This window comes from Mesorhizobium sp. M0293 (assembly GCF_040321735.1).
GTDB lineage: Bacteria > Pseudomonadota > Alphaproteobacteria > Rhizobiales > Rhizobiaceae > Mesorhizobium.
On sequence record NZ_JAMYSA010000019.1, the window covers coordinates 1 to 55,520 of the forward strand.

General features: G+C 62.4%; 53 protein-coding genes and 2 pseudogenes (1 of these 55 running past the window's edge). 21 read left to right on the forward strand and 34 right to left on the reverse strand.

Annotated features, from left to right (window positions below; genetic code table 11):
* Window positions 1-122: 122 nt before the first annotated feature.
* Window positions 123-2,168, reverse strand: coding sequence for an oxidoreductase (locus NKJ06_RS09940; RefSeq protein WP_352633321.1), 2,046 nt, complete (start codon window positions 2,166-2,168; stop codon window positions 123-125).
* Between the two features lie 101 nt (window positions 2,169-2,269).
* Here NKJ06_RS09940 and queF point away from each other — a divergent pair, with 101 nt between their 5' ends.
* Window positions 2,270-2,731: a preQ(1) synthase gene (gene queF, locus NKJ06_RS09945; protein ID WP_292190578.1), complete on the forward strand. Its 462-nt coding sequence runs from the start codon at window positions 2,270-2,272 to the stop codon at window positions 2,729-2,731.
* A 29-nt stretch (window positions 2,732-2,760) separates the two neighbouring features.
* Here the strand turns inward: queF and NKJ06_RS09950 are convergent, their stop codons facing one another.
* From NKJ06_RS09950 to NKJ06_RS09970, 5 genes are all read right to left on the reverse strand, one after another.
* Window positions 2,761-3,945 (reverse strand): mandelate racemase/muconate lactonizing enzyme family protein, encoded by a 1,185-nt coding sequence (locus tag NKJ06_RS09950; protein ID WP_352633320.1) that lies wholly within the window; start codon window positions 3,943-3,945, stop codon window positions 2,761-2,763.
* A gap of 6 nt (window positions 3,946-3,951) precedes the next feature.
* Complete coding sequence (locus tag NKJ06_RS09955; RefSeq protein ID WP_352633319.1) at window positions 3,952-4,566, reverse strand: hypothetical protein; 615 nt, start codon at window positions 4,564-4,566, stop codon at window positions 3,952-3,954.
* Window positions 4,567-4,570: 4 nt separating this feature from the next.
* Window positions 4,571-5,050 (reverse strand): DUF3828 domain-containing protein, encoded by a 480-nt coding sequence (locus tag NKJ06_RS09960; protein WP_352633318.1) that lies wholly within the window; start codon window positions 5,048-5,050, stop codon window positions 4,571-4,573.
* A gap of 96 nt (window positions 5,051-5,146) precedes the next feature.
* Complete coding sequence (locus tag NKJ06_RS09965) at window positions 5,147-6,796, reverse strand: ABC transporter substrate-binding protein (protein WP_352633317.1); 1,650 nt, start codon at window positions 6,794-6,796, stop codon at window positions 5,147-5,149.
* Window positions 6,797-6,839: 43 nt separating this feature from the next.
* A complete protein-coding gene (locus NKJ06_RS09970) occupies window positions 6,840-8,390 on the reverse strand; it encodes a trimethylamine methyltransferase family protein (protein WP_352633316.1) in 1,551 nt (516 codons plus the stop codon).
* A 92-nt stretch (window positions 8,391-8,482) separates the two neighbouring features.
* Between NKJ06_RS09970 and NKJ06_RS09975 the strand changes: the two genes are divergently transcribed.
* Together NKJ06_RS09975 and mutL are read left to right on the forward strand one after the other, a co-directional pair.
* A complete protein-coding gene (locus NKJ06_RS09975; protein ID WP_352633315.1) occupies window positions 8,483-9,385 on the forward strand; it encodes a LysR substrate-binding domain-containing protein in 903 nt (300 codons plus the stop codon).
* 107 nt (window positions 9,386-9,492) lie between these two features.
* Window positions 9,493-11,361, forward strand: a complete 1,869-nt coding sequence (mutL, locus tag NKJ06_RS09980) for a DNA mismatch repair endonuclease MutL (protein ID WP_352633326.1) — start codon at window positions 9,493-9,495, stop codon at window positions 11,359-11,361.
* Window positions 11,362-11,380: 19 nt separating this feature from the next.
* On the opposite strand, the gene NKJ06_RS09985 is transcribed toward mutL, so the two are convergent.
* Window positions 11,381-12,106, reverse strand: a complete 726-nt coding sequence (locus NKJ06_RS09985; protein ID WP_352809729.1) for a hypothetical protein — start codon at window positions 12,104-12,106, stop codon at window positions 11,381-11,383.
* Between the two features lie 218 nt (window positions 12,107-12,324).
* On the opposite strand from NKJ06_RS09985, the gene NKJ06_RS09990 reads away from it, so the two are divergent.
* On the forward strand, window positions 12,325-12,663 hold the full coding sequence (locus tag NKJ06_RS09990; RefSeq protein WP_352659415.1) for a c-type cytochrome: 339 nt from the start codon (window positions 12,325-12,327) through the stop codon (window positions 12,661-12,663).
* Here NKJ06_RS09990 and NKJ06_RS09995 read toward each other — a convergent pair.
* Together NKJ06_RS09995 and NKJ06_RS10000 are read right to left on the reverse strand one after the other, a co-directional pair.
* Window positions 12,660-12,967: pseudogene (locus NKJ06_RS09995) on the reverse strand (IS1 family transposase); the annotation flags it as partial. The gene NKJ06_RS09990 and the pseudogene NKJ06_RS09995 overlap by 4 nt on opposite strands.
* A 44-nt stretch (window positions 12,968-13,011) precedes the next feature.
* On the reverse strand, window positions 13,012-13,905 hold the full coding sequence (locus NKJ06_RS10000; protein WP_352633312.1) for a DMT family transporter: 894 nt from the start codon (window positions 13,903-13,905) through the stop codon (window positions 13,012-13,014).
* 91 nt (window positions 13,906-13,996) lie between these two features.
* Here NKJ06_RS10000 and NKJ06_RS10005 point away from each other — a divergent pair, with 91 nt between their 5' ends.
* Window positions 13,997-14,923, forward strand: coding sequence for a LysR family transcriptional regulator (locus tag NKJ06_RS10005; RefSeq protein ID WP_352633311.1), 927 nt, complete (start codon window positions 13,997-13,999; stop codon window positions 14,921-14,923).
* Here NKJ06_RS10005 and NKJ06_RS10010 read toward each other — a convergent pair.
* Window positions 14,920-15,516 (reverse strand): hypothetical protein, encoded by a 597-nt coding sequence (locus NKJ06_RS10010; RefSeq protein ID WP_352633310.1) that lies wholly within the window; start codon window positions 15,514-15,516, stop codon window positions 14,920-14,922. The genes NKJ06_RS10005 and NKJ06_RS10010 overlap by 4 nt on opposite strands.
* 125 nt (window positions 15,517-15,641) lie before the next feature.
* Here NKJ06_RS10010 and NKJ06_RS10015 point away from each other — a divergent pair, with 125 nt between their 5' ends.
* The gene (locus tag NKJ06_RS10015) at window positions 15,642-15,875 is read left to right on the forward strand and encodes a DUF2093 domain-containing protein (protein WP_352633309.1); all 234 of its coding nucleotides are present in this window, start codon (window positions 15,642-15,644) and stop codon (window positions 15,873-15,875) included.
* On the opposite strand, the gene lpxK is transcribed toward NKJ06_RS10015, so the two are convergent.
* The 6 genes from lpxK to NKJ06_RS10045 form a co-directional block, all read right to left on the reverse strand.
* Window positions 15,872-16,897, reverse strand: a complete 1,026-nt coding sequence (gene lpxK, locus NKJ06_RS10020) for a tetraacyldisaccharide 4'-kinase (protein ID WP_352633307.1) — start codon at window positions 16,895-16,897, stop codon at window positions 15,872-15,874. The two genes, NKJ06_RS10015 and lpxK, sit on opposite strands and share 4 nt — an antisense overlap.
* Window position 16,898: 1 nt before the next feature.
* On the reverse strand, window positions 16,899-18,215 hold the full coding sequence (gene waaA, locus NKJ06_RS10025; protein ID WP_352633306.1) for a lipid IV(A) 3-deoxy-D-manno-octulosonic acid transferase: 1,317 nt from the start codon (window positions 18,213-18,215) through the stop codon (window positions 16,899-16,901).
* A complete protein-coding gene (locus tag NKJ06_RS10030) occupies window positions 18,212-19,003 on the reverse strand; it encodes a lysophospholipid acyltransferase family protein (protein ID WP_352633305.1) in 792 nt (263 codons plus the stop codon). Before NKJ06_RS10030 ends, waaA begins: the two co-directional genes overlap by 4 nt.
* Window positions 19,004-19,008: 5 nt before the next feature.
* Complete coding sequence (locus NKJ06_RS10035) at window positions 19,009-19,254, reverse strand: DUF4170 domain-containing protein (protein ID WP_352633304.1); 246 nt, start codon at window positions 19,252-19,254, stop codon at window positions 19,009-19,011.
* Between the two features lie 102 nt (window positions 19,255-19,356).
* Window positions 19,357-20,160 carry a 3'(2'),5'-bisphosphate nucleotidase CysQ gene (locus NKJ06_RS10040; protein ID WP_352633303.1) on the reverse strand — a complete coding sequence of 268 codons (804 nt, stop codon included), beginning with the start codon at window positions 20,158-20,160 and terminating at the stop codon, window positions 19,357-19,359.
* Window positions 20,147-21,490, reverse strand: a complete 1,344-nt coding sequence (locus tag NKJ06_RS10045) for a TldD/PmbA family protein (protein ID WP_352633302.1) — start codon at window positions 21,488-21,490, stop codon at window positions 20,147-20,149. Before NKJ06_RS10045 ends, NKJ06_RS10040 begins: the two co-directional genes overlap by 14 nt.
* 167 nt (window positions 21,491-21,657) lie before the next feature.
* Between NKJ06_RS10045 and NKJ06_RS10050 the strand changes: the two genes are divergently transcribed.
* Window positions 21,658-22,074, forward strand: a complete 417-nt coding sequence (locus NKJ06_RS10050) for a VOC family protein (RefSeq protein ID WP_352633301.1) — start codon at window positions 21,658-21,660, stop codon at window positions 22,072-22,074.
* 27 nt (window positions 22,075-22,101) lie between these two features.
* Here the strand turns inward: NKJ06_RS10050 and epmA are convergent, their stop codons facing one another.
* On the reverse strand, window positions 22,102-23,148 hold the full coding sequence (gene epmA / locus NKJ06_RS10055) for an EF-P lysine aminoacylase EpmA (RefSeq protein WP_352633300.1): 1,047 nt from the start codon (window positions 23,146-23,148) through the stop codon (window positions 22,102-22,104).
* A gap of 114 nt (window positions 23,149-23,262) precedes the next feature.
* On the opposite strand from epmA, the gene efp reads away from it, so the two are divergent.
* The 5 genes from efp (at window position 23,263) to NKJ06_RS10080 (ending at window position 28,519) form a co-directional block, all read left to right on the forward strand.
* Complete coding sequence (efp, locus tag NKJ06_RS10060) at window positions 23,263-23,832, forward strand: elongation factor P (protein ID WP_352633299.1); 570 nt, start codon at window positions 23,263-23,265, stop codon at window positions 23,830-23,832.
* 267 nt (window positions 23,833-24,099) lie between these two features.
* Window positions 24,100-25,239: a DNA adenine methylase gene (locus NKJ06_RS10065; RefSeq protein WP_352633298.1), complete on the forward strand. Its 1,140-nt coding sequence runs from the start codon at window positions 24,100-24,102 to the stop codon at window positions 25,237-25,239.
* A complete protein-coding gene (locus tag NKJ06_RS10070; RefSeq protein ID WP_352633296.1) occupies window positions 25,239-25,952 on the forward strand; it encodes a hypothetical protein in 714 nt (237 codons plus the stop codon). The genes NKJ06_RS10065 and NKJ06_RS10070 overlap by 1 nt, the downstream gene beginning before the upstream one ends.
* Window positions 25,891-26,928, forward strand: coding sequence for a beta-ribofuranosylaminobenzene 5'-phosphate synthase family protein (locus tag NKJ06_RS10075; RefSeq protein ID WP_352633295.1), 1,038 nt, complete (start codon window positions 25,891-25,893; stop codon window positions 26,926-26,928). The genes NKJ06_RS10070 and NKJ06_RS10075 overlap by 62 nt, the downstream gene beginning before the upstream one ends.
* Window positions 26,921-28,519, forward strand: a complete 1,599-nt coding sequence (locus NKJ06_RS10080) for a non-canonical purine NTP pyrophosphatase (protein ID WP_352633294.1) — start codon at window positions 26,921-26,923, stop codon at window positions 28,517-28,519. Before NKJ06_RS10075 ends, NKJ06_RS10080 begins: the two co-directional genes overlap by 8 nt.
* Here the strand turns inward: NKJ06_RS10080 and NKJ06_RS10085 are convergent.
* Window positions 28,491-28,748 (reverse strand): annotated as a pseudogene (locus tag NKJ06_RS10085) (hypothetical protein); the annotation flags it as partial. The gene NKJ06_RS10080 and the pseudogene NKJ06_RS10085 overlap by 29 nt on opposite strands.
* A gap of 129 nt (window positions 28,749-28,877) precedes the next feature.
* On the opposite strand from NKJ06_RS10085, the gene NKJ06_RS10090 reads away from it, so the two are divergent.
* Window positions 28,878-29,420 (forward strand): dihydrofolate reductase family protein, encoded by a 543-nt coding sequence (locus tag NKJ06_RS10090; protein WP_352633293.1) that lies wholly within the window; start codon window positions 28,878-28,880, stop codon window positions 29,418-29,420.
* Window positions 29,421-29,462: 42 nt separating this feature from the next.
* Here NKJ06_RS10090 and NKJ06_RS10095 read toward each other — a convergent pair whose 3' ends face one another.
* The 5 genes from NKJ06_RS10095 to NKJ06_RS10115 form a co-directional block, all read right to left on the reverse strand.
* A complete protein-coding gene (locus NKJ06_RS10095) occupies window positions 29,463-30,326 on the reverse strand; it encodes a patatin-like phospholipase family protein (protein ID WP_352633292.1) in 864 nt (287 codons plus the stop codon).
* A 273-nt stretch (window positions 30,327-30,599) separates the two neighbouring features.
* Window positions 30,600-32,027 (reverse strand): M16 family metallopeptidase, encoded by a 1,428-nt coding sequence (locus NKJ06_RS10100; RefSeq protein ID WP_352633291.1) that lies wholly within the window; start codon window positions 32,025-32,027, stop codon window positions 30,600-30,602.
* A gap of 122 nt (window positions 32,028-32,149) precedes the next feature.
* Complete coding sequence (locus tag NKJ06_RS10105) at window positions 32,150-33,538, reverse strand: M16 family metallopeptidase (protein ID WP_352633290.1); 1,389 nt, start codon at window positions 33,536-33,538, stop codon at window positions 32,150-32,152.
* Window positions 33,539-33,749: 211 nt separating this feature from the next.
* Window positions 33,750-34,304 (reverse strand): 16S rRNA (guanine(966)-N(2))-methyltransferase RsmD, encoded by a 555-nt coding sequence (rsmD, locus tag NKJ06_RS10110; RefSeq protein ID WP_352633289.1) that lies wholly within the window; start codon window positions 34,302-34,304, stop codon window positions 33,750-33,752.
* 13 nt (window positions 34,305-34,317) lie between these two features.
* Window positions 34,318-36,285 (reverse strand): pseudouridine synthase, encoded by a 1,968-nt coding sequence (locus NKJ06_RS10115; protein ID WP_352633288.1) that lies wholly within the window; start codon window positions 36,283-36,285, stop codon window positions 34,318-34,320.
* A gap of 235 nt (window positions 36,286-36,520) precedes the next feature.
* On the opposite strand from NKJ06_RS10115, the gene NKJ06_RS10120 reads away from it, so the two are divergent.
* On the forward strand, window positions 36,521-36,970 hold the full coding sequence (locus NKJ06_RS10120) for a nucleoside deaminase (RefSeq protein WP_352633287.1): 450 nt from the start codon (window positions 36,521-36,523) through the stop codon (window positions 36,968-36,970).
* 47 nt (window positions 36,971-37,017) lie between these two features.
* Here the strand turns inward: NKJ06_RS10120 and NKJ06_RS10125 are convergent, their stop codons facing one another.
* On the reverse strand, window positions 37,018-37,698 hold the full coding sequence (locus NKJ06_RS10125; RefSeq protein WP_352633286.1) for a hypothetical protein: 681 nt from the start codon (window positions 37,696-37,698) through the stop codon (window positions 37,018-37,020).
* Between the two features lie 211 nt (window positions 37,699-37,909).
* Window positions 37,910-40,873 carry an isoleucine--tRNA ligase gene (gene ileS, locus NKJ06_RS10130; RefSeq protein WP_352633285.1) on the reverse strand — a complete coding sequence of 988 codons (2,964 nt, stop codon included), beginning with the start codon at window positions 40,871-40,873 and terminating at the stop codon, window positions 37,910-37,912.
* A 107-nt stretch (window positions 40,874-40,980) separates the two neighbouring features.
* Between ileS and NKJ06_RS10135 the strand changes: the two genes are divergently transcribed.
* Window positions 40,981-41,181: a hypothetical protein gene (locus tag NKJ06_RS10135; protein WP_352633284.1), complete on the forward strand. Its 201-nt coding sequence runs from the start codon at window positions 40,981-40,983 to the stop codon at window positions 41,179-41,181.
* A 141-nt stretch (window positions 41,182-41,322) separates the two neighbouring features.
* Here the strand turns inward: NKJ06_RS10135 and NKJ06_RS10140 are convergent, their stop codons facing one another.
* The gene (locus NKJ06_RS10140; protein WP_352633283.1) at window positions 41,323-42,129 is read right to left on the reverse strand and encodes a MipA/OmpV family protein; all 807 of its coding nucleotides are present in this window, start codon (window positions 42,127-42,129) and stop codon (window positions 41,323-41,325) included.
* Between the two features lie 196 nt (window positions 42,130-42,325).
* On the opposite strand from NKJ06_RS10140, the gene NKJ06_RS10145 reads away from it, so the two are divergent.
* Window positions 42,326-42,880, forward strand: a complete 555-nt coding sequence (locus tag NKJ06_RS10145) for an HdeD family acid-resistance protein (RefSeq protein ID WP_352633282.1) — start codon at window positions 42,326-42,328, stop codon at window positions 42,878-42,880.
* A 58-nt stretch (window positions 42,881-42,938) separates the two neighbouring features.
* On the opposite strand, the gene NKJ06_RS10150 is transcribed toward NKJ06_RS10145, so the two are convergent.
* Together NKJ06_RS10150 and NKJ06_RS10155 are read right to left on the reverse strand one after the other, a co-directional pair.
* Window positions 42,939-43,919 (reverse strand): bifunctional riboflavin kinase/FAD synthetase, encoded by a 981-nt coding sequence (locus tag NKJ06_RS10150; RefSeq protein ID WP_352633325.1) that lies wholly within the window; start codon window positions 43,917-43,919, stop codon window positions 42,939-42,941.
* 6 nt (window positions 43,920-43,925) lie between these two features.
* Window positions 43,926-44,786, reverse strand: coding sequence for a TIGR01459 family HAD-type hydrolase (locus NKJ06_RS10155; RefSeq protein WP_352633281.1), 861 nt, complete (start codon window positions 44,784-44,786; stop codon window positions 43,926-43,928).
* Window positions 44,787-45,058: 272 nt separating this feature from the next.
* Between NKJ06_RS10155 and NKJ06_RS10160 the strand changes: the two genes are divergently transcribed.
* Window positions 45,059-47,044 (forward strand): pilus assembly protein TadG-related protein, encoded by a 1,986-nt coding sequence (locus tag NKJ06_RS10160; protein ID WP_352809736.1) that lies wholly within the window; start codon window positions 45,059-45,061, stop codon window positions 47,042-47,044.
* A 230-nt stretch (window positions 47,045-47,274) separates the two neighbouring features.
* Window positions 47,275-47,907: a LysE family translocator gene (locus NKJ06_RS10165; RefSeq protein ID WP_352633279.1), complete on the forward strand. Its 633-nt coding sequence runs from the start codon at window positions 47,275-47,277 to the stop codon at window positions 47,905-47,907.
* 32 nt (window positions 47,908-47,939) lie between these two features.
* On the opposite strand, the gene NKJ06_RS10170 is transcribed toward NKJ06_RS10165, so the two are convergent.
* Together NKJ06_RS10170 and NKJ06_RS10175 are read right to left on the reverse strand one after the other, a co-directional pair.
* On the reverse strand, window positions 47,940-48,806 hold the full coding sequence (locus NKJ06_RS10170; RefSeq protein WP_352633278.1) for a dienelactone hydrolase family protein: 867 nt from the start codon (window positions 48,804-48,806) through the stop codon (window positions 47,940-47,942).
* A 118-nt stretch (window positions 48,807-48,924) separates the two neighbouring features.
* A complete protein-coding gene (locus tag NKJ06_RS10175; RefSeq protein ID WP_352633277.1) occupies window positions 48,925-49,752 on the reverse strand; it encodes a DUF2189 domain-containing protein in 828 nt (275 codons plus the stop codon).
* A 289-nt stretch (window positions 49,753-50,041) separates the two neighbouring features.
* On the opposite strand from NKJ06_RS10175, the gene NKJ06_RS10180 reads away from it, so the two are divergent.
* Window positions 50,042-51,265, forward strand: a complete 1,224-nt coding sequence (locus tag NKJ06_RS10180; RefSeq protein ID WP_352633276.1) for a TadE/TadG family type IV pilus assembly protein — start codon at window positions 50,042-50,044, stop codon at window positions 51,263-51,265.
* Window positions 51,266-51,412: 147 nt separating this feature from the next.
* Here the strand turns inward: NKJ06_RS10180 and NKJ06_RS10185 are convergent, their stop codons facing one another.
* Window positions 51,413-51,769: a glutathione binding-like protein gene (locus NKJ06_RS10185; RefSeq protein ID WP_352809737.1), complete on the reverse strand. Its 357-nt coding sequence runs from the start codon at window positions 51,767-51,769 to the stop codon at window positions 51,413-51,415.
* 12 nt (window positions 51,770-51,781) lie between these two features.
* A complete protein-coding gene (locus NKJ06_RS10190) occupies window positions 51,782-52,123 on the reverse strand; it encodes a glutathione S-transferase N-terminal domain-containing protein (protein ID WP_352809738.1) in 342 nt (113 codons plus the stop codon).
* A gap of 106 nt (window positions 52,124-52,229) precedes the next feature.
* Here NKJ06_RS10190 and NKJ06_RS10195 point away from each other — a divergent pair, with 106 nt between their 5' ends.
* Both NKJ06_RS10195 and NKJ06_RS10200 read left to right on the forward strand, forming a co-directional pair.
* Entirely contained in the window at window positions 52,230-52,592 is a 363-nt protein-coding gene (locus NKJ06_RS10195; RefSeq protein WP_352633274.1) for a winged helix-turn-helix transcriptional regulator, read from the forward strand.
* A gap of 72 nt (window positions 52,593-52,664) precedes the next feature.
* Window positions 52,665-53,174 carry a CAP domain-containing protein gene (locus NKJ06_RS10200; RefSeq protein WP_352633273.1) on the forward strand — a complete coding sequence of 170 codons (510 nt, stop codon included), beginning with the start codon at window positions 52,665-52,667 and terminating at the stop codon, window positions 53,172-53,174.
* A gap of 53 nt (window positions 53,175-53,227) precedes the next feature.
* Here the strand turns inward: NKJ06_RS10200 and NKJ06_RS10205 are convergent, their stop codons facing one another.
* Window positions 53,228-54,760: a DHA2 family efflux MFS transporter permease subunit gene (locus NKJ06_RS10205; protein ID WP_352633272.1), complete on the reverse strand. Its 1,533-nt coding sequence runs from the start codon at window positions 54,758-54,760 to the stop codon at window positions 53,228-53,230.
* Window positions 54,761-55,067: 307 nt separating this feature from the next.
* A protein-coding gene (locus NKJ06_RS10210) for an HlyD family secretion protein (protein ID WP_352633271.1) crosses the window boundary here: on the reverse strand, window positions 55,068-55,520 show its 3' portion. 732 nt of this gene lie beyond the right edge of the window; only the last 453 of its 1,185 coding nucleotides appear in the window; the start codon falls outside the window, past its right edge — the gene reads right to left on this strand; it ends in the stop codon at window positions 55,068-55,070.

A 55,520-nucleotide genomic window follows, 5' to 3' on the forward strand; every position in this document is an offset into this window, starting at 1 on the left:
GCGGGCGGGTGCGCGGGGCGGGGGCGCCCGGGCCGCGGGGGGGGCGCCCCCGGCCCCCCCCGCCCCCCCCCCCCGCCCCCCCCCCCCCCCCCCCCCCCCCCGCCACCGATCGATAACGAATTTCAAATCCGCAAACCGAACCTGATGCCGTCATAGATGGCGGCATGGATGTTGCGCGAGGCGACCGCGTCGCCGATCCGGAACAGCACGAAGCGCGCTTCTGGGTTGCGCGCCGGAAAAATGTCGCCACCGCTCACCAGCCGCTCATAATCCACCGCGCCGCCGTTCTTCGACAGCGGTTTCAAGGACAAATAGAGATCGTCGAGCGGCAGCGTGCCGTGCTCGACCACCACCTGGTCGACCCTGCGCTCGCCGCGCCAGCCATCGGCGAAATCCGAGGCCAGTTCGGCGACCAGCAGGTTGCCCTCGCGCCGCACCGAGCGCAGCCTTGTGTTGATTGTGATGGTGACGCCCTTCTCCTGGAAGGCGCGCATATAGGGCACGTGGTTCATGCCGCCCATTTCCGGGGCAAAGAACCGCTCCGGCGAGACAAGTTCGAGTTTCGAGCCGGCATTGGCGATCAATTCGGCCGCGCCCATGCCCTGATGGCCGCCATTGTCGTCATAGAGCAGCACATTTTCGGCCGGCTTGGCGCTGCCGGCCATGATGTCCCAACTCGAGGTGACCAGGTTGTCGCCTGCCGTCAGCGGCGGGTTCTGCGGCAGGCCGCCGGTGGCCACCACCACCACGTCGGGCGACAGGGCCAGGACATCGTCCTTCTCCGCCCAGGTGTCATAGCGGATCTCGACGCCGAGCCGGTCGAGTTCGGCCAATCGCCAGTCGATGATGCCGATCAATTCCTTGCGCCGCGGGTTCTGCGTCGCCAGCCGAACCTGGCCGCCGGCCTGTGACGATGCTTCCAGGATCGCCACCTTGTGGCCTCTCTCGGCCGCGACCCGCGCCACTTCCAACCCGCCGGCGCCGGCGCCGACGACGACGACTTTCTGCTTCGGCCCTTCGGTCTTGACGATAATGTGCGGAATTTCGGCCTCGCGGCCGGTCGCCGCATTGTGGACGCACAGCGCTTCGCCGCCTTCGTAGATGCGGTCCAGACAATAGGTGGCGCCGACGCACGGGCGAATCTCGTGCTCGCGGCCTTCCATCACCTTTTTGATGATGTGCGGATCGGCGATGTGGGCGCGGGTCATTCCGACCATGTCGAGCTTGCCGGTGGCGATGGCGTGCCGTGCGGTGGCGACATCGGAAATCCGCGCCGCATGGAAGGTCGGGAATTTTGTCGCCGCCCTCACCTCGCCGGCGAAATCGAGATGCGGCGACGAGCGCATGCCGGTCACCGGGATAACCTTGGTCAACGCCGCGTCACTCTCGATCGAGCCACGGATGATGTTGAGGAAATCGACCTTGCCGGAGCCGGCCAGCCGCTTTGCAATCTCGACGCCCTCCTCCTTCGATAGGCCTTTTTCGAAATCTTCATCGGCGACCATGCGGATGCCGACGACGAATTTGTCTCCGACCGCCGCACGCACGGCGTCGAGCACCATGTTGGTGAAGCGCAGGCGGTTGTCGAGCGAGCCGCCGAATTCGTCGTCGCGATGGTTGGTGGCCGGCGACCAGAAGCCGTCGATCAGATGGCCGTAGGCTTCGAACTCGATGCCGTCGAGGCCAGCGGCCTGGCAGCGCTGCGCGGCCGAGGCATAGTCGGCGACGATGCGCTCGATGTCCCAGTCCTCGATGGTCTTCGGGAAAGCGCGATGCGCCGGTTCGCGCACGGGCGAAGCCGAGAGCACCGGCAGCCAATCGGCCTTGTTCCAGCCGGTGCGGCGGCCGAGATGGGTGATCTGGATCATCACCTTGCAGTCGTGCTCGTGACAGGCGTCAGCGAGTTCGGCCAGCCACGGCACGATCCTGTCCTCATAGACATGCAGATTGCCGAAGGCGGCCGGACTGTCGCGCGAAACGATCGCCGAACCGGCGGTCATGGTCAGCGCCATGCCGCCCTTGGCCTTTTCGGCATGGTAGAGCCGATAGCGCTCTTTCGGCATGCCGTCCTCGGAATAGGCCGGCTCATGGCTGGTCGACATGACCCGGTTCTTCAGCGTCAGATGTTTGAGCTGGTAGGGCTGGAGAAGCGGATCGTTGCTGGTCATCGTCTTCCTGCGGTTTCAAATTGTGCTAATGAGCGGCAAAATTCGTTTTCAAGCATGTCGTCCCACGCGCACTCCGGGCGGCATGCGATAAGGATCCCGCCATGATAGACACCAAGACCCTCACCCAACTCGGCGCGCACGTCGAGACGCCACAAAGCCCCGAAGCAGCAGTCCTGGAGACCGTACCGTTTTCGCGCGGCGACGGACCGCCGGCGATCGTGCGCTTCACCTGCCCGGAATTCACCTCGCTGTGCCCGGTCACCGGCCAGCCGGACTTCGCCCATATCGTCATCGACTATGCACCCGATGCGCTGCTGGTGGAATCGAAGTCGCTCAAGCTGTTCATGACCTCGTTTCGCAACCATGGCGCCTTCCATGAAGACTGCACGGTCATGATCGGCCGCCGCATCGTGGCGGCAACCAAGCCGCTGTGGTTGCGCATAGGCGGCTATTGGTATCCGCGCGGCGGCATTCCGATCGATGTGTTCTGGCAAACCGGCGCTCCGCCCGAAGGCGCCTGGCTGCCCGACACCGGTGTCGCGCCCTATCGCGGGCGCGGCTGAACAAGGACGTCTTGACGATCGAGACCACATCAGTTGAGCGGCAGACGCCGGTAGCGGCCAGGCTTGTTCGGATCGCTGAAATGGCCCATCGGCCCATGCTCCGCGAAGTGCCCCGCCCAACGCTTCATCGCGGCGGGGTCGAGCTCGACGCCCAGCCCGTAACCTTCCGGCACGCGCACCGTGTTGCCGGTTTGGCGAAACGGACCGTCCTTGATGACGTCGCCGATCTGCCAGGCAAACAGTGACTGCGATGCCTCGGTGATCCACTGCGTCGCCGCCACGACATGCAGATAGGCCGATGTCATGATGCCGAGATCATTCGAATAGCACCAGAAGCCCTTGCCCATCGCCTCGCAGGCAGCGATGAATTTCAGGGTTTTCGACAGACCGCCCAGGGCGGCAAAATTACAGACGAAGTAATCCGGAGCGCCAAGCGCCACCGCTCGTCTGAGGTCTGGAGTGTGCGTGGAAAACGGGATGCGCGAGTGCTGGCGCAGTGCTGCCATCTCCTCGAAAGTGGCGACCGGGTCCTCGTAGTTGCGGATGTTGAACGGCTCGATCTCGCGCAGCACCCAGCGCGCCGTGGTCAGCGACCATTGCATGTTGGAATCGAGCTTGATCTGCGCCTTTTCGCCCAGCGCCTCGCGCAGCATGCGCACGGTCCTGATTTCAAGCTGGGGATCGCCCATGATCAGCTTGCCCTCGAAGATAGTCGAGCCGTGCTCTTCGCGCATCTTCAGGCAGTAATCGACGATCGCTTCGGGCGTCATCTCGCCGCCCGCCCCATTCTGTGCCGCGCGAAAGGAGAAATATTCCGAAAACGGAATGTCCTTGCGTACCGCGCCGCCTAGCACCTTGTAGAGCGGCATGCCGAAGACCTTGCCTCTGATGTCCCAGAGCGCCAGTTCGACGGCGCCGAAGGCGACAGAGGCGGCGTTCTCGCCGGTATTGGCGGTGATCTGCCACGGCGGCACGCAGCGCGCCTCGCAATCGGCAATGTCGAGCGGATCGGCACCAATCAGCGCCGGCGCGATCTCGGCCTTGATCACCTCGCCGAAGTGCCACCACGGGGCCTCGCCCAATCCGACGACGCCTTCGTCGGTCTCGACTTCGATGATCGACTTCGAGGCGCCGCCATAGAGACCGGCCGTCCACCAGAACGGCGCATCGAGCGGAACGTTGACATGGGTGACGCGGATATTGGTGATCTTCATCGGTACCTATTCGCACTGATATTGGCTGAGGGCCCACTCGCCGGTCACCGACAACAGGTCCGTGATCTTCCAGTCGCCGTCGACCTTCTTGAATTTCCATTCCAGCCGGTGCGGGTTGCCTGATATGACGAAGGCAACGATGACCTTGGCCTGGTCGCCGTTGATCGCTTCAAGCGTCTTCAGGCTCTTGTCGATCTCGGCCTTGTCGTAGTCCGCATTGTCCAGCGCCATGTTGGGGTCGAGGCACTCGCCCTGCCCGGACTTGCGCAAGGCGTCGCTCTTGTCGAGCACGGTTTTCGCCGGATCGGTGAAATGGCTGCGCTCTGACGGATCGATCTCCAGCCCGACCCGATCGTAAAACGGCCGCACCACCGCTGTCGGGGATCCCGGCTGGACAGGTGCTGCGGGCGCTGCCTCGGCTGGCGACCATCCGACCGGCGGCGTTGTTGGTTCCACAGCCGCTCCGGGCGCATTTGCGGGCGGCGGCCCGCTGTCGCCCGGCGCGGTGTCAGCCGGGGCGTTTGCCGGCGGCGCACCCAACAAGCCTTGCGCGGCGGCGCCACTCAGACCCACCGCCAGCAGGCACATGGTCGACAGTGCCAGGATCGGGCGATGGGCCATCGCATCACTCCGGTGTCTGGCCGGCCACGCATTCCAGCGCGCTGAGCGTCCAGTCGCTGGTCTTGGACGCGATGTCCGATATCTTCCACTTGCCGTCGATCTTCTTGAGCGACCAGACCATTTCGCGCTTGGAATCGTCGCCCTCGGAGAAAAGGCTGAAGGATGCTGTAACCTCTGCGTTGTCGCCATCCAGCTTCTCAGACAGTTTCAGCGTTTTCGAGACGGTCTTCTGATCGAAATCCTGGGCGTCCAGGCCAGGATCGAAATCGATGCAGGCGACCTGGTCCGGGTTCTTTTTCGTTGCCTGGTCGTTCAGGTCGAACAGTTTCGTCACCGGCTCGGTGAATCGATCCCGGTATTGTTCGTCGGCCTCGAACTTGACCGCTGGAACATAGAAGAACTTCACGGCATTGGACGCCGGGCCGGCGACGGCGGCCGCGGGCAAGGCTATCGAAAGGGCGGCAGCGAGCACTGTCAGTCTCATGCAGAATCTCCGGCTTTTGATGGCTTAAGCCTATCAATACCACGTATCCTGCATATCGGCTTTTTTGCGGCTCATGAAGTCCTGCAGCACCCTGTTTCAGCCGTCGAGCCAGACGGTTTGAAGGTCCATCTCGAAGGTCTGGTGGACACCGTAGTTCTTCACCTTCTTGTTCATATGGCTGTAGAGCTTCTGCCAGAACGGTTGAACGATGACGCCCGAATCCTGCAGGATTTGTTCGACATCCTTCATCACCTCCTTCCGCTTCTCCACGTCGATGAGCGAAAGCGCCTGCTTGAGCTTGGCGTCGAAATCGGGATTCGAGTATGCCGATTCATTCCAGGCCTCGCCGGTGCGATATCCCAGCGCCAGCACCTGAACGCCGAGCGGGCGCATGTACCAGATCGTCATCGAATAGGGGTACTTCGTCCAGTCGTTCCAGAAGGTCGAACCCGGCAGCACCGTGCGCTTGACCTTGATCCCGGCATCGCGCAGCTGGCCGGCAATCGCGTCGCCCGTATTCTTCTGCCAATCGTCCTCGATGGTGATCAGCTCATGCTCGAAGTCGGCCTGTCCGGCTTCCGCCATCAGCTTCTTGGCGCCGGCGGCGTCGCGTGTCTTCTTGGGCAGCGGGTAGTATTCCGGGTGGATCGGGGCCACGTGGTGGTTTTCACCAGGGGTGCCTCGCCCGGCATAGCCAAGTTCGAGCACCGCATTGTTGTCGACGGCCATCTGCAGCGCATTGCGCACCCGCTGGTCGTCATAGGGCTTGTGGGTGATGTTGGTGCGGGCAACCAGCGTCGTCGCCGTCGCCACTTCCGATTTCACCAGATCCATCTTGTCGAGGATGTCGATGAAGTCGGCGGGCGTCTCGAAATTGAGGTCGATCTCGCCGGAGTCGAATGCATTGATCGAGGCGTTGAAGTCGGTGCCATAGTCGATGAATTGGACACCGTCGAGCGGCGCTTCACCACCCCACCATTTGCCATTCTCGCGGCGCTTGACGACCGCCTTCTGGCCGACATCGTATGAGACCAGTTCGAACGGTCCGGTGCCAATCGGCTTCTTGATCGGATCGGCACCGTCGGCATCGAAATTGCGGTGCACGACGAGCGCCGGATAGTCGGTGAAATTCGGGATCAGCGAGATGTCGGGTTCGCTGAGCTTCAGCTTGACCGTGTTGTCGTCGACCTTGGTGATCGCGCCATCCCTGGCCTTTTTGGTCTTTGCGTCGATCAGCGCGCCGACACGTGCGGCCATCGAATTGCCGGCGACGCCTTTCTCGCACCAGCGCGTCAGATTGTAGGCGACGTCATCGGCGTTGAAAGCATCGCCGTTGTTCCAGGTGATGCCCTTGCGCACATGCAGCACATATTCGGTGGCGTCGTCGTTGATGTCCCAGCTTTCAAGCAGGACCGGCTCGAATGTGAATTGCCTGGTGTAGCGGACCAGCGGCTCCAGCCAGCAGCGCGAAATGTTGGCCAGTTCCACCCAGTCGTAAGTGCGCGGGTCCTTCTGTCCCTTCACCGACATCGATACACGCAGCGTTCCGCCTTTCTTCGGCTCCTGCGCCACCGCCCGGTCGGGCACGGCAAGGCCGATCATGCCATAGGCAAGCGCCGTCGAGGCACCGAAGGCGCTTGCGAGCGCCAGGAATTCGCGCCGGTCGACACGACCGGCACGTGCTTCGACTGCCATCGCCTCGATAGCGCCCGGCACGCGATCACCATTGCTACTGAAGAGTGTCATTTTTTCCTCCCGTCTGGTTCCCATTTGGTCTTCGTGCGTCGCCTCAACTGACGCTGTCCGGCAGCCTCTCCTCGCGCCGCGCGATGAAGTCTGTCAGGCCATCGGCGATGCCTTCGTCGAGCTTCGGCTCTTCATAATCCGCCAGCATGTTGCGTGCCTTCTCGCGGCCGCGCGTGTCGTGGTCCTTTGCCCCTTCGGCCTTCCACTGCTCGAACGAGTTGAAGTCCATGATCGAGGGCATGAAGAAGGCGGACTCGAAATGGTCGAGCGTGTGCTGGGTGCCCAGGAAATGACCCTGCGGCCCCACCTCGCGGATCGCCGCCATCGCTTCCTTGAAATCGTCGAACGGCAGCCCGCCGGCATATTTGTACCAGCCGATCAGCTGTTCGCAGTCGGTCGCGAATTTCGAATAGCCGCAAGTCAGGCCGGCCTCGAGCCATCCGGCGGAGTGCCAGATGTAGTTGGCGCCGGCCAGGATGGCGGCATGCATCAGCATGTTCGCCTCGTAGCCCGCCTGCGCATCGTTGAGCTTCGACCCGACATGGAATCCGGACGTGCGCCATGGCAGCCGATATTTCCGCGCCAGGGCTCCCATCAGATACATCATCTGGGCCGCCTCCGGCGTGCCGCCCATGGGAGCGCCGGTCTTCATGTCCACCGTCACCATGAACTGCCCGTAGATCTGCGGCGACCCCGGACGCAGCAGTTGCGTGAACGCGATGCCCGCCAGCGCTTCCGCGTTGACCTGCGCCACCGCGCCCACGGCGGAGGCCGAGGTCGAGGCGCCGCACAGCGCGAAGGGCGCGAGGATCAGCGGCTGGTTGCTCCGCGCATAGACCTTCATCGCGTCCAGCATGGTGGCGTCCCACACAAGCGGCGAATTGCAGTTGGTGATCGACACCAGGACCGGGTTGTCGCGGACATAATCCTCGCCGAACACGATGCCCGCCATCGCCATCGTGTCTTCCGCCCGATCCTTGGACGTGACGATGCCCATGAACGGCTTGTCGGAGTGCTTCAGTGCCGAATGGATGATGTGGAGGTGACGCTTCGGCACCGCGATTTCCATCGGCTCGCAGATGATCGAACTCGATGAATGCAGCGCCGGCGCCATGTAGGCGAGCTTGTGGAAATTCTGCAGGTCGGCGAGCGTGCCATAGCGCCTGTTGTTGTCGAGGTCGCGCACATAGGGTGCGCCGTACATCGGCGCGAAAATGGAGTTGTTGCCGCCCACGCGCACCGAACGCTGCGGATTGCGCGCATTGAGCGTGAACTCCGACGGGACCTTCGACACGAGTTCCATCAGCAAGGCGCGGTCGATGCGGACACGTGTCTCCGAAACGTCTGCCCCCGCGGCCTTCCAGAGCGCGATAGCCTCGTCGTCGCGGAACTCGCATCCCACCTCTTCAAGGATGGCGAGCGACTCCTGGTGGATCAGCTCGACCGCCTCGTCCGGAACCATCTGATAGACGGGGATCTGGCGGACCAGCGTCGGAAACGACGTTACGGGCGCTCCGCGCAGCGCTTTGCGCCCGAGACGGCCGCCACTTCGACGATTAGCGTGTTCGGTCACTTCGGGGGCCGGTGCGTTCATGGCAACTCCATTCCACTCATTGGGACCAGCCTAACGGGACAAAATAGCGATGTGACGCTGGAAAATCCTGATCGCTTGTATAAGCTGAGCTTATGCGAAGCCTGCGCCACCTCCTGCCCTCGGCCGGCAGCCTGATCGTCTTCGAGGCCGCCGGGCGGCTCTCGAGCTTCACCGCCGCCGGGCGCGAGCTCGGCATGACGCAGGCTGCCGTCTCCTATGCGGTGCGCGGACTGGAAGAACAGCTTGGCGCCAAGCTTTTCCAGCGCCGCCACCGCCAGGTCATCCTGACCGAGGCCGGTGAGCGCTTCCACGCCGACGTCTCGCTCGGCCTCTCGCATATCCGAAAGTCGGCGGAGGATCTGCGCCTGCAGGCAACCGGCGGCCACGTGACGCTGGCCGCCTCGACGGCTTTCGGTTCCTTCTGGATGATGCCGCGCCTGCAGCAGTTTCGCGACGAACTGCCCGGCATCGACCTGCGCATCCAGACGGCCGATCGCGACCTCGACATCATCGCCGAAGGCATCCCGCTCGGCGTGCGCGGCGGCGAGCCGCGGGATTGGCCGGACTATCATTCGCTGCCGCTGGCGGACGAGGAAATCTTCCCCGTTGCTGGAACCAGCTACGCGGCAAAATTCGGCCTGCCCAAATCCGTCGCGGAACTGGCCACGCACCGCCTCATCCATCTGGAAGAGCCGTATCGCGAGGCGGCCAGCTGGGACGAATGGTTCCTGTCGGCCGGCGCCAATCTCAGCGATACCGCGCGCGGCCTGCGCATCAACGACTATGGCTTGGTGATCCAGGGCGTGATGGAAGGGCAAGGCATCGCTCTCGGCTGGCGGCACCTCGCCGAGCGGCTGCTGGCGTCCGGCCTGCTGGTACCGGTGACGGATCATGTGCTGAAGACCGGCAAGGCGTTCTACGTCGTCTGGCCGAAGAACCGCGAACTCAGCGACAATGCGCGCAAGGTCAGGGATTGGCTGGCGGCGCAGGCGTGAGGGAACAGTGCCTCCCAGTTCCTTGGAAGTCGGCGGGACAGCATCACCGCTATTCCGCCTACATCGAATGCTTCCTCATCGCCTTCGAATCCGCCTATAGTGACGCCATGCCCATCCGCCAGCTTTCCGAAACGATGATCAACCAGATCGCCGCCGGCGAAGTCATCGAGCGTCCGGCAAGCGTGGTCAAGGAACTGGTCGAAAATGCGCTCGACGCCGGTGCTTCGCGCGTCGAGATCGTCACCGCCGGCGGCGGACTGAACCTGATCCGCGTCACCGATGACGGCTCCGGCATTCCCGAACCGGAGCTGGCGCTGGCGATTGCGCGCCACTGCACCTCCAAGCTCACCGAGGATATCAACGACATCCGTTCGCTCGGCTTCCGCGGCGAGGCGCTGCCGTCGATAGGCTCGGTGTCGCGGCTGTCGATCCGTTCGCGCACGGCCGCCGGCGACAGTGCCGCCGAGATCGGCATCGAGGGTGGCCGCGTTTCGGCCATCAGGCCGGCGGCAGCCAATCGCGGCACCACGGTGGAGGTGCGCGACCTGTTCTTCGCCACGCCGGCCCGGCTGAAATTCATGAAGGGCGAGCGCGCCGAAAGCTCGGCGACCAGCGATGTGATCAAGCGCATCGCCATTGCCTTCCCCGCCGTGCGCTTCACGCTGGCCGGCTCGGATCGCTCGACACTGGAACTGCCGGCGACCGACGACAGCGCGGAAGGCAGTCTGCGCCGCGTCGCCCAGGTGATGGGCGCCGACTTTCCCGACAATTCCATTGCCATCGACGCGATGCGCGAAGGCGTGCATTTGACCGGTCACGTGTCGATCCCATCCTTCACCCGCGCCAATGCCTTGCAGCAGTATGCCTATGTCAACGGTCGCCCAGTGCGCGACAAGCTGATCGCCGGCGCCATTCGCGGTGCCTATGCCGACGTCTTGCCGCGCGACCGCCATGCGGTAACGGTGCTGTTCCTGTCGCTCGATCCGGCCATCGTCGACGTCAATGTCCACCCGGCCAAGGCCGATGTGCGCTTCCGCGACCCTGGCCTGGTGCGCGGGTTGATCGTCGGCGCCATCCGCCAGGCGCTTGCCGATTCCGGCATTCGTGCCGCGACCACGGGCGCTGCCGGTATGATGGCGGCCTTCCGACCCGGTGCCGCATCCTACAGCCACGGCGGCCCGGCGAACGGCCACCGCAGCTACGACGCGGCCTACCGCGCGTCGGGCTCGTCCGGCTTCGATGCTGCCCGTTCATCCCAGCGCCCTCTCGACATGGGTTTCGAGGGAGCGGGCTTCGAGCATCGCGGTTTTCGTGAAAACGAACAGGCGGCGTTCGATGCCGGCGCCAGCGCCGATGCGCGCGCCGGCCAGACCGAAGCGGCCGAGACTTTGCTTGGCGCGGTGCTGGGTGCGGCACGCGCGCAGGTGCATGAGAACTACATCGTCGCGCAGACCAGGGATTCGCTCGTCATTGTCGACCAGCACGCAGCGCATGAGCGGCTGGTCTATGAGGCGCTGAAAAATGCGCTGCATTCGCGGCCGGTACCCTCGCAGATGCTGCTTCTGCCTGAAATCATCGATCTGCCGGAAGAGGACGCCGAGCGGCTTGCCCTGCATTCCGAGACGCTGGCCCGCTTCGGCCTCGGCATCGAGCGCTTCGGCCCGGGCGCCGTCGCGGTGCGCGAGACGCCGTCGATGCTCGGCGAAACCAATGTCCAGCAATTGGTGCGCGATCTCGCCGACGAGATCGCCGACAACGACACGGTCGAGACACTGAAGGAGCGGCTGGACAAGATCGCCGCGACCATGGCCTGCCACGGCTCGGTTCGCTCCGGCCGCCTGCTCAAGGCCGAAGAGATGAACGCGCTGCTGCGGCAGATGGAGGCGACACCAGGCTCCGGCACCTGCAACCACGGCCGCCCAACCTATATCGAACTCAAGCTAGCGGATATCGAAAGGCTGTTCGGGCGGCGTTGAGGTCTATCGGCGTCCCGCTTCATTTCCTCTGGCGGTATTTTTTGGTCTTGCGGTCAAAGGCATAGTCCATCTGATATCCGGCGCCGCCACCTCGAAAATTCACCGAAATGATGTCCTTGCCTCGCTCGGCCCACTTCTCGACGTTCGCATAGATGGACGTCATCAGCATGCCGGCATTGCAGTTATCATCATCGAAGGCGATCTCCTGAACGACCTTCCTGCTGCTCTTTTTGATGACCCGCATTTTCGCCATGCAAGTGCCTGAGTCGGTGTTCGTATAAGGACCGGCAAACCTGTGGGCGGCTGTTTCGGCCCAGAAGGGAATCTCGACGGTCCCGTCGAGCTTTGGGTCGCCAGTATCGTCCAGACTCGCGACCTTCTTGAGCGTGACGGGAAACGTGTCCGCCCCCTTGCTCCAGCTGCCTGTCGCGCCGCTTTCAGCCATGTCGAGGGAAAATGGGCATCCGGTGGTGTCGACGGGGATCTTTGATCCAACCACCAATATCCGGTCGAATTCCTTGTCGTTCGAAATCTCGCAGAGCGCGAGCCTGGTGCCGTTGAGCTTGCCGAACACGGCTATCGGGCTTTGTTTCGCGTCGTAGAAGTAGCTTCCCTCGATGGTCATGCCGCTGCCGAAGCCGTCATATGTCTGAAGCGAGACATGAACGGGCTGGGAGCCGATGGACCCTTCGTAATTCTCCACGTGATACCAACCCGCGGCGGCCTTCCCGCTCAGCAGAAGCACACAAGAAATTACGGATATGAACCATCTTCCCATCCCGACCCCGCTATGTTCCACAAAAGCGGCCCACCATAGCCGCCCGCCTGGCGCATGTCTGCATCACAGCGGGCACGGGTAGTGTCTCAGTTTGAATTTCCGATCTTCGACCTTGGAAGATTCGCTACGCCGTCTCGCCGGGTGTAGGGTCGTCAGATCTTACGGAGCATTTCACGGAGGATAGTGTGCGTAGTTTGATCCTTGGCATGGCTGCCCTCGTGCTCACCTCCTCATTTGCGCAGGCAGCAGGCGACATCACCGCCGGCCGGGCAGTCACGGTGAAATGCCAATCGTGCCACGGCAAGGAAGGCCTCGGCAGAGCTCTGGCCGGCGGTGGCGAAGCGCCCAATCTCGCCGGGCAGAAGTACGACTATCTCGTCCACTCGCTGATGGCTTACAAGGCCGGAGAGCGCAAGAGTTATATGATGTCGTTGGTCGTCAACCACCTGAGCGATGAAGACATCGCCAATGTTGCGGCTTACTATGCCGCGATCAAGATTACCGTCGAAGCTCCGCCGCCTTAAGCCACCTTTTTGTACGGTCCGCGCTTGCCCGGCTTCGGCGCAACGGCATCCATCTTCTCGCAAAGATCGTCCATCGACCAAGCGTCTGAGACACGCCAGCGGCCATTGCCGGCGTCATTTTCAACGTCTTGTGCATTTTGATGAAGTTGTACCAGACGGTGTAGATCGCGACCATGTGGACATGGTTTTCGAACTTCTTTGAGAACGCATTGGTAAGGCGTGTGAAGCGGCGGTTTGCCATGCGCATGGTGAGGTTGGCGCGCTCGATATGCGACGTGCTGACATGCACCGGATCGGGATTGCCTTCGGCTCGGGATTTGAGTCCGGAAACAGCTCCAATCTTTTGCTTTAACGCTTCAAATTCACAACGATGACGCCGCCGAGCGCCAGCGCGCCGCCGAGGATGCCAAGCAGCGTCGGCACTTCGCCCAGCCAGAAGAAGCCGATCAGGGCAGACATGGGCGAAACCAGATAGAGGAAGTTCGACGCACGTGCGGCCGGCAGACGCGACAGAGCGGTTGCCCATGCGGCATAGGCGATGAGGCTGGGCACGATGCCGAGAAAGATCACAGCGCCGAGACCGGCGGTGTTGGCAACCGCTGCCTGCGCAAAGCCGCTCGGCAGGAAGGGTGCCAGGCAAAGTGCGCCAAGCACCATATTGGAGGCCGAAATGGTCAACGGATGATGGCGGGCAAACAGCGGCTTCTGGACGATGGTGTTGACGGCCGAGCACAAGGCCGAGCCAAGCACCAGCAGGGCACCGGTGTTAAAATGCAGGCCATGCCCGTCGGCCATGGCGATGACGCCAATGCCAGCGAAGGAGATCACCGTGCCGGCCCAGGCCATGCCCGAAAAACGCTCGCCAAGCAACGCCATTGCCATGATGGCGGTGAAGATCGGGCTGACATTGATAATGAAGCCGGCGGCACCGGCCGAGACGGTCAGTTCGCCGAAATTGAGCATTACCGTGTAGAGCGCGACGAAGATGGCGCCGCCAAAGACCAGGCGCCACACTTCGTCGAGCCTGGGCAGCGCCGGGCGCTTGACGGCGAGGAAGATCGCCGCCGGCACGGCGGCGATGGCAAAGCGCAACGCACCGAGTTCCAGCGGTCCGAAGGCGGCAAGACCGGCACGGATCGCCGGAAAGGCCGATGCCCAGCCGACCACCGTCAGTGCCACAGCGATGGCTGCCGTGGTGTCCATCCGCTGTGTCGGATTCAACGTACTGGTCATTGCGCTCATCTCACTGCCCTCGTATTCTTCGGTCCTGAAAGGCAGAAAACGCCTTTTCGGGCCGGTTGACAAACGACCAAATCGAGGATCACCTGTGACTATGGATCACAGCTCGTACACAATGGTACCGCTCGAAACGCTGCGCGCCTTCGACGCCGCGGCGCGAACGGGCAGCTTTTCGGCGGCGGCAGAAAAGCTCAACATCACCCACGGCGCCGTTAGCCGGCAGATCGCCAAGCTCGAAGACTGGCTGGGATTGAAAGTGTTCGATCGCGGCGCGCGCGGCGTCTCGCTGACCATCGAAGGCAACCGGTTGCATCTGCGCACGGCCGAAGCCTTCGCGCTCATATCGAGCCATTCCGACCGCTGGGTCGAGCCGCGCGGCACCGCCGTGGTGAGGCTGACCTCGATCCCCTCGGTCAGCGGGTTGTGGCTGATGCCGCGCATGGCAGCGCTGGAGAACGATCCTTCCAAGCTGCGCATCGTACTTGACGTCGACATCCGCCAGGCCGACCTTGCGGACGAAGGCATCGACCTCTCGATCCGCTGCGGCCGCGGCGGCATTCCGGGCCGCATTTCGGTGCAGCTTTTCGAGGAACATGTCTTCCCCGTCGCCTCACCGGAGCTTGCCCGCGAGATCGGGCGCGGCGACCCTGCCCGGCTGCTCAAATATCCGCTGATCAACGATTCCGACGCCTCGGCCTGGCGCGCCTGGTTTGCCGCGCAAGGCATGGACTATCGCCCGCGCCCACAGGACCGCCGTTTCGAGGATTACAATCTGGTGCTCGACGCCGCCGCCTATGGGCTCGGCATCGCGCTGGCGCGCCCGCCGCTGACCGGGCATCAGTTGGAGTCGGGCCGCATCACTCCCGTCGACGAGCGTACCGCGCTCAATCCGGTGTCCTACTGGCTCGACCGACCGATGGGGCGGCCACGTGCCGCCACGGCGGAACTGGCGCGCCGTATCGCTGTGCAGGCAGGCCTGGCGCCGGAAAAGATGGAAGCCTTCATCGACGCCGAGGGTTAGCGCAGCACCAGGAGAACGAACCCGACGATCGCCGCTGCCAACAGCCCGGCAGCCAACGATGTCAGCCCCACGCTCATCTGCCTGCTTCCGGGCCGCACGTTGCTCGACCGGGAAGCCGCCTGCCCTCGTCCCGCAACCGCATTGGCGTCGGTCGCGCGGCGCAGGGCCGGAACCTCAGGTGAGAGAAGCGCAAGCCATGGCAGTGCGGCAGGCCTTGCGGCGGCTCCCTCATCGACCCTTGCCGGGGGCGGCGCCAGGCCACGTTGCGTGGTGTCGCCGTCGACCGGTCTCCTCGCCGCAGTCGGTGCCGATGCCGCATCGTCGGCTGCCTCGCCATCCGGTTCCGCGAGCGCCAGATAGGCCTGCACCATCTCGGACGACGCTGTCTGCTGGGCTCTCGCGGTCGCCGGTAATAAGAGCACAGGCAGTGTCGGTGTCGCCGCCGGACGCACGGGCGCGCCGGATGGTGGCGGCGGCGCCACCAGCGCCTTCACGAGAGCGGCTTTTACCGGATCGGCCTTTGCCGACGGCACGGCCTGCGGCGTCATCGCTTCCCTGAGCAAGGCGGCAAGACGAGCAGAGGAAATGTCCATTGTGCCCCGGCAACAGCGTTTTTCTCGCCAACAATAGGGGTTCAGCATTGTCTCAGGCTTGTCACATGCTTGACCTCGCCGGCAATTTGTGGCGATGAAATCCCCATGAACCTCAGCGTCCCTGCATGATGAACCGTTTCGAAGGCCCCGGCGCCAAGGAAGCCCGCATCCGCTATCTCGATGGCGACTTCCAGGTTACCAGCCCCGGCGCATTCGTGCGCTGCGCGGTAACAGGCGAAAGCATTCCGCTCGATGAGTTGAAATACTGGAGCGTCGCCAGGCAAGAGCCCTATATCAACGCTACCATCTCGCTGCGCCGCGAAATCGAGGTGCATCCGGAGATGCGTAAGCGGGGCTAGCCCTTCAGCTTTCGCTGGCGCCAGGCATCCAGCGTTTCGTCGATGATACGTTCGGGCACGTGATCCAGCTCGAAAACCGTGTCGATCTCCAGCACCTCGAGCCGGTCGAGAAAGTCCTGTGAGGCGCCATGGCGCAGCCGGGCGGCGTCCTTGGCGGTGGTGATGAGGCCGAGCCCTTCGGCACGGGCCGTTGCCGCCAGCTCGGCAAGTTCGTCCTCGGCATAGAAATGATGGTCCGGAAACGGCCGCGTCAACACCAACTCGCCGCCGGCCTCGCGCACCGTGTCGAAGAATTTCTCGGGATGGCCGATACCGGCGAAGGCAAGGAACCGCTTGCCGGCAAGCCCTGCCTTCCCACTTGGCTCGGTATGGGCTTCGAAGATCGCCCGGCCGGCGCGTGCCGCCTGGCGGACGACGGTGTCGGCGGCGGTGCCCTCGCCCATCTTCAACAGTCCGCTGGTGAAGACCAGTTGGTCGACGACCTTGGCCCTGAGCGGGCCGCCCGGAATGACGCGGCCGTTGCCGATCCCGTAGCGCGCATCGACGACGACCAGCGCGTAGTCGATGTGGATGCGCGCGCTCTGAAAGCCATCGTCCATGATCAGGAAATCGCAGGCATGCTTTTCCAGCAGCAGCCGGGCGCCGGCGGCGCGGTTCGGCGTCACCGCCACCGGTGCGTGTTCGGCGAGCAGCAGCGGCTCGTCGCCGACATGCCTGGCGCTGTCATGATGGATATCGACGACATGCGGCTCGGCGAAGGAGCCGCCATGGCCGCGCGACAGGAAGCCCGGCTTGAGATGCATGCGTTTGGCCTGTTCGGCGAGCGCGATGGCCACCGGCGTCTTGCCGGTACCGCCAACGGTGAAATTGCCGATGCACAGAACCGGTGCCTCGATCTTCTCGCGCCTGGCCCGCCGCATGCCGCGGCCGGCGGCGAGCGCATAGATGGCCGATAGCGGCGACAGTGCCAGGACCCGCCAGTCCGGCTCTTCCCACCAGAATGGTGGTGCTTCGGAAGCCACGCTAGCGCCCGTTCGCGCCCTTCAGGCGCGACTTGACGACCAGCGGCTGGATGTAGGGCTCAAGCGATTTCAGCGTGCGGGCCAGAGCGCCGCGCATCTCGTCGACGGTCGCCACGCCCGCCGCCATCATCTCGTGGCGCGCCACTTCGTTGGTCAGGAGGAAATTGACGGCGCCGGCCAGCATGTCGCGATCGCGCACCAGCTTGGCGCCGCCGCTGTCGAGCAGACGCTGGTAGGCCTCGCGAAAATTCTGCACGTTGCGGCCGGCGAGAACCGCCGTGTCGAGCATGGCCGGCTCCAACGGGTTCTGGCCACCCTCGGAGGTCAGCGAGCGGCCGACGAAGGCGATTTCCGTCAGCCTGAGATAGAGCCCCATCTCGCCGATCGTATCGCCCAGCAATATATCGGTGTCGGCAGTGATCCTGTCGCCCTTGCTGCGCCGGGCGACCTTCAGGCCCATGCCGGAAATCTGCGCCGCCAGCGCCTCGGCGCGATCGGGATGGCGTGGAACGACGATCGTCAGAAGACCAGGGTGACGCTTGTGCAGCGTCGCGTGGACTTCCGCCGCGACCACCTCCTCGCCGTCATGGGTCGAGATCGCCGCCCAGGTCGGGCGCGCGCCGATCTGCCGCCGCAGCGTCGCCAGCACCCGTTCGTCGACAGGCGGCGGCGAGGTATCGACCTTGAGGTTGCCCGACACGGTGACCGGCCGCGCGCCGAGCGCTAGAAATCGTTCGCCATCGACATCCGATTGCGCCACCACATGAGCCAGGTTCTCGAACAACGCCTCGGCGATGTTGGCCCGTTTCTTCCACGACCTGAACGAACGGTCGGACAGCCTGCCATTGACCAGCACCTGCGGCACGCGGCGCGCGCCAAGCTCGAGGATGGTCATCGGCCAGATCTCGGATTCGGCGATGATCGCCAGATCCGGCTGCCAGTGATCGAGGAACCGGCTGACCGCCGGCTTGAGGTCGAGCGGTACATATTGGTGGATGATGCGGTCACCGAGCCGCTCGTCGGCGACTTGCGCTGAGGTGACCGTGCCGGTCGTCAGCACGATGTTGACGCCGTAGTCGAGAATGCTTTCGACCAGCGGCACGACCGCTATGGTCTCACCGACGCTCGCGGCATGGATCCAGATCACCGGACCCTCGGGCCGCGGGCGGCCGGCGACGCCATAGCGCTCGCGCCGGCGGTAGCGGTCTTCCTTGCCGCGCGAGGTGCGCCAGGCGACATAGGGTCCGACCAGCGGATAGGCGGCCGCCCCCGCGAAACGATATGCCGACAGCATGGCTCGCGCCCAGCGACCGCTCATCGCGCGGCATCCACAAGACGGTAGGCCTCGGCGGTCGCGGCATTGAGCGCAACCGTCACTTCCTGGCGCTTGCGCTCCATTTCGGCGTCATCGGCGCCGGCCGCCACGAAGATCGGCGACCCGATGACGATCGACGATCGGCCGAACGGCAGGTTGATGGTGGTCTTGTCCCAGCTCTTGTCCAGCACCTTGCGGCGGCTGGTGGTGATGGCGACAGGCAGTAGCGGCCGGCCCGAGAGGCGCGCCAGGAGAACGATGCCAAGCCCTGCGTCTCGCGGCGTACCGTGCGGAATGTCTGCAATCATGGCGACGTTCTTGCCGACAGCGAGCGACTTTTTCAGGGCGATAAGCGCTTTTGCTCCGCCCTTGTCGAGATGCCTGGCATTTTCTCGCCCGCCCGAACCGCGCACCGCCTCGATGCCGAATTTTTCTAGCATCAGCGCGTTGAGTTCTGCATCGGCGCTGCGCGAGACCATGGCGACCAGCGGCTTGCGCTTGGGGTAATAGGCCGGCGTCAGCAGATGCTGGCCGTGCCACAGAACGATGATACCGGGCTCGAATTCGGTATAGGCACCGCCCGAAAACCGCGCCGATCCCTCGACGACACGGTTGGTGAGGCGTACGAACCGGACGAACTGGGCGAACAGGCTGGCGATGGCGTTCTTGACGAATCGCGACTCCGCCAGCGGTTGGCGAATCTTGCGCCAGAATGCCTTGGTCGTGCGGCTGCGTCCCCTGCCCGTGGGCGCGGCATCGCTTGCTGGCCCTTTCGCCAGATCATGTTCCATCGAAGTCAACCGGCAGCCTTGTTGTCGGGGTCAAGCAGCCGGTGCAGATGAACGACGAAATAACGCATGTGGGCATTGTCCACGCTGGCTTGCGCCTTGGCTTTCCACGCCGAGTGCGCGGATTGATAGTCCGGATAGATGCCAACGATGTCGAGCCCGTCGAGATCGCGGAAATCGGTGCCGCCAAGCTTCTTCAGTTCGCCACCGAACACCAGATGCAAAAGCTGTTTCTTTCCGTCTTCCGCGGCCATGTCGGTCCTTCACATATCGTGAGTTTGTGACAGGTCTAGACCAAAGCCGGCGACTTTGGAACCTTTAGAGCGAGATGAATTCATCACGCTCCGGAAAGCGCTTCACGCATCCAGCCCGGCGATGACATCGGCGAGCACGGCCAGCAGTTCACCGCTGCCGGCGGCAAGCGCGCCGTGGCGGGTCACCTCGCCGGCATAGAGCGGGGCGCGGCCGTGCCGGTCGAGCAACTGGCCGCCGGCCTCGCGCAAGATGAGATCGGCCGCCGCAATGTCCCAGTCATGCGCATTCGGCTTGACGAAAGTGGCATCCAGCACGCCATTGGCAATCATGGCCAGCCGATAGGCGAGCGAAGGGCTGTAGGGCGCCCGCTTCAGCCGCGCCTGCCATTCGGCCGGCATCAGGTCGGTCAACTGCTTCAGCCCGGAAATCTCGGCCGTATCCGCCAGCTTGCGCACTGCAATGCGCTTGCCATTGCGGAAGGCGCCCTGGCCGGGCAGCGCCCAATAGGTCTCCTCCATCGCCGGGCATTCCAGCACGCCGGCCAGCGTGCGGCCATGCTCGACGACTGCGACGCTGACGCACCAGGTGCGCTGGCCTTCCAGAAAACCGCGCGTGCCGTCGATCGGGTCGACGACGAAGGTGCGGCGTGCCGAAAGCCGAACCGGATCGTCGACTGTTTCTTCCGACAGCCAGCCATAATCCGGCCGTGCCGCCAGCAGCGTTTCGCGCAGATAGGCGTCGGCGGCGTGATCAGCCTCGCTGACCGGCGAAGTGCCGCCCTTCATCCAGACTTGCGGGCTGTTGCCGAAGTAGCGCATGGCGATGACCCCCGCCTCGCGGGCGGCATCGCGCAGCAACGGCAAATCTTCGGTGGCCCCGGCGGTGGTCAGGTCAAGCTCCGGCAAGGGTCATGCCTTCGATCAGAAGCGTCGGGGCGGCGGTGCCGAAATTGCGGTCGAGATCATCGGCCGGCACCATGTTGAGGAACATGGTCTTCAGGTTCGAGGCGATGGTGACCTCGGCGACCGGATAGGCCAGTTCACCATTCTCGATCCAGAAGCCCGAGGCGCCACGGCTGTATTCGCCGGTGACCATGTCGACGCCCTGGCCAAACACCTCGGTGACGTAGAAGCCGGTCTTGAGCGATTTGATCAGCTCTTCCGGCGACCGCTCGCCCGGTTCGATGGCAAGATTGGTGGAGGACGGCGAAACGGAAGAGCCGTTGCGCGCGCCGCGTCCGTTGGTGACGAGCCCAAGCTCGCGCGCCGCCGAGGTCGACAGGAACCAGTGATTGAGCACGCCCTTTTCGACCATCAACAGCTTTTCGCCCTCGACGCCTTCGCCGTCGAACGGACGCGAGGCCTGTCCACGCAGCCGGAGCGGCTCGTCGGTGACAGTGATGGCGGAGGCGGCTACCTGCTTGCCCATCATGTCGCGCAGGAACGACGTCTTGCGCGCGACCGAGGCACCATTGATGGCGCCGGCAAGATGGCCGGCAATGCCGCGCGCGACGCGCGGATCGAACACCACGTCGACCGGCCCGGTCGCCGCCTTGCGCGCGCCGATGCGGCGCACCGCGCGTTCGCCGGCCTTGCGGCCAATGTATTCGGGCGTGTCGAGATCGGCAAAATGCTGGCGCGAGGAGAATTCATAGTCGCGCTCCATGCCCGTGCCCTCGCCGGCGATGACGCTGGCCGAGCGCGAGAAACGCGAGCCGACATAGTGACCGAGAAAGCCGTGCGAGGTGGCCAGCACCAGGCCGCCCAGGCCGGCACCGGCGCTGGAGCCGGCCGAATTGGTCACGCCCTTGACGGCAAGGGCGGCCGCTTCGGCTGCAAGTGCGGCCTCCTTCAACTGGTCGGCCGACACTTCGGTAGCGTCGAACAGATCGAGATCGCGCGTCTGCTTGGCGAGCAATGCCGGGTCGGCCAGCCCCTGATAGGGATCCTGCGGCGACGCTTTCGCCATCGCAACGGCGCGCTCGGCCAGCACCTTCGGATCCGAGGCAGCTGTCGCCGAAACACTCGCCACCCGGCCGCCGACGAAAACGCGCAGCGCGACATCCTCGCTCTCGGAGGCCTCTGTACCCTCGACCTTGCCGAGACGCACCGACACACCGGTCGAGCGGCCGCGCACGGCCACCGCGTCGGCGGCATCGGCGCCGGCCTTTTTGGCAGCCTCGACCAGAGCCGCGACGCGGTCGGTCAATTTTGCTGCGTCTGATATATCGGTCATGCCTGAAATCCTGCTGGTGCGGCCGGCGTCCGGTCGTTGCCCACCCATCTATTGTTCCGGTCCGGCTTGTGCAATGGCATGGGCTTCAATCAAGATGCAGGGTTGACGGTTCAAATCGCGAACCCTGCGACGCAAAATCAGTCCGCAGCCTGCTCGGAGCATTTTCGATGACGCCTTTCCATCTCGCCTTTCCTGTCCGTGATCTCGATGAAACCCGCGTTTTCTATGGCGAGGTGCTGGGCTGCGCCATCGGCCGCTCGTCGGCGACCTGGGTGGACTTCGATCTGTTCGGTCATCAGATGTCGGCGCATCTGCGGCCGCAGGCCGCACAGGCCCCCAGCGACGGCAAGGTCGACGGCATCACCGTGCCTATCCCGCATTTCGGCGCCGTGCTCTTGATGGACGACTGGCAGCACCTGGCGACGCGACTGGAGGCGCGCGACGACATCGACTGGCTGGAAAGGCCGATGGTCCGCTTCAAGGGCGAGCCCGGCGAACAGGCGACCTTGTTCATCCGCGACCCCTCGGGCAATGCGCTGGAATTCAAGGGCTTTCGCTCGCTGGAGCAGGTTTTCGCGCATTGAGCAGGTCAGGACCGGCTGCCGAGTGATTCAGGGCGCCGCGACAGGCGTCCAGATGACATCCTCGATCTTTTGCGCGCCGGTCGCCAGCATCGCCAGCCGGTCAAAGCCGAGCGCGATGCCGCTGGCCGGCGGCATGATGGCAAGGGCCGCCAGAAAATCCTCGTCCAGCGGATAGCGCTCGCCGTAGATGCGCTCTTTCTCATCCATCTCGATGACGAAGCGCCGGCGCTGCTCGTCGGCGTCGGTCAGCTCGCCAAAGCCGTTGGCGAGCTCGACGCCGCAGCAATAGAGTTCGAAGCGCTCGGCGACGCGCGGATCCCTCGGACTCGGCCGGGCCAGTGCTGCCTCGGCCAGCGGATATTCGCACAGGATGGTCGCCCGCCTTTGCCCGAGGAACGGCTCGACCCTTTCCACCATCACCCGGCTGAACAGGTCGGCCCAGCTGTCGTCGGGGGCGGTGCGCAGGCCGGCCCGGGTCAAGGCGGCGTACAGCGCGTCGCGGTCGGTGCCACCGTCGGCGGCGACCGTGGCCAGCAGGTCGATGCCGGCATGGCGAGAGAAGGCATCCGCCACTGTCAGCCGCTCCGGCTCGGCGAACGGATCGCAGTCGCGGCCCCGGAACGAAAACTGCGTTGCCCCTGCCCGTGTCGCGGCCAGCGCCAGAAAGGCCGCGCAATCCCGCATCAGGCTCTCATAGGCCTCGCCCACCCGGTACCATTCGAGCATGGTGAATTCGGGATGGTGCAACGGACCACGCTCGCGGTTACGGTAGACTGGACCGAAGCTGAAAATCCTGACTTCGCCGGCGGCGAGCAGCTTCTTGCAGGCGAATTCCGGCGAGGTGTGGAGATAGAGCGGCGACGGCGCGCCGTCCGGTCCGACCACTTCCGTGGCGAAAGCCGCCAGATGCGCCTCGTTGCCCGGCGAGACTTGCAGGGCCGCCGTTTCCACCTCGACGAAATCATGGGTGGCGAACCAGTCGCGCAGACTGGCGGCGATGCCGTTGCGCAGCATCAGCCGCGGGCGGCGGTCGGCGTGGACATGCGGCGTCCACCAGGGTGAAGCTTCGGTCATGGGGCCCAGATCATGGTGGAAGGGGGCTGGCGGCGGCGGCCAAGATGCGGTAGGCCCCCATCCAGCGCCGCACAAGCCGGCAAACGCCAATCAACTCTCGCAGGATTTAAAACCGTGGTGAAAGTCATCGCCAGTTCGCTCCGCAAAGGCAATGTCGTCGAAAAGGACGGCAAGCTTTATGTGATCCTCTTTGCCGAAAACATCCACCCAGGCAAGGGCACGCCGGTGACGCAGCTCGACATGCGCCGCATCGGCGACGGGGTAAAGGTTTCGGAGCGCTACCGCACCACCGAACAGGTTGAGCGCGCCTATGTGGAAGAGCGCGAGCACACCTTCCTCTACCGCGACGGCGAAGGGTTTCACTTCATGAACCCGGAAACCTACGACCAGGTGGCGGTGTCGGAAGCCGTGGTCGGCGACATGGCGCCTTACCTGCTGGAAGGCATGGCCGTGCAGGTGTCGCAGTTCAACGGCATCGCCATTTCCCTGGTGCTGCCGCAGCGCGCCACCTTCGAAGTGGTGGAAACCGAGCCAACGACCAAGGGCCAGACGGCCTCGTCCTCCTATAAGCCGGCCGTGCTGTCCAACGGCGTGCGCACGCTGGTGCCGCCGCACATTGCGCCAGGCACCCGCGTGGTGGTGATGACGGCGGATGGGGCCTATGTGGAGCGGGCGAAGGACTGAGGGAAATACCTAAGGACGAAGGCTTGCCACCCTTGGACGGAGGTGGACGGTGCCGATAGCCACGGTATACGCCGATCACGATGGCCGGTTGAAATAAACGTCAGCCACACGTCGGGAAGTTGCCCTAGTGACCGTACTTTCCTTAGAAGTTTGAGGATCAGTTCTCAGCTAAACAGCAATAGTGTACAGTTGTTAATCTCCCGGAGCGTTCGACGCAGCGCGGTTGGTGCAGAAAAAAGCTAGCGCGCCGACGCGGCGGGGGCAAACATGGTAGGCAACATCGCCAAACGGTCGACGTCAGCCTTCTCGGCCGACAAGTTGAGCGATACCCCCGCAAAACTCCAGTTAATCCAGCCGGTCCCAGATGCAATTGCTGGGTTTCCTCAAACCCGATATTACGGCAGCAAGCGTAGGTTGCTCGGATGGATGTATTCCCATTTGGGCGCAGTTCGTTTTGACAGCGTACTCGATGCATTTGGAGGCACCGGCTCTGTTTCACTGATGTTTAGGGCGATGCGTAAGCGTGTTACCTATCATGATGGCTTCTGCTTCAATGAAGATGTTGGCCGAGTTGTACTAGCCGACCAACCAGCACTTTCCCGTAGCGATGTTGAGGCGCTGCTAGATGCGGTTGAACCAATAGATGGAGTAATTTCTCAAAATTTTTCAGGAATATTCTTTAAAGACGAAGAGAATACTTGGCTTGACGGCTTTATACGCTCAGTCAACGACGACGCTCGATCCATAGAAGACAAATCATTACTTAGATATCTTATCTATCAGGCGTGCTTAAAGAAGCGACCATTCAACCTATTCCATCGAGCAAATCTCAAACTACGTACCAATATTTCGGTCACCAGAAGCTTCGGCAATGCGATCACATGGGAGCGAAGTTTTATGCATCATGCGCTACAGGCTTATGACGACATCACTCGAAGGTCGGCTTGTGGCGGCTCCTTTTCCATTCTCCCTTCTGGCAATGCCGAAGATATACCTGCCGGCTATGACCTCGTGTATATTGACCCACCCTACATAGGGCGAGAGGAACGGCGCAACCGCGACGACTACTGGCGCCGCTATCATTTTTTGGAAGGCCTTGCGCATTATAATGAATGGGGAGGGTTGATCGATCCCAAATCCGATATTCGCCTGTTCGCCCCGCCCCATTGGTTTCCAGAGTGGGCTCGGACGCGCTCGTTCAAGGACCGCCTGTTTTCGTTCATAGATAGGCATCAACACTCAATCGTAGCTCTATCCTACGTGTCAGGTGCCTTTCCGTCGGAAACTGAAATCAAAGCGCATTTCGAATCGCGCTTTTCACAGGTCTCTATTCATTCTGCGGAGCACAATCATGCGCTCAGCAAGGCACGCAAACGCGAGCTTCTCTTTATTGGGTACCCACGGTGATGAACTTTGAGCTCGATAAAATACGTGTGCCGCTTTGGTTGATTCTCACCATAGCTATTACGATTGCAGCGTTCGGCCTAGGTTGTTGGTACTACAGAATAGACCCAAGCAGCACAAAACTTCTCGGCTTTGTTGGCGGTATCGTTACCGGGTTGATCGTCTATCTCGCAACCTTTCTAACATTGTTGCGGCCAATCCAAGAGCTTGACAAATTTCGAAGAATGGGGATCAAGGCGCTTCTCGCGAACCGTCACGATCAGAACTACTATCGTGATCTCGTTGTTGGCAGTAGACGCCGCGTCGATGTAATGGGGGCTTCATGCAGCCGGTTTGTCCAAGACTTTCTTGATATCGAAAGTGACGACAAGGTTTTGGTCGACGCGCTCATCAAATACAGTCAACTTAAGGTACGATTGCTTATTCCTGACGAAAAGCACATGGGCGATGATGCAAAACATCGTGCGCGTGATATGCTTTCGAAGATCGCCTTACTCCGGAAGCAATTTGACGGCAGGGTTGAGCTGCGCCGATTTGCTGATCATGCACATCATAGTTTTGTGCTGGTGGACGCCGATTTGGTCGCAGGCCCAATTTTCGAAGGAGACAAGAGCCGTTACGCGCCGGCGGTCCATGTCGCAGCCGAGACCGTATTTGGCCGAAAATACGACGATCATTTTGAAACAGTTTGGAATTCCTGTAACGCGAATGCGTGAAGTGCGCGTGTATGTTCGCCCTCGCCTGCACCTAGGATTGCTGTCCCTTCACGAAGGCGCTCTCCGAAAAAACGGCGGTATTGGCTTCGCGATTGAGGGGCCAGCGGCTGAAATCGAGATACAAGAAGATTCGCAGCTAAAGGTGTACGATGATCGCCCTCAGCCGATGGCCCCGAGCGAATGTGCCCTTCTGAGCGAACTACTTGAGCGCTTCGCCTTGGATCATGGCATGAGAGGAAGAGGGACGATCCGCGTCAGCGGAGACATGCGAACCCATGTTGGTATGGGATCAGCTACTGCGATACGACTTGGAGCAATGGAAGCCTTAGCTTTGCTCAACCAGACACATATTGTAGCTGATCGACTTCTTGCAGCGTCAGGACGCGGTGGGACATCCGGTATCGGCATCAACACCTATTTTAGTGGCGGATTAGTCTGTGATCTCGGCCGACCGAGCGACGGCAGTCCCTACATGCCATCGTCTCGGACGACACCAACCCGACTTCCCTTGGCGTTGCCCATTGTGCCAATGCCGCCCTGGCCGATTCTCCTTTGCCTACCACGGTCGATTACCCCTAAAACCCAACAGGAAGAAATCGCATTCTTTGAACGCACCACGCCGCTTCCAGCAACTGCCAGTTTCGAGGCTAGCTACATCGCTTTGTTTGAAATCTACGCAGCAGTAGTCGAAGGCGACTATCGAGCCTTCTGTCGCGGCGTGACGCTGATGCAGGAGACCGCCTGGAAGCGTGCCGAGCGGGCAGAATATGGCGAACCACTACGACTTCTCTCGAAGAAACTGCTCGATTCTGGGGCAGATTGTGTTGGCATGTCGAGCCTCGGCCCGATGCTATTCTGTTTCGGAGAGTCTGGTCGGATTTCAGCGATTGCCGAATATGCGGATGCTTTAGATTGTGACGTCTATCGTACTTCACCCTCGAATGTTGGCCGTAGCGTTGTCAAAACCGATGCGTGAACTGACCTTTTTTACAACCAATCCAACCAAACTTGCGCATGCACGCTACTTAGCAGAGGGCCATCAAATACGCATTCAGGGATTTCGGCAGCGAACATACCATGCCGGCTATGTCGAACCCCGCCTGACGTCTCGCGAAGCCATCCTAGAAGCAAGCTATCGAAGCGCTAAGCGCCAAATACTCAAGGCAGGCTATTCGGAAGCGACTCATCCGTTCATTTTAGAGGATACCTCGGTCCGCATAGACGCCTTAAGCGGAACAGACAACGATGTACCGGGCGTCGATATCAAATATTGGATGGATGGCCGTACTTTTGCAAGCTTAGACTCCATACTGCGCGCATCTGGAAATGTGCGCGGCGCGACCGTTCGCTCCGATGTATTACTCTATGTTCCAAGTAATTATAGAAAATCTTGGGGAATTGACAAAGATTATGTCGTCTTTACTGGAGAGCAAGATGGAACCATAGTCGATATAGAGCGCGAGTACGATACCAACCTCGTGTACCCATGGCTAGACAATAAATCTTTTAATCGATGGTTCCAGCCAGCGGGGTGTGATGCACCACTTGGCTCACTACCCATCGAGGTTGCGGATAAAGTAGATTTTAGAAGAAAATCCTTCCAGCAATTGTTTGAGTTTCTCGACGAACGCCGCTACTCTTCGGTGGCTAGAACGCAGCTGCAGCTCCCTCTGGACCACAGGCCTAATATCATTCTCTGCGGATATACCTGCGCGGGAAAGACAACAGCAAGTCAGTACCTTGCCAGGGCCTTCGGATACCTACATGTCGAAGCTAGCGACTTTATGTACCTAAGTTACTATTATCGTCACGGCTATCACGGGGTTCTGTCGATCGGGGATTTCGCCGAAAGTGCCCTAGCTCAAAAGCCTACGATAGCTGCAGAAAAGGTTGCTGAATACATACTTGAGAATCTTTCTGAGCCCATAGTAATTTCCGGCTTCCGAGCAAAGCAAGAGATTATTCATCTCGAAAAGGAAATGGCGCTATGCGGGAAGGATTTCGAACGACATTTCGTCGTCGCAGATGAGCAAGCCCGTTTCGAGCGGCTGCTCGCGCGCGCACGGCCTGGCGATGATCTAACTATTGGGGAATTTCGCGCGCGCGATCATCAACAAGAGCGGATGGGGTTGGAGCTTATCAAGAAATCGCCCGGCGTACTGGCTCTTGATAACAATGGCAGCGTGCAAACCTATTTTAATTCTATGAACCAACTCGTCGGGGCCGAAAGCAAGGATGAGATAGACATTGAGTCGAGCCTCGCCTCAGTTGCTCGCATCTCTGATGTCGGCTTGCAAGACGCGATTTTGATCGCACTATTGAGCGTTTGGAAGGACGACGAAACTCGGAAATTCTATACGACGACAGAGATGGCAAATTTGATTTCTGCAGTCTTTCCCAAAATGCGTCCGAAGCACAAGGATAACGTGAGCAGATATTTTAATCAGGACTATTATGTCTTCTACGAAATTCACAGAAATAAAAATGCAAAAAAGTACCGCCTTTCTAACACCGGCTACGGTATGGCGATCCGAACCCTCAGATCGACACTGAAGATCCAGAAATAGAACTGGAAACCCTAACGCCGCTCCTTCTTCCCGCGCTTGCTCTTCCCACCCGCGCCTCCACCTGCCGCTTCAGCTCATTCTTGATATCGGCCGTCTCACTCATCAAAGCCTCGATCTTCAGGAAATCGAGCACGCGATATTTCGAAACCGCCGGGCGGACCAGAATGTCGGGGCGGCATTGTCTCAGCTTGTTGGCGATGATCAACTGCATCATCAGCTGCGTGGCGCCGTCGGGCCATCTGAGGTCAATGCGTGTTTCTGGCGTTGACCGAAAACGACCAAGCGCCGCGCTATTTTTCACGAAGCATGTCGCAAAGGGCCTGCGCAGTCCGTCCTTTGACAGAAGAAGGAGAGCCCCATGCGAAAACTTATCGTCACCGAATTCATCAGCGTCGATGGCATTGCCGAGGTCGAGAAGCTGCCAAGCGTGACCTGGAACGACGAGATGAACAGGTTCAAGGAGGACGAACTTGCCGACAGCGGCGCCATGCTTTTGGGGCGCACGACCTATGAGATATTTGCCGGCTCATGGCCCACGGAAACCGGAGACTTTGCCGACCGGTTCAACGCGCTGCCGAAATATGTCGCCTCGACCAGCCTGAAGGCGCTCGAGTGGAAGCCGGCCAAATTGCTGAAGGGCTCCCTGCCGGAAGCCGTCAGGGCGCTGAAGCAGGGCACTGGCGGCAACATCTATGTGCATGGCAGCCTGAGCGTTGCGCAGGAATTGCTGCGCCATGGCCTGGTCGATCGCGTCAGGCTGCTCAGCTATCCCGGCGCCGTCGGCCAAGGCAAGCCGCTGTTCCCAGCCGGCGAGCCGGTGTCGTTCGAATTGATTTCGGCCACGCCGTTCAGCAACGGTGTGGTGGCGCTGGAGTATGCGCCGGTGGCGGCGAAATCGTAAATCGGTTGAAGCCTGTTTCCTTTCAGATCGAGTCGGGAATCCTCACCCGACCTGCTTTCCCCGCCTCGCTTTGACGGCGGCGCCGGCCCGCGCCTCCAGCACCTTCTCCACCTGCCGCTTCAGCTCGTCCTTGATATCCGCCGTCTCGTTCATCAAGGCGTCGATCTTCAGGAAATCGAGCACGCGGTATTTCGACACTGCCGGGCGGACCAGGATGTCGGGGCGGCATTGTTTCAGCTTGTTGGCGATGATTGACTGCATCATCAGCTGCGTGGCGCCGAATATCAGGTCGACGGAGGTCGGGTGCTTGCGGTCGAGTTCTTCCGGCGCGCCGACCACGTCGACGCCGATGATGATGTCGGCGTCGTTCTCGATCAGGTCGAACGGCACGGGGTTGTAGATGCCGCCGTCGATCAGCAGCCTGCCGTCGCGCATCACCGGGCGGAAAACGGCGGGAATGGCAGCCGAGGCCGCCAGCGCCGAGTGCAGGTCGCCATCGTCGAACACGGCCAGCTTGTGGCCGAAATAGTCGGTCGCCGTCACCTTCAGGGGGATTTTCAGCTCGGCAAAAGTTTCGGGAATGGCTTCGGGCAGAAAGGCCTTGAGGATGCGCTCGACGTTGAACTGGCTGACGCGGACCTGCATGGCTTCGGCGATCGTGCCCGGCCTCGCCCGCCACATGCGGCTCGCCACTTCGGCGCGGCGGCCGAGGATCGAGCGGGCATAGTCGTGGATGTCCTTGCCGGTCATGCCGGCGGCCATGCCCGCGCCCATGATGGCGCCGATCGACGAGCCGGCAATCGCCACCGGCTTGATGCCCAACTCGTCCAGCGCCTCGATGACATGGATGTGCGCCAGCCCGCGCGCACCGCCGCCGCCAAAGGCGATGCCGAAGCTAGGCGCCATTTTGTGTGACTCCTGCCCCGTTTCCGGCCGGTGTCGGAGACAACCAATTGTCGAAGTTGGCGCTGCCCCTCATTGCCCTGCCGGGCATTTCTCCCCGTATAGTGACGGGGAGAAAGAAGCTGGCCGCAACGTCGGCACCTATCTTGCAATGCTGGTGATTGGCGAAACCGGCGACAACAGCGTCCCTCTCCCCGTCGCTATACGGGGAGAGGATGCCGGCAGGCAGGTGAGGGGCAGCGCCAGCGCTCGGACAATAGAAATGCGCGCCGGCTTTCATCCCTTGCCGGCTCCGGCCAGTTTCGGGCCGATGACCATAATGGTCGGTTCGGTGGTCAGCAGCTTTTTCGCCGCCGCCTTGACCTGGTCGAGCGTCACCGCGTTGATGTAGCCGGCGCGGCGCTGCATGTAGTCGATGCCGAGATCGTCGAGCTGCAGTTCGACCAGCGTCGAGGCAATGGCACTCGAAGAGTCCAGATTGTTGATGGCGTAGGCGCCGATCATGTATTTCTTGGTCGCCGCCAGCTCCGCCTCGGTCGGGCCTTGCTCGGCCAGCTGCTTGACCACGTCGCGGACGATCCCCAGCGTCTCGGCCGCGCGGTCCGACCGGGTGCCGGTGCTGATGACCAGTGCGTTGGCGTGGTCCTGGTTGATCAGCGAGGAGTTGACGCTGTACGCCAGCCCGCGCTTTTCGCGCACCTCCTGGAACAGGCGCGAGGTGAAGGTACCGCCGCCGAGGATCTCGTTCATCAGCACGGCCGGAAAGAAATCCGGCGCCTTGCGCTTCACACCGGGATAGGCGAGCTGCAGGGAGGTCTGCGGCAGGTCGTAGTCGACCTCGACATGCTGTGCCAGCTTCGGGTCGATATCGGCCACCGGGCTCAGCGCCTGGTTTTGCGGCAGGCCGCCGAACACCATGTCGAGCTTCTTCTTCAGCGTCTCGGGGTCGATGGCGCCGACCACGGCGACATGCAAGCCGCCGCGCGCGAACACCGCCCGGTGCAAGGCTTTCAGATCATCCGGCGTGATGGTGGCAATGCTTTCCTTGGTACCCTGGTCGGAGCGGGAATAAGGATGGTCGCCATAGAGGGCGCGCGCCCATTTGTTCTGCGCGACCGTGTCGGGGTCGTTCTCGCCGGCGATGATGCCGGAAAGGATCTGGGAGCGGATGCGGTCGATCGGCAGCTGGTCGAAGCGCGGCTCGTTGACCGCCAGCCGCAACAGGTCGAACGCCTGATCGCGCTGCTCGGCCAGCATGCGCATCGAGCCATAGAGGCCGTCGCGGCTCTCCTCGAAACTCATCTCGGCGCCGGCATCGTCGAGCTTGATCTGGAAATCTTCACTGTCGAGCGGACCGGCGCCTTCGTCGAACAGGCCGGTCATCAGGTTGGCCAACCCCTCCTTGCCGACCGGATCCTGCGTCGAGCCACCGCCGAAGACGAAGCGAATGGCGATAACAGGCACGGAATAATCCTCCACCAGCCAGGCGGTGATGCCTTTTGGCGAGATGACGGACTGGATGTCCATGGCGCGCGCGGTGAGTGCCGGCAGGATCAGGAAGAGGATGGAGAGGAAGAGGGTTGCGAGGGCGGCGAGCGCTCTTCCTTCTCCCCTTGTGGGAGAAGGTGGATCGGCGCGCAGCGCCGAGACGGTTGAGGGGTGCGTGACGGAATGCTGTCGGCGCCAAGCTGGAACACCCCTCATCCGACCGAGCTGCGCTCGGCCACCGCCCTGGGGCGAGCCACGGGTCTCGCCCCGTCCTTCGGACCCCACAAGGGGAGAAGGTAAGGGCGCGCCAGCGTGCATCGCGTTCGTGCTCCTCATGATCAATTCCCCGCTTGTTGCTGCGGCAAGAGATAGCCGGTCGTCGACCGGGCAAGCACCAGATAGCGCGCGGCGATGGCCTTGACCTCTTCGGCGGTGACCTTGCGGATGCGGTCCGGCCATTGCTGGACGTCCTGCACATTGCCGCCGGTGGCAAGCGTCGAGCCGTAGATGTTGGCCATCGAATCCTGCTTGTCGCGGGCAAAGATCATCGACCTGACATAGCGGTCCTTGGCCTTTTCCAGCTCCGAAGGCGTGACGCCATCCCGGACGATGCGCGCCACCTCCACGTCGACCGCCGCTTCGATGTCGGAGAGCTTGGCATCGCCGCGCGGCGCGCCGTAGACGGTGAAATTGGTGTCGTCGAGCATGGTGCCCTGGAAATAGGCGCCGGCGTTGGAGGCGATGCCTTGCTGGACGACGAGCGCCTGGTAGAGCCGGCTGCGGTTGCCGCCGCCGAGGATTTCCGCCAGAAGGTCGAGCGCTTCCGCCTCGCCCGGCTTGCCCGAATGATAGGACGGCACCACCCATTGGGTGGAAAAGCTCGGCACGCTGACGCGGGCATCGGCGAGCATGACCGTGCGTTTGGTGTTCTGCTCAGGCTCGACCGGGCGGATGCGCGGCGGCAGATCGGGACCGCGCGCCACCTTGCCATAGGTCTTTTCGGCCAGCGCCCGCACCGTGTCCGGTTCGACATCGCCGGCCACGATCAGCACGGCGTTGTTGGGCCGGTAATATTTGTCATAGAAGGCGACGGCGTCGGTGCGGTTCAGCTGCTGCATCTCCTGCATCCAGCCGATGACGGGAATGCGATAGGGCTGGTTCTGCCAGAGCGTGGCATCGACCTCCTCGTCCAGCACGGCTTGCGGATTGTTGTCGATGCGCGAGCGGCGCTCCTCCAGGATTACGTCGCGCTCGGTCTTGATGACGTCGTCGGTGAGGATGAGGTTGCGCATGCGGTCGGCCTCGAAGCTCATCATCAGCTCGAGCGCCGACGGCGCCACCGTCTCGTGGAAGGCCGTGTAGTCGTAAGAGGTGAAGGCATTGTTGGAGCCGCCGATGTCGGAGACGGCTCGGTCAAACTCGCCGGCCGCATGATTGGTCGTCGCCTTGAACATCAGATGCTCGAAGAAATGGGCAATGCCGGATTTGCCCGGCGGCTCGTCGGCGCTGCCGATCTTGTACCACACCATGTGGGTGACGATCGGCGCACGGTGGTCGGGAATGACGACGACCTCCAAGCCATTGTCGAGCAGGAAATCCGTGACCTTGAATTCGCCCGGCACCGTATTGGGCAACACCGGGCTGTCGGCCAGCGCCGGGCCGGTGATAACGAAAGCCAGCGAGGTCGCCAGCAGAGTCCCGCGCAGCCATTCAGCTTGAAATGTCATCAATGGCTCCGATTTCGCTGTTCATCGTTCACGGAAACGTTGAACCGCTTTATCTCTTTGTTTTGGCGCAATTCCGGACGGAAAACCGTTTCACACTTTTCCTGGAATTGCTCTCGGCAGGACGATAGGCAAGCTACTGGCGACAAGCAAAGTGAATTGTTGGCCATGTTGCCGTCAAAGGCGGCTGCAAAGAGGCCGGGAGCAAAACGTATCAGGCCGCCTCGATGAAGCGGATCACGGTCTCGCCGTAATTGCGCTCGTCCAGCACGGAAAAGCCGGGGCCTGGCTCGAAGGGCGCCACCGCGGCCTCCTCGACCACGCACAGCGCGCCGGGGCGAAGCCAGCCGCCGGCCTTGGCCGACAGCAAGGCGCGCTCGCCAAGGCCCTTGCCGTAGGGCGGGTCGGCGAAGACGAGGCCGAACGGCGCCAGTGTGCCGGCCTCGCCAAGGCCTGTGGCATCGCGACGGAAGATCTTGGTGCGGCCGGTCAGGCCGAAGGCTTCGACATTGTCGCGGATCAGGCCACGGCCTTCGGCCGATTCCTCGATGAAGACGCCGTAGGACGCACCGCGCGACAGTGCTTCGAGCCCGAGCGCGCCGGTGCCGGCGAACAGGTCGAGCACGCGCGCGCCGTCCAGTTTCTCCGCGAAGCGATGCGCCAGCACGTTGAAGACGGCCTCGCGGGTGCGATCGGTCGTCGGACGAATGGCGCTTGAGCGAGGCGTCGCCAAGGGACGCCCGCGAAACTCACCGCCGACGATTCTCATATTAATCCGGGTCTCATTTCGTCCTGGGACCCTTCGGGCCGCCGCGCGGCCGCTCGCCGCCGCCCGGCTCGCCACGCGGCTTGCCGAACGGTTTTGCACCGGCCGGTTTGCCATAAGACGGCTTGAACGATGCCTTGCGCGCCTTGGCGTCAGCCGCCTTGGCGGCATCAGCCTCAGCCCTGCCCTTGCCGATCGGCCGCGCGCCAGGCGCCATCCAGACATTGGCCTTGCGCTGGCCGGGCGGCTCGATCGGCCGCTGCTCGCGCTCGGATTTCTTGCCACCGCCGGGCTTGCCGCCAAAACTGCCACGAGGCTTGTCGCCGAAACCGCCGCGCGGTTTGTCGCCAAAGCCGCCGCGGGGTTTGTCGCCAAAGCTGCGTTCGGGACGCGGGCCGCGTTCGCCGAAGCTCTTCTCGGCCCCTGCGCTTCTGTCGGGACTGGTCGACAATTTGCCCAGCGCCTCGTCGCGGCTGCCTTCGCGGCGTTTGCGGTTCTTGATCAGCCCGCCCTCGCCGATCGGACGGCGCTCGCCGTCACGGGTGAATTTCGGCCGTTCCGGCTCCGGCTCGCGAACTTCAGTACGCCGCACCGGCTTGTTGGAAAACGGCTTGTTGACCTCGGCGTCGAAATTGGCGCCGGATTCCTCGACCAGGCGCTCGCCAAGCTGGTCGCGCAGCACCCGGCCCTTGATCTCCAGCACATGGCCCTCGGCGAGGTCATCGAGCTGGAACGGACCGTAAGAGATGCGGATCAGCCGCGTCACATCGAGGCCGAGCGAACCCAGGATGTTCCTGACCTCGCGGTTCTTGCCCTCGCGCAAGCCGATGGTCAGCCAGGCATTGGTGCCTTGCTCACGGTCGAGCGTCGCTTCGATGGCGCCGTAAAACACGCCGTCGACGGCAATGCCTTCACGCAGACCGGCAAGCGCGCTCTCCTCGACCTTGCCGTGGACGCGCACGCGGTAGCGGCGCAGCCAGCCGGTTGCCGGCAGTTCGAGCACGCGCGACAGGCCGCCATCATTGGTGAGCAGCAGCAGGCCTTCGGTGTTGATGTCGAGGCGGCCGATGGTCATCAGCCGCGGCAGTTCGGCCGGCAGCACGTCGAAGACGGTCTTGCGGCCCTCGGGATCGCGGTTGGTGGTGACGACGCCGGCCGGCTTGTGGAACAGGAACAGCCGGGTGCGCTCGATCGGCGGGATTTCCATACCGTCGAGATGGATGATGTCATCAGGCATGACATTGAAGGCCGGCGAGGTCAGGGCGCGGCCATTGACCTTGACGCGACCGGCGGCGATCAGCTCCTCGGCATCGCGGCGCGAGGCCAGACCGGCGCGCGCCAGCCGCTTGGCGATGCGTTCGCCTGCCTCTTCCGTCGCTTCCGCGGAACGCGGGCGTGACCTGAAGCCGGCACCCGATGCATCTTGCGGCCGATCACCAAAGTCCCGCTTGGGGCGATCGCCGAAATCACGCTTGGGACGGTCGAAACGCTTTTCTCCGCCCTCCGCTGCGGCAAACGGACGATCGCCGCGCGGCGCATAGGGCTTGCGCGGTCCTTCGCGCTTTTCATACGGCTTGCCCTCCGGGCGCGGGCCTTTGTGGAATGGTCTTTCGGCGCGCGGGGCGCCACCCTCACCGGCTTCGCGCGGCTTGTAGTCGCGCTTCGGCCGTTCGCCCGCAGCCGCCATCGGCCGGTCGCCGCGCGGTGCGTAGGGCTTGCGTGGCCCCTCACGCTTCTCAAAAGGCTTGCCTTCGGAACGCGGGCCTTTACTGAATGGCTTGTCGCCGCCCTTGAAATCGCGCTTCGGCCGCTCGCCATCGGCGGCCATCGGGCGATCGCCGCGCGGTGCGTAAGGTTTCTTGGCGCCAAAGGACGGCTTGCCGCCCTTGCCGGCGGCGCCATCACGGCTGCGCGGTCCCGCCGCTTTCGGGCCGCTCCTTGCCGGACCCTTCTTGGGTCGGAATTTCTTGTCGTTGTCGTCCATGTGGCCTTTGTCCGTTTGCGCTGCTACAGCGTGGCGCATCCTTTCGGGCGCGCAACGAACGCAGTAGCACTTTGATTTGGCGCATGATCATTTCCGAAAATCGAGTCCGATTTTCGGGTTGATGCGCTCAATAACAGGATCATCAGAGTTTGTCAGGGAAAAGTGGAGACCGGTTTTTCCGGCAGACAAACGAAAAGCCCTGGGGTGGCGAGGAGATAATCGGAATGGAAACCGCGTGAAGCGACCCGATTTCATGGCGATGGCGCTGAAAGAGGCCGAAGCGGCAGCCTTGCGCGGCGAAGTGCCGGTCGGCGCCGTCATCGCCAGCGGCGGCACGGTCGTTGCCAGTGCCGGCAACCGCACACGCGAACTTGCCGACCCGACCGCGCATGCCGAGATGCTGGTCATCCGCGAAGCCTGCCGTAAACTGTCAGCCGAGCGGCTGACCGGGCACGATCTCTATGTGACGCTGGAGCCTTGCGCCATGTGCGCCGGCGCCATTTCCTTCGCCCGGCTGCGCCGGCTCTATTTCGGCGCCGCTGACGACAAGGGCGGCGCGGTGGTCAATGGCGTGCGCTTCTTCGCCTCGCCAACCTGCCACCACACGCCCGACATCTATCCGGGCATGGGCGAGACCGAGGCGGCCCTGTTGCTCAAAGGATTTTTCCTGGAACGGCGCGGCTGACCGGACGCAAGGCCCGTCAGCACAAAAGTAACGAAACGCAGACGTTTTTAGAGCGACGGCAGCCAGTCGAACCAGCCGCTGCCCTTCTTGCCTTCCGCCTCTTTCTTGAGACGGCGTTCCTTCCTGTACTCGTCCTCGCCAAGCTCGTTCTGCGGCGCCGTGCCGGCTGCGACACGATACTGCACCGGCGGTTCGCTCAGATATTTGCGGGTGTTCGGGTCGCCTTGCTTGCTGTCGGCAAGGCGGCGCTGGATCTCGGCAGCGCGGCCCTTGTCGGAATCGGCGGGGCTCCACGCCGGCGGGTGGCTCGAGCCTGATTCCGCCATTGCCTTCTTCACCGAGGCCGGATCGGTCTGCACGTCGTCGACGATATCCGACTGGTAAGCCGGGTCGTTCTGATGGGCGGTGGCGTCGGCGCGCAGGCGGGCGCGGCGCTGCTCGGGCGATTCAGGCCATTCGGCGCTCGCCGTCTCGATGCTGTCCTGCGGCGCCGGCAGCGCTTCCTTCTGGCCTGGCGCCGGCTTCACCAGCGTCGGACGCGGCTTGTAATCGATCTGTTCCTTGCGCTTCGGCGCGAACGAAAACGCGCCCGAAATATCGCCGGCCAGCTGTTCGCCGGCGGTCTTGTCGGTGCCATAGGTCGGAGAGCCCATGCAGCCGGACAAAGCCAGGCCCGATGCGACAAGCGGCGCCAACAGCGCCAGGCGCGCATTATATCTCTCGGTCATGCCAAAAAGTCCCACTCTAGACAGCCTCTCGATTGCCACCGGCCTTATGGCCGGTCCCCATCGTCCAAGCACTTGCGACGGAAATCCGGCGACAATTTGTCTTCCGGAGTTTCGCGTGTTTACCTCAACCACTCGTTAAGGGCAACGCGCGGGCGGTTTTCGCCCGCCCGACGTGGCATTTGTGCACCGATCCGGCTGGCTGGACGGCCCGTTAAAGCCGGCCGAGCGCCTTCAATTCGTGCAGCACCGCCGCATCGCGCGCCGAAACATCCGGGAATTCCGGATCCTCGCCGACATCGGCGGTGTAGCGCCAGGAGCGTGCGCATTTCACCAGGCTGCGATCCTCGGCCTTTTCGACCACCACGGCGACACCCCTGACGTCGTCAAGCGTGAAGGCACCCGCGGGCGCTTGCCCATGAGCAATCACCAGATCGCTGGTGATCGCCATTTCGGCCATGTCGACATCCGATATCGCCGCTTCGAGTGCCGCGTCGTTGATGGTGACGACCGGCACCGCTTCCAGCGACGACCCGATCACCTTCTGGGCGCGCGCAATCTCCAGCGCGCCGGTGACGACGCGTCGCACCTGCCGCACCTTGCGCCACTTTTCGGCCATCGCCTCGTTCTTCCAGTCCGCCGGGATTTGCGGAAACTGGTCGAGATGCACCGAGACGGCGTCCGGACGACGGTCGAGCCAGGCCTCCTCCATGGTGAAGGGCAGCATTGGCGCCAGCCATTTCACCAGACAGTCGAAGAGATGGCGCACCACTTGCACCGAAGCCTTGCGCTTCACGCTCGACGGCGCGTCGCAATAGAGCGCGTCCTTGCGGATGTCGAAATAGAAGGCCGACAGCTCGACCACCATGAAATCGAGCAGCATGCGGGTGATGCGCTTGAACTCGAAAGCGTCATAGCCCGAGCGCACGACCTCATCCAGCTCGGCCAGCCGGTGCAGCATCAGCCGCTCCAGCTCCGGCATTTTCTCCAGCGGCACCTCCTCGCCATCGTCATGGGCGAGCGTGCCCAGCATCCAGCGGATGGTGTTGCGCAGCTTGCGGTAGGCGTCGATATTGGTCTGCAGCACATTCTTGCCGAGCCGCTGATCCTCCCAGTAATCGGTCGTCACGACCCACAGACGCAGGATGTCGGCGCCCGACTGCTTGATGACGTCCTGCGGCACGACGGTGTTGCCGAGCGATTTCGACATCTTGCGACCATCCTCATCCATGGTGAAGCCATGGGTGACGACGGTGTCGTAGGGCGCCCTGCCCCTGGTGCCGCAGCTTTCCAGCAGCGAGGAATGGAACCAGCCGCGATGCTGATCGGAGCCTTCGAGATAGACGTCGGCTGGCCATTTCAGGTCAGGACGATCCTCCAGCGTGAAGGCGTGCGTCGAGCCCGAATCGAACCAGACGTCGAGGATGTCCATCACCTGCTTCCATTTCGACGCATCGTGATTGCCGAGGAAACGCTCCTTGGCGCCGGCGGCGAACCAGGCGTCAGCGCCCTCCTGTTCGAAGGCGTCCGTGATGCGCTGGTTGACCGCCTCGTCCTTCAGCACATTGCCGTCGGCATCGGCGAAGACGGCGATCGGCACGCCCCAGGCGCGCTGACGCGACAGCACCCAGTCGGGACGCTCCTCGATCATGGCGCGAATGCGGTTCTGGCCGGCGGCGGGCACGAAACGGGTGTCATCGATCGCCTTCAGCGCGCGGCTGCGCAGCGTCGAGCCGTCGCCGAGGTCCTTGTCCATGTAGACGAACCATTGCGGCGTGTTGCGGAAGATGATCGGCTTCTTCGACCGCCAGGAATGCGGATAGGAGTGTTTCAGCCGGCCGCGCGCAAACAGCGCGTTGCGCTTGATCAGCTCGTCGATGACGGCCTGGTTGGCGTTGCCCTTCTTGCCGTTGTCGTCGATGACACGCGCCGGTCCACCCTCGCGGTCCGGTCCGAAACCCGGCGCGTCCTTGGTGAAGAAGCCGCCATCGTCGACGGTGAACGGGATGGCGCTATCGATGCCGCGTGCGCGCAGATCCGTCGCCGCATCCATCCAGGCGTCAAAGTCCTCGCGGCCGTGGCCGGGCGCGGTGTGGACGAAGCCGGTGCCGGCATCGTCGGTGACGTGGTCGCCGGCGAGCATCGGAACGGCAAATTCGTAACCGCCACCAAAGCCCTTGAACGGATGTGAAAGCGTAAGGCTTCCAAGCTCTTGCGCCGAAACGCTGCGGAGACGATTCAAGGTGACCTTGGCCTTGGCCGAGGCGTCTTCGGCCAGTGCGTCGGCAAAGATCAGCTTTTCGCCCGGCTGCGGGCCGAACGCGTTCTCGGCCGCCGCGACCTCGTAGAGGCCATAATTGATGCGCGGCGAGTAATTGACGGCGCGATTGCCGGGGATGGTCCAGGGCGTCGTCGTCCAGATGACGACATGGGCCTGCAGCAGGTCGAGGGCTCCCTCCGTCAGTTTGGTCTCACCATCGTCGATGGCACGGACCAGGCTGGCGACCGGAAACTTCGCCCAGATCGTGTCGGACTCGTAGTCCTGGTACTCGACCTCGGCCTCGGCCAGCGCCGTGCGCTCGACCACGCTCCACATCACCGGCTTGGAGCCGCGGTAGAGCTGGCCCGACATGGCGAATTTCAACAGCTCGCCGGCGATGCGCGCCTCGGCGTGGAAAGCCATCGTCGTATAGGGATTCTTGAAGTCGCCGATGACGCCGAGCCGCTGGAACTCACCACCCTGCACCGTGATCCAGTGCGCTGCAAATTCACGGCATTCCTTGCGGAATTCGTTGACCGGCACCTCGTCCTTGTTCTTGCCCTTGGCGCGATACTGCTCCTCGATCTTCCATTCGATCGGCAGGCCATGGCAGTCCCAGCCCGGCACATAGTTCGAGTCATAGCCGCGCATCTGGAACGAGCGGGTGATGACGTCCTTGAGGATCTTGTTCAGCGCATGGCCGATATGGATGTTGCCGTTGGCGTAGGGCGGGCCGTCATGCAGCACGTATTTCGTGCGGCCGGCAGCACTTTCGCGCAGCTTGGCGTAGAGGTCCATGTCCTGCCAGCGCTGGACCAGCAGCGGCTCCTTCTCCGGCAAGCCGGCGCGCATCGGAAAATCCGTCTGCGGCAGGTAAAGCGTCTTGGAATAGTCGATCGTTTCTTTGGTGTCGGTCATCAGGGAATCGGTCATTGGTCTGCCATGTGCATTGCCCGGCCGCAAAGGAGCTCGGGCGTTGAACTTTACTTCTTGCGCATGTCGTTTTCCCAAAACCGGGGCCACTTTTGGGCGACATGCCTTATGATCTGGAAAAAGCGCGAGAGGCCGCGCGCAACATTCCCGGCGGCTCCGGCGACCGTCAGGCCGCCCGGAACACCGGGCTTATAATTCGTATCGTCAGCCTGCAAAGGCGCGAAAAGCTCGTCATGCCCCGGCTTTTAGCGGAGATGAGCGCAGGAATAAAGCGTCTCGTTCGATTCACTTAGAGACCGTTTCGAAAATCGCTCTGGCGAGTCATGTGGTGGTGGTTTCGAGAACCGGAGCGCAGCGGACATTTAGGTCGGTGAGCACCGGAAGCGCAGAAAACGCCATCACATGGCCGCCAGAATAGAGTTTCCAACGGCCTCTTACATCGTGAAATCGAAGCGATAGGTAGTCGAGACGCCGACCATGAACTGATTGCGGTCGCCGCGTTGCCTGACCAGGCTGGAATCGGCCGCCGGTCCCATCAGACGGGAATATTCGCCAAACAGGCTGGCGGTCATCGGCTCGGTCACCTTCCAGGTTATGGCGCCGCCGAGGCCTGTCGATTTCAGGCCGCCACCGGGATGATATTCGCTCAAGCCCGAAGCCACGGCTTCCTGCGCATTGACGCCATAATAGGCGTCGAAATATTTGGCCGAGGCGAACGACACGCGCGGCCCGCCCGAAATCCGCACGGTTGGCGTCACATCGTAGAAGGCGTCAGCAGCGATGTCGGCGACAAAGCCGTTGTGGGCACGGATGCCGTGGCGAAGCTCGGCGCGGGCGCGCAGCCAATCCGTCGGATAGAATTCGAAGAAGCCGCCGACTTCGCCGCCCCAGCGCACCGGATCGAGGCCCTTCAGTTCATCGGCGTTGTCATCGTCACGGGAAAACAGGAGCTTGCCGGTCACGCCGGCACGGACACCGCCATCGTCGACCAGCGCCAACGAGATGTTGTCGTTGCGCGAAGTGAAGCGTGCCGCGGGTCCGGCCTTGCCCAGCGAGATGATCGGTGAGGCGCTGAGCAGGTACTTCTTGCCGCCCTCGAAATTCGGCGCCACCATGCCGGTGGCGCCAACGGTCAGATACCAGTCGCCGGACAGCCAGCTGCCCTCGCCCGCCTTAGCAGCGCCCGCGCTACCCAGCAGCATAGCGGCCAGCACCAGAGAGATTTTTCCGACCGGACTCATGGCCACTCCACTAACACAATGCACACGGTTACCGATGACAGCTTTGACGGCCGTTTGGTAAAATTTGATTTAAACCAGAGACATCTGATCGCGGTTTGCTCGATCCCCCAGTGCCGGTCATCAACTGGACGTTGGCCAGCGCCGGGACTAACTTCCATCCGGCAGTATTCCGCAGCCCTCGATGGAGACCGCGACAATGACCCTGCATGGCGACGCCTTGAAAATCGCGATCGAACAGACACGGACAAAATGGGGGTGGTTTGTCGCGCTCGGCGTCCTGCTGCTCATTTTCGGCGGCATTGCCTTCGGCAATCTGTTCATCGCCACGGTGGCTTCGGTCTATGTCGTGGGATGGCTGATGCTGATGGCCGGCGTAATCGAGATCGTGCATGCGTTCGGCGTCAAGACGTGGGGCCGCTTCTTCTACTGGCTGCTCAGCGGACTGCTCTACGCCGTCGCCGGCTTCTTCGCTTTCGACAATCCGCTGCTTGCCTCAGCGGTACTGACGTTCCTGCTGGCGATCGCGCTGGTCGCGTCAGGCGTGCTCCGCGCCTGGGTCGGCTACAGCCACCGGCCGCAGCGCGGCTGGGGCTGGATCGTCGCGGCCGGTGTCATCAGTGCGCTTGCCGGCCTGGTCATCGCCATGGGCTGGCCGGTCAACAGCCTGTGGGTGCTCGGGCTGTTCCTGGCGATCGACCTGATCTTTCAGGGCTGGACCTTCATCGCCGTTGGTTTGGCGCTGAAAAAGTAGTATTCCGTTTGCACATGATCTAGTCCGAAAACCGGTTCCCACTTTTCGGGATCATGCTTCAAAAAGCCATAGCGGCGTCGAGATCGGAGAGCGGCTTGACGCCGGCAAGCAGCGCGCGCGCCTCGGCTTCATCGCGCTTCATCTGCGCGACCAGCGCATCGAGCCCTTCGAACTTCACCTCCGGGCGCAGGAAACCGAAGAAGGAAACCTGGCAGATCTCGCCATAGAGGTCGCCGGAGAAATCGAAGACGAAGGTTTCCAGCAGCGGCGCGCCATTGTCGTCGACAGTCGGGCGGCGGCCGAAGCTGGCGACGCCGTCGTGAAGTGTGCCGTCGGCGCGGCGAAAGCGGACGGCATAGATGCCCTCCTTCAGAGCGGCTTCGGCTGAAAGCCTCATATTCGCGGTCGGAAAGCCAAGCGTGCGGCCGAGCTGCTGGCCGCCGACCACCTCGCTTTCGACGGTGAAGCGATAGCCGAGCAGTCCGGCGGCCTCGGCCACCTCGCCCTCGCTCAGCAATCCGCGGATGCGGCTGGATGAGATGACCTCCGCGCCCTCGTCACGGAAGGCGTCGACGAGCGTGACGCCGAAGCCGTGACGCTCGCCGGCTGTCATCAGGTAGGCTGGACCGCCTTGGCGATCCTTGCCGAAATGGAAATCGAACCCGGTCACGGCATGGGTAATGCCAAGGTTCTTATCCAGCACATCGGTCACGAATGCTTCCGCCGACAGCGAGGCGAAGTCGCGCGTGAACGGCTGTTCGACGAGTGCGGCAAAACCCAGCAGCGACAGGAGCCGCGCTTTCATCGGCGGCGGCGTCAGCACGAACAACGGTATATCAGGCCTGAAGATCTTGCGCGGATGCGGTTCGAATGTCAGCACCAGGGCCAGCACCCCGCGCCGCCCGGCTTCAGTCAAGGCCCGCTCGAGCACCGCCTGATGGCCACGATGGACACCATCGAAATTGCCGATCGCCACCACGCCGCCGCGCAGATCGGCGGGCAGCGGCGCGGTTGCCAGAACGTGCTGGAAGGCTGTCATCATCATCTACCGCAGTCTGGGAATGACGGCCACCGGACGATAACCGTGCTTTTCCAGGAAGGCCGCCAGCCTTGCCGGATCCGGTTGCAATGCATCGCCATAGTCGCGGGCATGAATACCGCCGGAGACATAGAGAACATCGAAGCCGTTGTCGGCGGCGCCCTTCACATCCGTCATCATGCCGTCGCCGATGGCCAACACCTGGCCGCGCTCGACCGGCCGGCCGAGAAGCTCCGCAATTTCCTTCATCGCGACGGTGTAGACCGGCGCGTAAGGTTTTCCGGCGATCAATGTGCGACCGCCGAGCTGGGCATAGTCGCGTGCCAGCGCGCCGGCACACCAGATGATGCGTTCGCCGCGCTCGACGACGATATCCGGATTTGCACAGATGAAAGGCAGGTTCCTGGCGCGCAGCCGCCGCAGAAGCTCGGCGTAATCCTCGGGCTTCTCGACCTCGTCATCGAACAGACCGGTGCAGACGACGCCGGACGCCTCGAACTCCTCGACAAGCTCGACGTCGAGACCTTCGTAGAGCGTGAAGTCACGGTCAGCGCCGATATGGAAAATCTTGCGCGGGCCTTCGGCGATCAAATCCCGGGTCACGTCGCCTGACGTGACCACCCGGTCGTAGGCTGAGGGTGGAACACCGATCGCGTTCATCTGCGCCACGACATCGGCACTTCTGCGCGGCGAATTGGTGATCAGGACGACGGGGATCTCCGCCTCGCGAGCCCTCGCAAGCGCCGAGGCCGCCACGGGGAAATGCCTTTCGCCATTGTGGACCACGCCCCAGACATCGCAAAGGATTGCCGAATAGGCCTTCGACACGTCTTCGAGCGAGCCGATGATTTCAGGCGAATCCGCCATGCCGTTTCCTTCAGTCATGATCATTGCGAGCACTACGGCCGACGGTTCGCCGCAGCCGGTTCGGATTAGCCGAACCGCCCCGGCCTGTCACCAGCTTTCGCCAGGCAACCGCATAGCGCGGCACTTCCCCATCCGTAACGCTCCAGTGCCGGTTGGTTAGCGGTTGATGAAGCGCCGGCCCGGCAATCGAGCGATTTCCCAAACGCCGCCTTCAGCGTTTTGTGGAAAAACTGGCGCCAATCGAGAATCCGCCGGCGGGGGCCGCTGCAGACATGCATGAACTTTGGCGTCAGTTCTGCCGCGACAGACGCGGCAACTATGCTCTTATGACGGTCGTTGCCATGGTTCCGCTGATGGGCGGCCTGGCGATGGCGGTCGATTTCACCGAGATGAGCCGCGAAAAACAGATGGTGTCGAATGCGCTCGATGCCGCCAACTTCGCCACGGCGCGCCGGCTGACGGAAGGTGCTACCGACGACCAGTTGAGAGCCTATGCGCTCGACTTCTTCAACGCCAACCTCAACAAGATCGATCCCGCCAACACGACGCTGAGCGTCACCTTGCCAAGCAACACCACCGGCGGAGGCTTGCTCAAGATGAGCGCGCGGCTTGACTACAAGTCTTATTTTTATCCGGTCTTCGGCCAGATGATCGGCAAATCCGTAACCGACGCGAGCCAGAAGATCAGCTTCAACGTCACTTCGGAGGTGCGGCTGAAGAACACTCTGGAAGTCGCCCTGGTGCTCGACAATTCCGGGTCGATGACCACGCCGGGAACGGGCTCGGGGCAAAAGCGCATCGACCTTCTCAAGACTGCGGCCAAACAGCTGGTCGACACGTTGGCCCAGCAGGCGGCGATGATCAAGCAGGTCGACAAGCCGGTGCAGTTCGGCCTCGTACCGTTTGCCGCCTCGGTCAATGTCGGACCCGGCAACGGCAATGCATCCTGGATGGACACAGAGGGCCTGTCGCCGGTATCGAACGAGAATTTCGACTGGTCGACGCTGAACACGGCCGTCAAATACGCCCAAAAGACCAATGGCATCTGGTACAAGCGCGGTTCCGGATGGGGTGCCGAGGAAGGTCAGATGCTGACCCGGTTTTCGCTCTACCGCGACATGAAGGTCGTCACCAACCATGAGCGCGTCATCAACAGCAAGCGCGTGGTTTGCGACGACTACAACTCGAACAACACCTGCAGCGACAGCCACGATGAATATGACTATGTCGATACCTACGGTCCGTTCGCCAGCTGGCAAGGTTGCGTCGAGGCCCGCCCCTATCCCTACAATGTCAACGACGTCGCGCCTTCCGGCGGCTCGGCGAATACCGGCATAGGTATCGGCGATCCGGCGACGATGTTCGTGCCGATGTTTGCCCCGGATGAGCCCGGCAATCATTGGAAGATCACTCAGGACCCTGACGAGGCCGAGCCGGAAACCGACGGTGCCGTGAACAGTTGGTGGAACGACGACCCATCGAGCACCACCGGCCAATCCCGGCTGCGCAATATGGCCAAATATTTTCAGCCGCGGCCGATCAACGCGCCGGCGTTGCCGGCCGGCAACGGCCCAAACTACAGCTGCTCCACCAACCCGATCACGTCGCTTACGGACGTCAGCGTCGCCGATGGGCTCACCGCGATCAAGGCCGCAATCGACCTGATGAAGCCGAGTGGCGGCACCAATGTTCCCGAGGGCATGGCCTGGGGCTGGCGGGTCGTTTCGAGCGGCCAGCCGTTCACGCAAGGACGCCCCGAAACAGAAAGAGGCAACGACAAGGTCGTGATCGTGCTGACGGACGGTGCCAACACCTATTACACGCCTTCGTCGCTGGGCTATTCAGACCCCGCTGATTCGAAGTCGACCTATTCGTCCTACGGCTATCTCAACCCCGGCTACAACGGCACTTCGGTCGGTCGCCTGTTCATGGGCACATCGAGCACCATTGGCCAGCTCGATTATTCGAACGGCAATTATACGAGCGCGCTCAACGAGCAGATGGCGACGCTTTGCAACAACGCCAAGGCAGCCAACATCATGGTGATGACGGTGGCGCTCGACCTGTCCACGACCAAGACGGCCGACAAGCAGGCGATCGATGCTTTGAAATCGTGCTCGTCGGACTCACGCTTCCGCAAGGATCCGACGGACCCCAGCAAGCCGGCCAAACTGTTCTGGAATGCGACCGGCGCCACCTTGTCGAACGATTTCAAGGAAATCGGCAACGAATTGTCGAACCTGCGCGTCGTCGGCTGATCCAAAGGCACTAAAGCGCGTCGCGTTTGAACGGATTCAGGCGACGCGCTTTAGGTTTTTGTTTTATGCATGTCGCCCAAAACCGGGGCCGCTTTTGGGCGACATGCATTGGCAGCCAGCTGGCGCAACGGCTGGCGCCGCCATGCTCTTGCGCGCGCCTGCCGGGACAGGCACATGTTGGCCGCTCGCGGGATCGTGCATCCATTCGCGGCGCGCTGGGGAACGAACCGATGCCCGAAACCGCCAATCATCTCGCCTTCGCCCTGGTCTGCCTCGGCATGGTGCTGACGCCAGGCCCCAACATGATCTATCTGATCTCGCGATCCCTGTCGCAAGGACCGAAGGCCGGGCTGATCTCGCTCGGTGGCGTGGCGCTCGGCTTTCTCTTCTACGTGCTGGCTGCGGCCTTCGGCATCACCGCACTGCTGCTCGCCGTGCCCTATGCCTATGATGCGCTGCGCTTTGCCGGTGTGCTCTATCTCCTGTGGCTGGCCTGGCAGGCGGTGAAGCCGGGCGGGCGTTCGCCGTTCCAGGTGCGCGAACTGCCGAGGGACCGGCCGCGCAAGCTGTTCGCCATGGGCCTGATGACCAATCTGCTCAATCCGAAGGTGGCCGTGCTCTATCTGTCGCTGCTGCCGCAGTTCATCAGCCTGGGCAAAGGCCATGTCCTGTCGCAGCTTCTGGTGCTGGGCGCCACGCAGATCACAATCAGCCTCAGCGTCAATGCCATCATCGCGGTGACGGCCGGCTCGATCGCCACCTTCCTCGCCGGACGGCCATTGTGGCTGGTCATCCAGCGCTGGATGATGGGCACCGTGCTGGCGGCGCTCGCGCTGAAGATGGCAACCGACGCGCAGCGCTGAGAGCGACAGGGCAAAACGGTGGTCGCCGGCTGTCAGCCGCCGAAGACTTCTTTCAGAAACGCACGGACATCGCTTGTCGATTGATCGGCCGCAGCTGCATTGTACTCTACCCGGTGACCGTAGGCCTCGATACCGTTCTTGAATTCCGGAGCGTCAAATGCATGACGAGCACCTGAGTAGACGTTGAGCTGCACGTAGCTTCCCTTGCCGCTGCGCTGCTTCATCATCTCCCGGCATTTTTGGGCCGGGCTAAAATCGTCAAGTTCACCGGCCAGAACCAAGGTCGGGACCGCCATGTCGCCATTCGCTAGCGAACATCGCGGATAGTAGGCAATCGCTGCCTTGAACTTGCGCCCCATAAGCCGCTCAGCGCCACCAAGCTGCACGGCCTCGAGTGTTGCGATCCCGCCGGCGGAGAACCCCATCAACGCTATGCGCTGCGGGTCGACGAAACTGTATTTCGATAGGAACTCCAAGGCGCCGTAGGCGTCATAGACCCGATCAGCAAGCAGGCTCCGATCACACGTCTCGTGAATGCCGCGCGTGCTGAAACTGTCGACAACGAGGACGACATAACCCCAGGAGGACAGCCGCTCGGGCCAGGTTTGCTTGTCATTCGAGAGCACACCCGCACACCCATGGAGAAGTACGACCGCAGGAAACGGCCCCTCACCCAGCGGTCGCGTTAGATACCCGTTCAATGGTGTGCCGGAAACAGCTTTGATCAATTGCCCGTTTTGTTGCGCATTGCGCTCCTGAAACGGCGTTGGCTTCAAAGTTGCGCTTTCAAATTGCACCGGCTGGTCAGCGCTTGCCGGGGCGGCATTGAGATAGCCAGCAATGCTAAAGCAGGCCAGCCAAACAAGTTTTCTGAGCAATCCCCGCAGTTTGCGCGCCATGGGTCGATCTCAGTCAGTTGGCCATCGAGATCACCTGACAAAACCAAACATATCGGGGTCTGTCAGGCGCTCTTTGTCAGGCGCTCCGGGGGTGCTCATCGGCAACGAGGCGGCTTGCCTACATCGGCCGCCTTGTCTGCTCCGCCCGTTCCGGCTCGACCACCTTGCGGTAGAGGTGCCAGGTGGCATGACCAAGGATCGGCATGACTACGGCCAGTCCGGCAAACAGCGGGATGGAGCCGATCACCAGAAGCACGGCGACCGTCAGGCCCCACAGCGCCATCTGCAGCGGATTGGCCATCACGGCACGCGCCGAAGTCTCGATCGCCGAGACGGCGCCGACATCGCGATCGAGTAGCAGCGGGAAGGCAACAACCGTCGTCGCCAGCACGACCACGGCGAAGACGAAGCCGGCGGCGTTGCCGGCAAGGATCAGCATCCAGCCCTTGCTGGTCGTGAGCACCTCGCGGAAAAAACCGCCGATCGATGCCGGTGCTTGATCGCCGAACAGGCCGATATAGATCGACTGCGCGGTGTACAGCCACAACAGGAACAGTACCACCAGCATGATGCCGATCACCGCAATCGACGGAATCGCCGGCGAGTGGCGCACGTCAAGGGCATGCCACCAGGAGGTGTTCATGCCGAGCTCGCGCCGGCGGCTGATCTCGTACAGACCGAGCGCGGCGAACGGGCCGACAAGTGCGAACCCCGACATCAAGGGATAGATAAGCTGGATGGCATTGGCGCCAGACGACGTCCACCGCGTCAGGATCAGGCCGACAATTGGATAGATCAGACACAGGAACACGTAGTGCGACGGTTTTGCCCAGAAATCCTCGAAGCCGAGACGCAGCGCATCCCAAAGCTGCGACGTGGTGATGCGGCGCACTGTTGGCCGCACATGCATTCCACGTGCGTCCGCCATGACATGAAAGCCGGCCATAGCCTTCCTCCCGTACGTCGGGGCGGTCACCGCCTGGATGGCCGCCCGCAGCTGCCACTTCAAGAACACGATAACAGATTTGGCGGCGATTGTCGCCGCGTCAATGGCCTGGGAGCCTCGTTGTGCTCATCTCTCCGTGTCGCCACTCGTATGGCCGTGCCTTGGCAAGCTTTCGTCTTGGCCAACCATTGTGCAGCATTTTAGCATTTACGCATTTTAGCATTTACTTAAATGGCTCATAGAGACCCCTGGCGTATCACCTCAGCTTTACAAGTTTTGGCGAGGGGCGATGTCGGCATTGAAAGGCTTCTGGTCTTCGGAGCGTGGCAACTTTGCCATAACGACCGCCATAGCGATGCTGCCGATAATGATTGGTTTGGCTGGCGCCATTGATCTGGTCGGCACGAGCCATGACGCCTCGCAACTACAGAACTCGCTGGACGCGGCGGGGCTCGCCATCGGCACGAAGTTCTCTCCCGAAATGGCGGCTGGCGATGTTCAGCAGCTTGGGCTGCAATTCTTCGCCGCAAATATGAGCGCGGCCGACCAGCAGGAATATTTGGGCAGCATCTCCGCGTTCGCGGCAACTGCAAGCGGCAGCCCAAGCGCCTACTTTATCTCGCTGTCGTCCAGCATAAGCCGCCCAAGCTTCATCAGCGACTCGGCCCCCTGGCAGGCCCACCGCTCGGCCTCGGTCAAGATAAAGCCTGGCGCGCAAGCCTGCGTGCTGGCACTCGATCCGCATGCGTCCGCCGCTGTCAACCTGCAGGGCTCGACCAATGTCTCGATGGACAGTTGCGTGATCGCGGCGAACTCGGACGCATCCGATGCCGTCAATAGGGGCGGTTCCGCGCTGGTTTCAGCGGGCTGTGTCTCAACCGTGGGCGGCACCAGCGGGCTTTTGCCGCCCAGCGCCAGCCTCGCCTGCGGAACGCCGCACGAAAATCAATACGCGTCTTTTGATCCACTGGCCGACGTCATTCCTCCCCCCTACACATTGTGTTTGCCGGTCCCGAACGGCAAAACCTACACGCTGTCGCCCGGCACGTATTGCGACAAGACACTGTCGGGAAACATCACGCTCAATCCGGGCGTCTACATCATGCGCGGCACCACTATCAAGCCCGGGGGAAACGGCAGCCTGACTGGTCAGGGCGTGACCATATTCCTCATGGAAAGCGCGCAGATCTACATAAATGCCAATGAGAAGGTGAACCTTTCCCCGCCCACTAGCGGCCCTTATGCCGGCATCACGATTTTCCAGGATCACGGCAATACGTCCGCCTTGACGTTGAATGGCGGCGCAAATTCCCTGGTCAGCGGCTTCATCTACGCGCCGGACGCGCCCATTTCCTACGCCGGCAACTCCGATATGAGCGGCCAGGGCGACTGTCTCAGGCTTGTCGGCAACACGGTGCAGATGACCGGAAACTCATCCGTCGAGTCGGACTGCTCGGCAGCGCTTGGAAACCGCGCAATGTTTGCCGGCCGGATGATCACTCTCATGAAATGAGACGCCCCCCGTCGACTGGCGCGGCACCGCTCCATCGACCCTAGCTGTCGCCTTGGTGTCGGCGCGTTCAACAATTCCGGAGTGCGGCTACCGCACTCCGGCAGATGAGTAGCTCTCATATTCGGGTGAAAATGCGCATCGCCATGGTTACGCCGGGGCGGCGAAGCGCTCGATCACCTCGGCGAGCGGGACATGGCCGAGACAGGCGCCCGACCCGGCAGGCTTTTTGCCATCCTCTACAGCCATGGCGTACCGGACAGCGGCTTCAGCCTCGATGCGGCGGCGCAATGCGGCCAATTTGGGATAGGCAGCGCCGTCGACGGCCTGGTGGAACTCCGCCCAGCGGGCCACACCGATCAGGGTGGTGTCCGCCAGCGTCAGTCGATCGCCGACCAGAAAGTCGGTATCGGCGATCATCGCTTCAAGGCGGTCGTGACGTTCGGCGACGGCCTTGCGGCCGAAGTCGCGCAAGGTCGCCTTGAGCGCCGGTTCATCCGCGGCCATTTCCAATGCTACTCAGAGCGGGCTGAAAGCGGCGGTGAACCCGGTGTTCACGAAGGCCATCAACTGATGCATGCGGTCGGCCTGCGGCGTGCGCGGTTCGAAGCTGATGCGACGTTGCGTGTCGCGGGCTTCGAGCCACGCGGCGATGGCCATGGTCTCGGTCAGCACCGCGCCTTCGTCGGTGATCAAAACCGGTGTTTCCTGACGGCCGTTGATGCTGGCGTAGGCGTCGTTCTTCATCTCGGAGAGCATATCGACACGGCACAGGCGATAGGGATGCCCGACGCGTTCAAAGGCAGCGACGAGTCCCATCGAGCTTCCCGCCGGGAAGCCATAAAGGAGGATAGGTTCCATTTGTTTTCTTCCGTGATTGAAGGGATCACGCCGCGCAGCGAAACTTGACCCTAAACGCTGGTCGCCCCATGTAAATTACGCACAATTCTGTAACCAGGGACCGCCCATGAAAGACGTCGTCTCACGCTGCCCTATCGAAGAGACCATGCGCGTGCTCAGCGGCCGCTGGCCCACCTTGCTGCTCTATTATCTGAAGGACGGGACCAAGCGGTTCAGCGACCTGAGGCGCAACAACCCAACCGTGTCGCACCGCATTCTGACGCTGGAACTGCGCAAGCTGGAGGACGCCGGTATCGTGCGGCGGACGGTGTATTCAGGCTATCCGTTGCGCGTTGAATACGATCTTACCGAGCCGGGCCGCAGGCTTGTGCCGCTGATCGATGCGCTCGGCGCCTGGTGGGTGCATACGGAAGACGATCGGATGGGCGGTAATCCAACCTCGGACGCAAATCTCGACACAGCCGCCTAGGATCGTCGTTTCGACCGAGATTTTCGCCGCCCTGCCCGGCAAAAGCCATGATCGCCACTATCTCAGGCGGGCATGACCATTGCGAAAATCGAAAACCACCAGAATCCGGGCCTGAACAGGCGCATGCTGCTGACCGGCCTCGCAGCCTTGGCCGGGCTCGCCGCCTGCAGCACCGTTTCGCTGCCGACCGGCGAAGGCGCCGGGGCTTCCGCATCCGCCACCGGCACGCTGGCCAGTATCCGCGGCTCGGCCGGGCTTGTGGCGCTGGTCCCAGACCGGCAGCTCGAACAGGCCGCGCTGCAGCAGGCCGGCTACATGGCGCAGCGCCGTCGCATGAGCCACACCACCGGCTGGGGCAAGGATTTCGCCTCGCGCGTCAAAGGCAATGGCATTGCGGGTGCCGCGGCCGAGAATATCGCCGAGGGCCGTTTCGACCTGCAGAAGCTGTTCGACATCTGGGTGCATTCGCCCGGCCATCGCCGCAACATGCTCGACCCGCGCTTCACCCGGTTCGGCCTTGCCTATGTGCGCGACGGCAGCGACAGCAACCTCCGCTACTGGAGCCTCGTGCTCGGGAAATAGGAGGCGTCCCGGTTGTGCGCGCCACCGCGAAGACGACCTGACGGAAGCTTCATCTAGTCCATATGCGCGGCTGGTGCGCCACCGGCCGGCGCCTGCTTTGGCTTACGCAGCAGGAAAACAAACGGGATGGCAAGCAGCGTCATCACCATGAGTATTTTGAAGTCGTTGACGTAGGAGATCATCATCGCCTGGAGATTGACCATGCGATCGACCTGCGAAAGCGCCATTGGATCGCCGCTTGCGGCCGCCGGAGAGACAGCCCAGAGATTTGGGTTGAACGGGTTGATGAAGGCCGAAAGCTCGGTGTGATTGACCTGCGTGTTACGCACCATCAGAACCGTCACCACCGACACGCCGATGGACGAGCCAAGGTTCCGCACCAGGCTGAACAAGGCCGTGGCATCGGTGCGGAATCGCACGTCAAGCGTGGCAAACGCGACGGTCGACAGCGGCACGAACACCATCCCCATCCCCAGGCCCTGGATCACGCCGGAGCTGATGATCAGCCAGTTGTCCATCTGAGGCGTGAAGCTGGACATGGTGTAGAGCGACTGCGCGGTCAGCAGAAACCCGATGACGACGAGGATCCTGGCGTCGATCTTGCTCATGAGCCGCCCGACGACGAGCATCGAAATCATGGTGCCGACACCGCGTGGTCCCATGACGACGCCGATGGTGACGGTCGGATAGCCGAATATGGTCGACAGCATTGGCGGCAGCAGCGACATGCTCGCCAGGATGAGCACACCCATGACGAAGATAAACGCCAGCCCGGTGACGAAATTGCGGTCGAGGAAGATCTTGGGATCGATGAAGGGGTGTTCCGCCGTCATCGTGTGAATGATGAACACCCAGAAACCGGTGAGGGAAAGACCAAGCTCGATCCAGATCTCGACCGAGGAAAACCAGTCGACCTCGCCACCGCGGTCGAGCAGCAGCTGAAGTGCGCCGACGCCGAGCGATATCATGGCGAAGCCGAAGAAATCGAAGCCGCGCACCCGCCGGGCAACGGCCGGCAAATAGGCGGCCATGCCGAGAAAGGCGACGATGCCGACCGGCAGGTTGATGAAGAACACCCAGCGCCAGTTGAAATTCTCGGTCAGCCAGCCACCGAGTGTCGGGCCCAGGATCGGCCCCAGCATGATGCCGGCGCCCCAGATGGCCATCGCCTGGCCATGGCGTTCCCTGGGATTGATGTCGAGCAGGAAGGTTTGCGACAGCGGCACGATCGCGGCACCGAACACGCCTTGCATCAGCCGGAAGAACACCATGGTCTCCAGGCTCCAGGCGATGCCGCACAGCATCGAGAACACGGTAAAGCCGACCACCGCCGTCAGGAACAGTTCCTTGCGGCCAAAGCGGTCGGCCAGCCAGCCGGTGACCGGCGTCATGATGGCGGCGGCAACGATATAGGAGGTCAGCACCCAATTGATGTTGTCCGGCGAGGCGCCGAGATCGCCCGTCATGGTCGGCAGCGCGACGTTGGCGATCGTCGTGTCGAGCGCCTGCATGATCGTCGCCAGCATGAGCGCGACCGTGATCAGGCCGCGATGCGGCACTTCTTTGAAGGGTTCGGGCGTGCTCATGACGTGGAACTTCCAGCAGGTAACAAAAACGTGTACAACGGGTTTCCGGGCGGCAACGCCTTCCGTTGAGAGACCTTCATCGCGGTGGGACGCGATTTATCGATGTGGGGGTTACATCGACCGAAAGTCTCTGATGAGCGGATGCCTGCCGCCCGGAAACATGAGGACCGACGGGTCCGTGCCGAAGATTTCAGATTCCGGTCGAGCCACGACGCGGCAGGCCCAGACGCTGATCCTTCCCACTCCTCCATCAGACCAATCCTGCTACTCGCTTCCACCCGCAGGTCCCCGCGGGATTCCGCTGACTTTACTGCACTGCCTCGCCTGCCGTGGCGTGGCCGAAGATCGACGGCAGGCCACGCGCCACACCGGTGTCGACGGTAACGGTGGCGCTCATGCCTGTGCGCAACGCCATCTTGGCGTCTGCATCGGTCAGTTCGAGACGCACCGGAATGCGCTGCGTGACCTTGACCCAGTTGCCGGTGGCATTCTGGGCGGGCAGCAGCGAGAATTCGGCTCCCGTACCGGCGCCAATCGCCTTGACCGTCGCCTCGAAGGTGCGCCCCGGATAGGTATCGACCATGATCTCGGCCTTCTGGCCCGGCTTCATGTGGGTGAGTTGCGTTTCCTTGAAATTGGCGTCGATCCATGTATCGCCGGTCTCGACCAGCGAAAACAGCGGCGTGCCGGAACCGACATACTGACCGACCTTGAACGACGAGGCCTGGCTGACGACACCGTCAGCCGGCGCCTTGACCGT

Excerpts from the sequence above, each read along its gene's own strand:
- NKJ06_RS09960 (WP_352633318.1), bottom strand. The coding sequence starts at position 5,050 with ATGAGACTGACAGTGCTCGCTGCCGCCCTTTCGATAGCCTTGCCCGCG.
- NKJ06_RS10095 (WP_352633292.1), bottom strand. The coding sequence starts at position 30,326 with ATGGCGCCTAGCTTCGGCATCGCCTTTGGCGGCGGCGGTGCGCGCGGG.
- NKJ06_RS10035 (WP_352633304.1), bottom strand. The coding sequence starts at position 19,254 with ATGGCCGCGGAAGACGGAAAGAAACAGCTTTTGCATCTGGTGTTCGGT.
- rsmD (WP_352633289.1), bottom strand. The coding sequence starts at position 34,304 with ATGAGAATCGTCGGCGGTGAGTTTCGCGGGCGTCCCTTGGCGACGCCT.
- NKJ06_RS10005 (WP_352633311.1), top strand. The coding sequence starts at position 13,997 with ATGGATCACAGCTCGTACACAATGGTACCGCTCGAAACGCTGCGCGCC.
- NKJ06_RS10165 (WP_352633279.1), top strand. The coding sequence starts at position 47,275 with ATGCCCGAAACCGCCAATCATCTCGCCTTCGCCCTGGTCTGCCTCGGC.
- NKJ06_RS10170 (WP_352633278.1), bottom strand. The coding sequence starts at position 48,806 with ATGGCGCGCAAACTGCGGGGATTGCTCAGAAAACTTGTTTGGCTGGCC.
- NKJ06_RS09975 (WP_352633315.1), top strand. The coding sequence starts at position 8,483 with ATGCGAAGCCTGCGCCACCTCCTGCCCTCGGCCGGCAGCCTGATCGTC.
- NKJ06_RS10180 (WP_352633276.1), top strand. The coding sequence starts at position 50,042 with ATGTCGGCATTGAAAGGCTTCTGGTCTTCGGAGCGTGGCAACTTTGCC.
- NKJ06_RS10080 (WP_352633294.1), top strand. The coding sequence starts at position 26,921 with ATGCGTGAACTGACCTTTTTTACAACCAATCCAACCAAACTTGCGCAT.
- NKJ06_RS10045 (WP_352633302.1), bottom strand. The coding sequence starts at position 21,490 with ATGACCGATATATCAGACGCAGCAAAATTGACCGACCGCGTCGCGGCT.
- NKJ06_RS10010 (WP_352633310.1), bottom strand. The coding sequence starts at position 15,516 with ATGGACATTTCCTCTGCTCGTCTTGCCGCCTTGCTCAGGGAAGCGATG.
- NKJ06_RS10125 (WP_352633286.1), bottom strand. The coding sequence starts at position 37,698 with ATGACCGAGAGATATAATGCGCGCCTGGCGCTGTTGGCGCCGCTTGTC.
- NKJ06_RS09965 (WP_352633317.1), bottom strand. The coding sequence starts at position 6,796 with ATGACACTCTTCAGTAGCAATGGTGATCGCGTGCCGGGCGCTATCGAG.
- NKJ06_RS10175 (WP_352633277.1), bottom strand. The coding sequence starts at position 49,752 with ATGGCCGGCTTTCATGTCATGGCGGACGCACGTGGAATGCATGTGCGG.
- NKJ06_RS09950 (WP_352633320.1), bottom strand. The coding sequence starts at position 3,945 with ATGAAGATCACCAATATCCGCGTCACCCATGTCAACGTTCCGCTCGAT.
- ileS (WP_352633285.1), bottom strand. The coding sequence starts at position 40,873 with ATGACCGACACCAAAGAAACGATCGACTATTCCAAGACGCTTTACCTG.
- NKJ06_RS10160 (WP_352809736.1), top strand. The coding sequence starts at position 45,059 with ATGCATGAACTTTGGCGTCAGTTCTGCCGCGACAGACGCGGCAACTAT.
- NKJ06_RS09955 (WP_352633319.1), bottom strand. The coding sequence starts at position 4,566 with ATGGCCCATCGCCCGATCCTGGCACTGTCGACCATGTGCCTGCTGGCG.
- NKJ06_RS10195 (WP_352633274.1), top strand. The coding sequence starts at position 52,230 with ATGAAAGACGTCGTCTCACGCTGCCCTATCGAAGAGACCATGCGCGTG.
- NKJ06_RS10070 (WP_352633296.1), top strand. The coding sequence starts at position 25,239 with ATGAACTTTGAGCTCGATAAAATACGTGTGCCGCTTTGGTTGATTCTC.
- NKJ06_RS10155 (WP_352633281.1), bottom strand. The coding sequence starts at position 44,786 with ATGGCGGATTCGCCTGAAATCATCGGCTCGCTCGAAGACGTGTCGAAG.
- NKJ06_RS10050 (WP_352633301.1), top strand. The coding sequence starts at position 21,658 with ATGACGCCTTTCCATCTCGCCTTTCCTGTCCGTGATCTCGATGAAACC.
- NKJ06_RS10015 (WP_352633309.1), top strand. The coding sequence starts at position 15,642 with ATGATGAACCGTTTCGAAGGCCCCGGCGCCAAGGAAGCCCGCATCCGC.
- NKJ06_RS10100 (WP_352633291.1), bottom strand. The coding sequence starts at position 32,027 with ATGAGGGGTGTTCCAGCTTGGCGCCGACAGCATTCCGTCACGCACCCC.
- NKJ06_RS10065 (WP_352633298.1), top strand. The coding sequence starts at position 24,100 with ATGGTAGGCAACATCGCCAAACGGTCGACGTCAGCCTTCTCGGCCGAC.
- NKJ06_RS10145 (WP_352633282.1), top strand. The coding sequence starts at position 42,326 with ATGACCCTGCATGGCGACGCCTTGAAAATCGCGATCGAACAGACACGG.
- NKJ06_RS10205 (WP_352633272.1), bottom strand. The coding sequence starts at position 54,760 with ATGAGCACGCCCGAACCCTTCAAAGAAGTGCCGCATCGCGGCCTGATC.
- NKJ06_RS10000 (WP_352633312.1), bottom strand. The coding sequence starts at position 13,905 with ATGAGCGCAATGACCAGTACGTTGAATCCGACACAGCGGATGGACACC.
- NKJ06_RS10185 (WP_352809737.1), bottom strand. The coding sequence starts at position 51,769 with ATGGCCGCGGATGAACCGGCGCTCAAGGCGACCTTGCGCGACTTCGGC.
- epmA (WP_352633300.1), bottom strand. The coding sequence starts at position 23,148 with ATGACCGAAGCTTCACCCTGGTGGACGCCGCATGTCCACGCCGACCGC.
- queF (WP_292190578.1), top strand. The coding sequence starts at position 2,270 with ATGATAGACACCAAGACCCTCACCCAACTCGGCGCGCACGTCGAGACG.
- NKJ06_RS10150 (WP_352633325.1), bottom strand. The coding sequence starts at position 43,919 with ATGACAGCCTTCCAGCACGTTCTGGCAACCGCGCCGCTGCCCGCCGAT.
- NKJ06_RS09940 (WP_352633321.1), bottom strand. The coding sequence starts at position 2,168 with ATGACCAGCAACGATCCGCTTCTCCAGCCCTACCAGCTCAAACATCTG.
- NKJ06_RS10200 (WP_352633273.1), top strand. The coding sequence starts at position 52,665 with ATGACCATTGCGAAAATCGAAAACCACCAGAATCCGGGCCTGAACAGG.
- NKJ06_RS10090 (WP_352633293.1), top strand. The coding sequence starts at position 28,878 with ATGCGAAAACTTATCGTCACCGAATTCATCAGCGTCGATGGCATTGCC.
- NKJ06_RS10140 (WP_352633283.1), bottom strand. The coding sequence starts at position 42,129 with ATGAGTCCGGTCGGAAAAATCTCTCTGGTGCTGGCCGCTATGCTGCTG.
- waaA (WP_352633306.1), bottom strand. The coding sequence starts at position 18,215 with ATGAGCGGTCGCTGGGCGCGAGCCATGCTGTCGGCATATCGTTTCGCG.
- NKJ06_RS10030 (WP_352633305.1), bottom strand. The coding sequence starts at position 19,003 with ATGGAACATGATCTGGCGAAAGGGCCAGCAAGCGATGCCGCGCCCACG.
- NKJ06_RS10105 (WP_352633290.1), bottom strand. The coding sequence starts at position 33,538 with ATGACATTTCAAGCTGAATGGCTGCGCGGGACTCTGCTGGCGACCTCG.
- NKJ06_RS09970 (WP_352633316.1), bottom strand. The coding sequence starts at position 8,390 with ATGAACGCACCGGCCCCCGAAGTGACCGAACACGCTAATCGTCGAAGT.
- mutL (WP_352633326.1), top strand. The coding sequence starts at position 9,493 with ATGCCCATCCGCCAGCTTTCCGAAACGATGATCAACCAGATCGCCGCC.
- NKJ06_RS10190 (WP_352809738.1), bottom strand. The coding sequence starts at position 52,123 with ATGGAACCTATCCTCCTTTATGGCTTCCCGGCGGGAAGCTCGATGGGA.
- NKJ06_RS10115 (WP_352633288.1), bottom strand. The coding sequence starts at position 36,285 with ATGGACGACAACGACAAGAAATTCCGACCCAAGAAGGGTCCGGCAAGG.